Below are 56,833 nucleotides of genomic sequence, written 5' to 3'. Positions count from 1 at the left end.
GGGCAATGTTTGGACACAGCATCTTTTCGAGCGGTAGGTAGACTGGTTTGTTCGGAACGACTGGAAGTCCAGCGTCGTATGACCCACTAAAAAGGAGCTCACGATATGGAAAACACGACCCGCAACCGCGAAACCGCCCACCGCCCGTTCGAGATGGATGTGAAGGCGATCCGCGCCAAGGCGCGCCAGGACATCGAATCAGGTGCCGTTACTGACACCTACCGCGCGGACCGCAAGGAAGTGCTCAAGTTGCTCAACGAAGCGCTGGCCACCGAAATCGTCTGTGTGCTGCGCTACAAGCGCCACTTCTTCATGGCCCGGGGCCTGAACGCCGAACCGGTGGCCGCCGAATTCGCCGAGCACGCCACCCAGGAACAGGACCACGCCGACCGGCTGGCCGAACGCATCGTGCAGTTGGGCGGCGAGCCCAACCTGTCGCCCAAGGGGCTGCTCGAACGCAGCCACTCCGAGTACGTGGAGGGCAATACGCTCGAAGAAATGATCAAGGAAAACCTGATCGCCGAGCGCATCGCCATCGACAGCTACCGGCAGATGATCGACTACATCGGCGAACAGGATTCGACCACGCGCCGCTTGCTCGAAGAGATCCTGGCGGTCGAGGAAGAGCACGCCGACGACATGTCGGATTTCCTGGCCAAGCACTGAGCATCGGTATTTGGCATCAGGCGCGGGCCGCCGCCGCATCATGGCGGCGCGCGGCCGCGTTCAATTGGGCATGGTGCTGCTCGGCCCAGCGGTCCAGGGCCAGCAGCGCGACATTCAGCGAGCGGCCCAGCTCGGTCAGGCGATATTGCACATGCGGCGGCACGGTGCGCATGTCTTCGCGCCGCACCAGCCCATGTCGTTCCAGCTCGCGCAGCGTCTGCGTCATGATCTTCTGCGAAATCCCGTCCAGCTTGCGCAGCAGCTCGCCGTTGCGCAGCGGACCTGCCGCGAGCGCAGGCAGGATCAGCGGCACCCACTTGCCCGAAATCAGTTCAAGCGCGCGGCGCGATGGGCAGGCGGCGTCGAAGACGTCAGCGGATGCGGTTGTCATGGAAGAGCCTTTGATAGTTACCAAAAGGTGCGTACTTGTGCATAGGTAACTATAGGCCCTAATCTGGCCGCTCTGACATGCAACGGGAGGCCGCGATGGCCTGGTGGATCCTGCTGGCCGCGAGCGCGGTGGAAATCGTGATGGCGCTGGCGTTGAAGTACGCGGACGGCTGGACGCGGTTCTGGCCCAGCGCCATTGGCATTGCCGCGGCGCTGGGCAGTATCTTCCTGCTGACGCTGGCGATGCGGCATCTGCCTGCGGGCACGGCCTACGCGGTCTGGACCGGCATCGGCTCGGTCGGCATCACAGTGCTGGGGATTGTGCTGTTCGGCGACTCGCCGTCCGCCGCGCGCCTGGCGTGCATCGCGCTGATCGTGGGCGGCGTGGCGGGGTTGAAGCTGCTGCAAGCATGAGCCGGCGGCCGTGGCCGCCGGCTTGGGGCGCGATCAGATCGTATCGGCCCAAAGGTCGTATTCGTCCGAGTCGGTGACGCGGACGCGCACCAAGTCGCCGGCTTTCAGGACACGGTCCGAGCTGACGTATACACAGCCGTCGATTTCAGGCGCATCCGCGCTGCTGCGGCCCACGGCGCCGTCTTCGTCCACTTCGTCGATCAGCACGTCGATCTCGCGGCCGACCTTGCGGGCCAGGCGCGCGGTCGAGATGGACTGCTGCAGTTCCATGAAGCGCTCCCAGCGCTCCTGCTTGACCTCGTCGGGCACGGGGTTGTCCAGCAGGTTGGCGGGCGCGCCTTCCACCGGCGAATACTGGAAACAGCCGACGCGGTCGAGTTGCGCTTCCTGCATCCAGTCCAGCAGGTACTGGAAGTCTTCCTCGGTTTCGCCGGGGAAGCCCACGATGAACGTCGAGCGGATGGTCAGGTCCGGGCAGATCTCGCGCCACTTCTTGATGCGGGCCAGCGTCTTGTCTTCGAACGCCGGACGCTTCATGGCCTTCAGGATGCGCGGGCTGGCGTGCTGGAAGGGGATGTCCAGGTAGGGCAGGATCTTGCCCTCGGCCATCAGCGGAATCACTTCGTCCACATGCGGGTACGGATAGACGTAGTGCAGGCGCGTCCAGACGCCCATGTCGGACAAGGCCATACAGAGCTCGGTCATGCGGGTGCGCACGGGCCGGCCGTTCCAGAAGCCGCTGCGGAACTTCACGTCGACGCCGTAGGCGCTGGTGTCCTGCGAGATCACCAGCAGTTCCTTCACGCCAGCCTTGACCAGGCGTTCGGCTTCGCTGAGCACGTCGCCCACGGGGCGGCTGACCAGGTCGCCGCGCATCGACGGGATGATGCAGAAGCTGCAGCGGTGGTTACAGCCTTCCGAGATCTTCAGGTAGGCGTAGTGGCGCGGCGTGAGCTTGACGCCCTGCGGCGGCACCAGGTCCAGGTAGGGGTTGTGGTCTTTCTTGGGCGGGGCGGCATCGTGCACGGCGCGCACGACTTCTTCATACTGCTGCGGACCGGTCACGGACAGCACGCTGGGGTGAACCTTGCGGATCACCGATTCTTCGACGCCCATGCAGCCGGTGACGATCACCTTGCCGTTTTCGGCCAGCGCTTCGCCGATCGCTTCCAGCGATTCGGCCTTGGCGCTGTCGATGAAGCCACAGGTGTTGACCACGACGACGTCGGCGTCGTTGTACTCGGGCGTGACTTCGTACCCTTCGGTGCGCAGTTGGGTCAGGATGCGTTCGGAGTCGACCAGGGCTTTAGGACAGCCGAGTGAAACGAATCCCACACGCGGAGTATGGTTCTTGGCGTTCATTGATTTGGAAGGGCTTTTCTGAGGTGCCGTGACAGGCACAGGTCGGGCGCAAAAAGGGCGCCTGGGCTGGGAGCCAACGCGCAATTTTAGCGCTTTGCCGGAATGTGGGCGGGGAGCGGTTGGTGAGCGGTGAACAATGGGCATAACTTTACGTTATGTTTCTTAATTATTCCTAACGTAACCACCCTGCCATGAGCCTATTCCCTTTGCCGGGCCGCGATCGCCCTGACGGTGTTCAGCCTGATCCGCGGATGCGCGCTGCATTCCGCCAAGCTGACGCCGCCGGCGACGAGCGCCGCGGACGACGGAGACATCGCATTCCTGTCGTCCCTGCCCGTTGGCAACGCGTTGCGCGAAGCCATCGAGTTCATCGATGGGCTGGCAGGTATGTCTATGACGTCGGCACAGTAGGCGTCCGAGGCAGCTTCACTGCCAGGCCCTGGGGGCGCTTTGCCGTGGTTCGCGGTCGTTCTGGCCGCGGCAGCGTTGCGGCGCGTAGCGCCTAGCAGTTCTTCTTGCCCGCTTTGTCGACCTGCTGCTCCAGCGCCTGGATGCGCTGGCGCAACGCATCGGCTTCCTGGCGGTACAGGCTGACATCGTTGTAGACGCACAGAATGCGCCCTTGCGCATCATCGGCCTGGTCGCGCTGCAACGCGGCATGCACGCGGACCCAGGTATAGCTGCCATCCTGGCGGCGCAGCCGCTTTTCCATCACGCTTTCGGTGATCTCACCCTTGAGCAGACGGGACAGCGTCTGCAGGTTGGCGGGCAGGTCGTCAGGATGCGTGAGCGCCTGGAAGGTCTGCCCCGACAGTTCCGCCGCGTCGTACCCGAGCAGGGCGCACAAGGGCGGGTTGACTCGCAGCCAGCGGCCATCCAGGTCCAGCCAGGCCATGGCCACGCCGGCCTGCTCGAAGAAGGTGCGAAAACGCTCTTCGCTGCGGCGCAGCTTTTCTTCGGCCAGCTTGCGATCGGTGCTTTCCATGCTGATGCCGATCATCTTCACCAGCCGCCCGGCGCTGTCGCGCAGTGATGCGCCCCGCGACGTGATCCACCGCAGCGCGCCATCGCGTTGGATGATCCGGAAGTCGTATTCGTAGCTGCTGCCGTCTTCCATGCATTTGCGGTAGATGCGTTGCAGCGCTTCGACGTCTTCTGGCACGACGTGGATCCAGAAGTCCTCGTTGCGGCGCACCGGCCAGCCGTAGACGTCCTCGACGTTCGCGGAATAGGACACCGCGTCGGTCAGCCAATTCCATTCCCAGGTCACGATACGGGCGTTTTCCTGCGCCAGTTTCATGCGGGCTTCGTTTTCCATGATCTCGGCCGTGTAGCGGCGGCGTACTTCCGTCATGGGGAGTTCGACGACTTCGGTCTGCTGGACGTCGCGCAGGGCTTCTTCACCGTAGCGCAGCCAGATCCAATTGACGTCCAGCATCTGTGCCAGCTTGCGCAGGTTGCCGTAGTCGATTTCGCCGCCACGGGTCCATTTATGCACGGCCGTGCGCGAGACGTTCAAAGCGTTGGCGACGGACTGCAAGGAGAGTTTGCGGTGTTCTAGTAGTTCTTTGAGGTGAAGTGCGAAGCTGTTTTCCGTCATGACTCTGCTGTCCCCGGCCAGCGGTCAGTATAGCTGAGGGTCCCATAATGCAGCGTCTTCTATTGACAGGGAAAATGCTATGCGCTAGCAGCTGATAAAGGCATTTCAAGTACATGGTGTTGGCGTCTTTACGCATTCAGAATATCGGCAGCGGGTATTCGACAATCAGGCGAAATTGGTTGGACGACGCGCCCGAGGTGCCTTGCGTCATGCGGTGCATGGCATAGCGCAGACGCATCGACAGATTGCGCGCGCTGCCAGACTGCACCACATAGCGCAGGTCGATATCGCTTTCCCAGTGCTTTTCGTTGGCGGCATAAAAGGCATAGGGGCTGCCAGGGGCGAGATGGTTGCCGTTGGCGCCGGAACCGCGCACGTAGCGCATCTGCACACTGGCGCCGGGCAGGCGGGCGCCACCGAGTTTGCCCAGGTCCAGCGCGTAGAAAAACCCCCACGACTTTTCCCGCGGGCCATTGAAGTCGGCGAGCTGCGACGAGTTCGGCAGGAATATCGAGTCGTGATACGTGCCGGGCCCCATGCCCAGGTAATCCATCGGTTGGTCGCCATGCACCTGTTGCCGCGCCACCTTGAAGGTATGGGCGCCAGCGGTGTAGGACAGCGCCAGGCCCCAGGCGGTGACGTCAATGTCGCCGGCGCGCTTGGCGCCGCTATCCAGGGAGCGGTAGGCCGACAGGTCCAGGTTCAACGCATTCCCGCCCGGCATGACCAAGGTATGGCCGGCCGCGAGGTAGAGCTGTTTCCAGATATCCCGGAATTCGCTGCCATAGGCGGTCAGCCGGGTGGCTTCGTCCAGGTCGTGGCGACCGCCCAGGAACACCACCTGGTCCGTGCTGACACCGGCATATGACGCATAGAAGCGGCCATCGTGGCTGACCTGGTTGAAGTCGCGCGCTCGGGTCATGCGGCCCGCTTCCAGGAACAGGTCCGGGCGCGGTTGGCTGGTCAACCACAGGCCCGTGGCCGACGCGGGCAAAAGCCTGGTATCGGCGGGCGCGAAAACCGGGTTGTAAGGCCGCAGGTTGTTGCCGTAGCGCAGTTCGCTGGCATAGCCCTTGAGCTTGACCGCCCCCTCGGCGGTGCTGGACTCGTCATGCACGCCGCCCCTGCCATCAGGCACCAGCACGCCGGCCCGGCCCTGGTATTCGCGGCGGCCGCCCAGGTTGACGATGCCATAGGCGTTCAGGTCCAGGCCCAGCCCCAGGGGCCCGGGCGTATAGCCTGAGCGAAATGCCAGCCGCAGCCCCTGTCCCCACTCGCGGTTGTCGGGCTGGCCCTGTTTACGATCGTGGTTCCAGTAGAGATTGCGCAGCAGCAGGTCCAGGTGCGAATCCTGGACAAGGCCGGCAGCGACGTCCGGCGCCGCCGGCGACGTGTGCGGCCAGGCAGGCGCGGCCAGGAAGGCGGCACCCACGAGCAACATGCAGATCGGCTGTTTCATCATTGTTCACTTTGGCTGGGCAAGACGGGGCCCCCGCCGCTTGCCGGTCGGCAAGCGGGCGTGTTGACAAGCGGGGGGAGGAGCCTGGTTTACAGGTCGAGCACGAGGCGGTCGCCGCGTGCTCTCGATACGCAGATCATCATGGTTTGTTGCGCGGCTTTTTCTTCGTCACTGAGATACTGGTCGAAGTGCTCGGCCTGCCCCGCCAGGATGCGTGTCTCGCAGGTGCCGCACACGCCTTCGCGGCAGAGGCATTCAACGTCGGCGGCGTTGGATTTTTCGATCGCCTGCAGGATGCTGGCGCCGGCTTCGACCCGCAGCTCGGTGCCCGAGCGAGCCAACACGACGGTAAACGCACCGCCGGCTGCCGGCGTGGCGGCGAACTGCTCCCAGTGAACGCGGCCGGGCGCAACGCCGGCCGCGTTGGCCTCGCAGATGACGGCATCGATCAGCGGTTTGGGACCGCATACATAGAGATGGTCGGGTTCGCGCAGGTCTTGTGCCAGGCGGACGAGATCCAGCTTTTCGCCTTGGCTGTCGACGTGGAAACGCACGTGGGCGGCGTACGGACTGGCGAGCAGGTCGTCGCGGAACGCGGCATGCTCCGGCGCGCGATAGGCGTAGTGCAGCTCATAGCTTGCCGCGCGGCGGTGCAACTCGGGAAGCTGGGCCAGGAACGGCGTAATGCCGATGCCGCCGGCCACCATGATGTGGCGCCCCGGGCTGTCATGCAGCGCGAAGAGGTTGTTGGGCGCGGTGATGACCAGTTCGCTGCCTGGGCGCACCTGCTCGTGCATGAATGCCGAGCCGCCGCGCGACTGTTCTTCCAATCGCACTCCGATCTGGTAGCGACGGGTGTCGGCCGGGTCGCTCATCAGCGAATAGGCGTTGCTGTACCGGTTTCCCCGGGCATCGCACATCTGCACAATGACGTGGCTGCCGCCGCTGAAAGGCGGCAGCGGTGTGCCATCCATGCGTTCGAGGGTAAAGCGCTTGACCCGCGCGCTGGCTTGTTCGACACCCGTGACACGAACGTCGATTTTCTCGTGGGATTTAGTCATACGTCATCTCTGCGCAAGCCTTAGACGGCCTGGCATACATATTTCATTTCCAGGTAGTCTTCGATGCCATGACGCGACCCTTCGCGGCCCAGCCCCGATTGCTTGACGCCGCCGAACGGCGCGACTTCGTTCGAGATCATTCCGGTGTTGATGCCGACCATGCCGTACTCGAGCTGCTCGGCCACCCGCCATACGCGGCGGGCATCGCGGGTATAGAAGTACGCGGCCAGGCCGAACTCGGTATCGTTGGCTTGCCGGATGACATCCTGCTCGTCCTGGAAGCGGACCAGCGGCGCCACGGGGCCGAAGATTTCTTCACGCAGCACCCGCATGCCCGGCCGTACATCCGCCAGCACGGTGGGCGCCATGAAGGTGCCGCCCAGCGCATGCGGTTCGCCGCCCGCCAGCACGCGCGCGCCTTGGGCGCGAGCGTCGTCGATCAGCGCCCGCACCTGGGTCAGGGCCTTGGGCGTGATCAAGGGGCCGATCTGGCTATCGGCTTGGTCGCCAGGGCCGACGCGCAGCGTGGCGGCCTGGGCGGCAAAACGGGTGGCGAACGCTTCGTACACGGCGTCTTGCACGTAGATGCGATTGACGCAGACGCAGGTCTGGCCGGCATTGCGGTACTTGGCGGCGATGGCGCCTTCCACCGCTTCGTCCAGGTCGGCGTCGTCGAAGACGATGAATGGCGCGTTGCCGCCCAGTTCCAGCGACATTTTCTTGATGGTGGGCGCGCATTGCGCCATCAGCAGCCTGCCGACCGCGGTGGACCCGGTGAAGCTGAGCTTGCGCACGTCGGGATGGCGGGTCAGTTCGCCGCCGATGGCGATGGCGTTGCCGGTGACGACGTTGAAAACGCCGTCGGGCACGCCCGCCTGGATGGCCAATTCGACCAGCGCCAGCGCGGAAAAAGGGGTTTCGTTGGCGGGCTTGAGCACCAGGGTGCAGCCGGCGGCGAGGGCGGGTGCGACTTTGCGGGTGATCATCGCGGCGGGGAAATTCCAAGGCGTGATCGCTGCGCAGACGCCGATGCCTTGGCGCATCACCATCAGGCGGCGATCAGCCCGCGGGGCCGGGATCAGTTCACCGTAGACGCGCTTGCCTTCTTCGGCGAACCATTCCAGGAAGGATGCGGCGTAGCGGATTTCGCCCAGCGCCTCGGCCAGCGGCTTGCCCTGTTCCCGGGTCATCAGGCGTGCCAGTTCGTTTTCGTGCCGGATCATCAGCTCGAACCAGCGGCGCAGGATCTGCGAGCGCTCTTGCGCCGGACGGGCGCGCCAGGCCGGCAGCGCGGTGTGGGCGGCGGCGATGGCGCGCCGGGTTTCGGCTTCGCCCATGTCGGGCACATGGCCGATTGTCTGGCCGGTGGCGGGGTCGGAAACCGTGACGGTGCCGTGGTCGTCGGCGTCGCACCAGCGGCCGGCAAGAAAGGCCTGCTGGTGAAACAGGGAAGGTTCGGTCGAGAGCATGGGAGTCCTGGGCGGTAAGGGAGGTGGCGTGCCCGGGCGGCACGCCACCGCGGGCATGCGAGCAGGTCAGTCGCGGTCCTGGTGCGCTTGGGCCACGAGGTGGTGGAAGTGCGCAATGCCGTGTTCGCTCTGGCCGCTGCGCTCGCGGTCGACCATGATCCGGCCGCGCCCGCGATAGCCCCGCGATTTCAGGCCCTTCTGCACGCTTTCCACCAGGCGCAGGTCTTCGGGGCGGAACACATTGCGGTACCACTCGATCAGGGACTTCTGCTCGTCCGTCAGTTCCTTGTTCAAGAAGTAGATGTCGTAGTGCTGCAGGGTGATGCCGGCGCTGGCCGGGAATTCGTAGATGACGGTCATGAAGTTGCCTCCCGGCGGCACGTTGAACATGGTGCACGGCCACGCCCAGAAGCCCGAGAAGGAAGGATCCTTGACGCTGTCGTCGAACTGGAACGACTTCGGCGAAGACTTGGCGATGCCGAACTGCAGGCTCCAATTGCCGTGCATGGTGTGCGTGTACTGGCCGACGTCGACCGAATCGGCGAAACCGGGATGTGCCGGCGCGCAGTGGTAGCACTCCATGTAGTTGTCGACGATGCTCTTCCAGTTGGCGGGCGTTTCGGTGACGAAGCGGGCGGCCAGATGCAGGTCCTTGATGACGGGGCAGGCTTGGTGCAGGCGGTCTTGCAGACCGGGCAGTTGCGTTTCGACGCTGCCGGCCTCGGCGTTCATGTTGATGAAGATGAAGCCGGCGTATTCCTCGACACGCAGCCCGACCAGGCTGGAGTTGGCCTTGTCGAAGTCGATGACGTTGTCGCAGTTGCGGGCGTGGGCCAGGTCGCCGTCGAGCTTGAAGGTCCAGGCGTGGTACGGGCAGGTGATGACGTTCTTGGCCTTGCCATCACCTTGCAGCAGTTGGTGGCCGCGGTGGGGGCAGACGTTGTAGAAGGCGCGCAGCACACTGTCGCGGCCGCGCACGACGATGATGCTTTCGCCGATGACATCGCGGGTGATGTAGGCGTTGTTTTCCGCGACTTCGCTGCAGTGGCCGACACAGATCCAGCTATTGGCGAAGATCTTCTCTTTTTCGTATTCGTAGATGGCGTCGCTGGTGTAGTAGCTGGCGGGAATGGTATGGGCGACGTCGGCATTGGCGCAGAAGTCGGCGGGCAGGCGTTCGATGGTGTTGGTGCTGGGATTCATGTATGGCTCCAAAGGTTCGGGGTTGCGGTGGATCGGGAGTCAGGTCCTGGTGGCGGGAACGGTGGTTGGCGGGGTTTGCGGGGTGGCAGTCGCGGCGGCCTTGGTGTCCGCGGACTCGGTATTGGCCAGACGCCGCGCTTGTTCTTCGATGTGCTGGGCGGGCATGGCGCCATAGTCCTGCGACAGCCAGCGGAACAGGCCGAACAGCATGATTCCCAGTACGAGCAGGAACGGGATGGTCGTCAGGACGACGGCCGTTTTCATGGTGTTCAGGGAGACATGGGCGAACAGCATGGCCAGGGGCAGCAGCGCCAGCATCACGCACCAGAACAGCCGCAGCGTGGGGCTGGGGTCTTGCCCTTCTTTCAGGTTGCGGGTGCTGGTGGCGGCGATGGCGTAGCCCACCGCGTCCATGTGGGATGCGCAGAACACGGCCATGATGAAGAGGAACGCGGCCAGGAACACGCCGCCCCAGGGCAGGCTGGTCAACAGGGTGACCACGGCGGTTTCGCCGCTGTGTTCGGCCAGCAGGCGGGGCACGTCGACCGCCTGGGTCAGGTACTGGTGCATGCTGAAGCTTTCCAGCGCGCCGAAGAAGAACCAGCAGCCCGCGCTGCCGCCCAGTACCAGGGCGGCGATGACTTCCTTCATCTTGCGGCCGCGCGACACCCGGGTAACGAACATGGCGACGCCAGGGGCGTAGGAAATCCACCACAGCCAATAGAACACGGTCCAACTGCGCGTGAATTCGCCGTCGCCTGAGGGATCGGTGAACAGGCTCATGCGCACCCAGTTCTGGATCATGAGACCCAGTCCGTTGGTGATGTTGTTGATCGTGAACTGGGTGGGGCCGACGACGAGCACGATAGCCGAATAGGCGAGTGCGCCGATGCAGACGATCTTGCTCAGGCGCTGCATGCCGCCGTCGATGCCTACGTACGAGCTGAGCGAGAACACCACCGAGATGACGGCAATGATGATGAACTGAGTGGTGAAGGTATCGGGCATGCCCGTCAGCGCGGACAGGCCCCGGGTCAGTGTCGAGGCGGTCAGCGCCAGCGATACCGTCAGGGCGCCGAACATGGTGAAGACAAATACCAGATCCACGAGGCGGCCGACCCAGCCGTGGGCGCGCAGGCCGGTAACGGCCTCGACGATGGATGCCATGCCCAACCCGCTCTTTTTACGGACATGGAAGTGGTAGGCCAGGGCAAGCGATGCGACGGCATAGAGGGCCCAGGCACTGATGCCCCAATGGAAAAAGGAGTAGCTGATGCTGTACTCCAGCGCGTCGCGAGACCCCGCCGCCAAATGCAGCCCGGGCGCCTCGTAGTAGTAGGCCCATTCCATGACGCCCCAGTACAGGGTGGACGAGCCCATGCCGGCACAGATGAACATGAACACCCAGGTCGGGGTGGCGTATTCGGGCTTGCCGCTGCCCAGCCGGATGTTGCCGTACTTGCTGAAAGCCAGGTAGGCGGCGGCCAGGGCGGTTGCAAAGACGAACACCAGCACGAGGGTGCCGAAGGCACGCGTTGAAAACTCGAACAACACGCTGGCGAACGCTTCGGCGGCTGCGGGGAAGACGGCGAGGCCGATGACGGGAAGCGCAACGGCAACCAGGCTGGCTGCGATCAGGAATAGGTCTGGCTTGGGGCGGTGCATGGGTTGTCTCCTGCTCCAGGGCGCCGTCGACGGGTTTCAGGGCCGTCGCGGTGCTGTTGTTAACTTATAGTTGACGTATAACCATAGATTAACTCGGAAGCCGGCCTTAGCCGAGCTAGGGAAAATCCCAGGCAGCAGGTTTCGGCTCCGGTGCAGACAGACGCGAGACAGCGGGCAGCTAGGGCGGCGGCCGTTGCCGCGGCAGCCGTTGCCTGGCGGTTTTCAGGGGAGGTAAATCTCGGACCAACGCCCGTTGCGAGCGGCCTGGTCCAGCCGGCGGCGGCATGCCACCGGCGTTCAGGACCCGCTGCGGCGGTACAGCGCCAAGGTGCCGGCCAGGCCGATCATCAGCGTGCCGCAGATGCGGTTCAGCCAGCGCAGGCCCGAACCCTGGAAGGCCCGCACCAGTTGCGCGCCCAGGGTGGCGTAGGCCAGCATGGTCAGCAGGTTCATCAGCGCCAGCACGCAGGCCACCGTCAGGTACTGCGGCAGCAAGGGGGCCTGGGTGTCGATGAACTGGGGCAGGAAGGCAGACATGAACAGCAGCAGCTTCGGGTTGGTGACCGCCACCACAAAGCTGCGCAGACCCAGTTTCAGCCCCGCGGGCCGGACAGCATCCGGCGAGGCGGCGGGCATGACCAGCGCCGAGTCGGACCGCAGCATCTTCCACCCCAGGTAGGCCAGGTAGGCCGCGCCCACCCATTTGAGGGTATGGAAGGCAACTTCGGAGGCGGCCAGCACCACGCCCAGGCCGGACGCCACCGCACCCACCAGGATCAGATCCGCCATGATGGCGCCGCCCATGCCCCAGCAGGCGGCGCGCACGCCATGGCGCGAGCCGTTGCTCATGGCGAGCAGGACCGTCGGGCCCGGTGTCACGATGGCGACGGCCGAGGCCAGGATGAACAGCAGCAGCGTGGTGGTGGACATGGCGGGCTCCGTGGCGAGCGGCCAGTGTGACGCGGGCGGCGGGGGTCTGTCCAGCGCCCGGAACCGCCCGTTTGCCCGTCGACGGGCGGGCCAATCGCGGCGCGCGCCGGGGCGGCGGGCCGCGCCGGGCTACCATAGCGGTCTTATCGACTGATTTCCTGCCATGTCCACCCGTTCCGACACTCCCCATCTTGCCCCGCCGCTTTCTTCCGTCCTGCTTTCCAGCGCGGGGGTGGTCGAGGAGGTCCTGGACGGCCGGTCGCTGACCGAAGCGCTTGCCGACGTCGATTCGGGCTTGCGGCCCGCCACCCAGGCGGTGTCGTTCCATGCGATGCGTTATCTGGGCTGGGCCGACGCCGTCGGCCGCGAACTGGTGCAGCGCTATCCCAATGTGCTGTTCGAGTCCCTGTTGCTGGTGTCGCTGACGCTGCTCAAGGCCGAGGGCGAGGCCGCGGCCGCCATGCCGGGCATGCCGGTGTACGCGCCGCACACGGTGGTGGACCAGGCCGTGACGGCGGCTTCCAACACCCGCAGCCTGGCGTCATTCAAGGGCCTGCTCAACGCCTGCCTGCGCCGTTTCCTGCGTGAGCGGGCGGCGCTGGACGCCGCGGTGGCCGGCAGCCTGGAAGCCCAGTGGAACCATCCTGGCTGGTGGGTCAAGCAATTGCGCGTGGCCTATCCGCAGCAATGGCAGGAGATCCTGCAGTCGGCCAATGTGCCGGCGCCGTTGACCCTGCGCGTGAACCGCCGCCGCGCCAGCCGCGAGCAGGTCCTGGCTGCCTTCCAGGCCGCCGGCCTGGCGGCCGAACCCGTGGGGGCGGCCGGCCTGGTGCTGGCCTCGCCCAAGCCTGTGACCCAGTTGCCCGGCTTTGCCGAAGGCTGGTGGTCGGTGCAGGATGCCGGCGCGCAATTGGCCGCCGAGCTGCTGGCGCCTGCCGACGGCATGCGCGTGCTGGACGCCTGCTCGGCGCCGGGCGGCAAGACCGCTCATCTGCTGGAACTGGCCGACATCGACCTGCTGGCCCTGGACGCCGACGCCGATCGCCTGGTGCGGGTTGGCCAGAACCTGGACCGCCTGGGCCTGTCGGGCGACCGCGTGCGGCTGCAGGCGGCGGACGCCGCCGACCTGGACGCCTGGTGGGACGGCAAGCCCTTTGATGCGGTGCTGGCGGACGTGCCCTGCACGGCTTCGGGCATTGTGCGGCGCCATCCGGACATCCGCTGGCTGCGCCGCGAAAACGATGTGCGCCGCACTGCCACCCTGCAAGCCCGGATCCTGGACGCGCTCTGGTCCACCGTGGCGCCCGGCGGCCGCCTGCTCTATGTGACCTGCTCGGTCTTTCCGATTGAAGGCGCGCGCCAGGCGCTGGAATTCCTGCAGCGCCACCCCGAAGCCCAGCGTCTGGAAGCCCCGGGCCAATTGCTGCCAGTTGCTGTCAATGCAACACCTGCGGACCAGCACGACGGGTTTTTCTACGCCTTGTTTGCCAAGGCGTCCTGAATCGCCAAGAATAGGGGCATGACAGGGGTTTCGGTGTCGTATGTCCATCATTTCACGCGTATTTCTGGGGTTGTTGTTCGTATCTGCCTTGCTTTCGTTTGCGCCGGTCGGCCAGGCGCACGCGGCCGAGCCGAAAGTCGTGCACGTCGAACCCGTGGTGCGTGGCGACAAGCTTGAAATCGACGCCGATATCCAATTCGAACTGAACCAGCAACTGCGCGACGCCGCCCAGCGCGGCGTGCCGCTGTATTTCACCGCCGACGTCACCATTACCCGCGAGCGCTGGTGGTGGTTCGACAAGTCCCTGGTCGACACCTCGCGTACCTGGCGCGTGATCTATAACGCGTTGACCCGCCAATGGCGGGCCGGGGTGGGCGAGCTGTCCTTCCCGGTAGCCTCGCTGGACGACGCCATGAGCGTCATCCGCCATGTCCGCAACTGGCAGGTCGCCGACGCCGATGATTTCGACGAAGGCGTGGTCTATGGCGGCCAACTGCGGCTGCGGCTGGATACCTCGCTGCTGCCGAGGCCGTTCCAGGTCAATGCCCTGAACAGCAGTTCGTGGGCCCAAGGCACGCCCTGGACGGACTTCTCGTTCTCGCTGGGCGACAAGGAGAAAGACCCCTCATGAGGCTGTTGCTTCGGCTGGCCCTGATGGTCGGCGCCGTAAGCGGCCTGGCATTGCTGGGGCTGCTGGCGTGGTCCACCGGCAATGCCTCGCGCTTTGCCCGCTATTACGACATTCTGCTGGTGCTGAACGGCATCTTCGCCCTGGCGCTGTTCGTCTGGGTGGTGGCGCTGACCGTGCGGCTGGCGCGGCAGATCCGGCGGCGGCAGTTCGGCGCCCGGCTAACGGCCCGCTTTTCCCTGGCGTTCGCCCTGATCGGCGTGGTGCCCGGCGCCTTGATCTACACGGTCTCGGTGCAGTTCATGTCGCGCTCGATCGAGTCCTGGTTCAACGTGCGGGTCGATACCGCGCTGGAGGCCGGCCTGAACCTGGGCCGGGCGGCGCTCGATTCCCTGCTGGCCGACCTGGACGCGCGGGCGCGCTCCATGGCAGCGGAACTGAACCGCAATTCCGACACCGGCGTGGCGCTGGCGCTGACCCGCCTGCGCGAAGCCAACGGCGTGCAGGAAGCCATGGTGTTCACCGGCAGCGGCCGCATGGTGGCGTTCTCCACCAATCAATACGGCCAGTTGCTGCCGGCCATGCCGCCCTCGACCGTGATGAACCAGCTGCGGTTGTCGCGCGGCTATTCGGCGGCCGAGGCCGATGATCCGGTCAAGCCGGGCACGGACGGCGGGCTGCATCTGCGGGTCGTGATTCCCCTGACCGGCCCGGACCGCTACGACAATCTGCTGGGCGCCGCGTCCGAACCCCGTTGGTTGCAGCTGCTGCAGCCCGTGCCGGAGCAGATTGCGCACAACGCCAACCTGGTGCAGCAGGGCTTTCGCGACTACCAGGAACTGGCTCTGTCGCGGCTGGGCCTGCGCAAGCTCTATGGCATCACGCTGACCTTGGCGCTGCTGCTGGCGGCGTTTGGCGCCATCGCCGTGGCGCTGTCGCTATCCAAGCGGCTGGTGCGCCCGCTGCTCAGCCTGGCGGGCGGCACCCAGGCCGTGGGCGTGGGCGACTACCGGCCGCTGCCCGAACCGCCCGAGCGCGACGAAGTCGGCCAGCTCACCCGGTCCTTCAATGCCATGACGCGCCAGCTCGACGAAGCCCGCCGCATGGTCGAAAGCAACCGCCAGCAGCTCGAACGTTCCAACGTCTACCTGGAAAGCGTGCTGTCCAACCTGTCTTCCGGGGTGCTGGTGTTCGACGAGGCGTTCCGCGTCACCACCGTCAACCAGGGCGCCCAGACCATCTTGCAGGCCGATCTGCGGTCCGTGATCGGGCGGCCGCTGGAAACGGTGGACGGCATGCTCGAATTTGCGAACATCGTTCGACAGGCGTTTTCGACCCATGCGGCGGTCGGGTCCGAGCGCCAGCACTGGCAGCAACAGTTCGAGATCGCACCCAAGCAGGGCGATACGCCCAACGGACCGCAGCCCCTGACGCTGCTGGCGCGCGGCACTCATTTGCGGGTGGACGGCCGCGGCAACGGCTACCTGGTCGTGTTCGACGATATCACCGAGGTCATTTCGGCCAACCGGACGGTCGCCTGGGGCGAGGTGGCGCGCCGCCTGGCCCACGAGATCAAGAACCCCCTGACGCCCATCCAGCTGTCCGCCGAGCGCCTGGCGATGAAGCTGGAAGGCAAGCTGCAGCCCGCCGAGGCCCAGATCGTCGAGCGGTCCACCAACACCATCGTCAATCAGGTGGCCTCGCTCAAGCAGATGGTGGACGACTTCCGCGAGTACGCCCGCACGCCGCCGGCGGTGATGCAGCGCATCGACTTCAATGCCCTGGTGGCCGACGTGCTGTCGCTGTACGGCTGGGACCCCGACGGCGGCGCGCCCGCCCGCCTGGCCGGCAAGGCGCTCAACCTGGACGTCAACCTGGGCGCGGATCTGCCGGCCATCGAGGGCGACCCGACCCAGCTGCGCCAGGTCATCCATAACCTGCTGTCCAATGCCCGCGACGCCATCGCCGAGAAGGGCGGCGAGGGCCGGGTCAGCGTCACGACGCAGTTGATGCGCAGCGAGCAGCCCGACCGCGCGGACCACCAGGCCCTGCGCTTCACGGTGGCCGACACCGGCCCGGGCTTCCCGCCCCAGGTCATGCAGCGCGCCTTCGAGCCCTACGTAACCACCAAGTCCCACGGGACTGGGTTAGGATTGGCAATCGTGCGCAAGATTGTGGAAGAGCACGGTGGTCGGATCGACCTTGCGAACCGCAAGGAAGGGGGCGCGCGGATTTCCATCTTGTTGACCCGGCTCGCACCCGGGGCCGATACTATGGACGCGACCGCGCAAGAAAAGGATAATGCGGCTACGCAATAGGTGGATGCTTTATGGCCAGAATTCTGGTGGTTGACGACGAAGTCGGTATTCGCGAGCTTTTGTCGGAAATCCTTTACGACGAAGGACACACGGTCGAATTGGCCGAAAACGCGGCGCAAGCGCGCGCCGCGCGCCTTCGCATGCGTCCCGATCTGGTGTTGCTGGACATCTGGATGCCCGACACCGATGGCGTGAGCCTGCTCAAGGAATGGGGCTCGCAGGGCCTTCTGGACATGCCCGTCATCATGATGAGCGGCCACGCCACCATCGATACGGCGGTCGAAGCCACGCGTATCGGCGCCATGGACTTCCTGGAAAAGCCGATTACGCTGCAGCGTCTGCTCAAGACCGTGGCCGCGGGCCTGGCCCGGGGCCGGGCGCCGCATCCGGCGCCCGCCGCGGTGCCGGCCGCCAGCAGCGCCACCGTGGCTCTCGAAGACGAACTCGACCCGCCGGTGCTTTCCACCGCGCCGGCCAACGAAGTTCCGGTCACCGCCAACGGCCAGCTGGGCAGTATTTCGCTGGACCAGCCGCTGCGCGAGGCGCGCGACGAATTCGAGCGCATCTATTTCGAATACCACCTGGTCCGCGAAAGCCACAGCATGACGCGCGTGTCCGAACGTACCGGCCTGGAACGTACGCACCTTTACCGCAAGCTCAAGCAATTGGGCATCGAATCCGCCCGTAAGCGGGGCGCATGAAGATCCTGATCATGGGCGCTGGTCGCGTAGGCACCAGCGTGGCCGAGAACCTGGTGTCCGAGCAGAACGACATCACGGTTATCGACTCGGACCCGGCCCAGCTCCAGTACCTGCAAGAACACTTCGACCTGCGGGTCGTCCATGGCGACGGCTCGCAGGTGTCGGTGCTGGAAGCCGCCGGCGCCGCCGATACCGACCTGCTGATCGCCTGTGCCGCGTCCGACGCGGCCAACATGGTGGCCTGCAAGATCGCGCGCCAGCTGTTCAATATTCCCCGCCGCATCGCCCGCATCCGCTCGGCCGAATTCCCCGAGCATCCCGAACTGATGAGCGAAGAGGGCTTCTGCATCGACGCCATCATCAGCCCCGAGCGCAGCGTCACCACCTACCTGCACAGCCTGATCGAATTCCCCGAGGCGCTGCAGGTGGTGGAATTCGCCGAAGGCCGTCTCAGCGTCGTGACCGTCAGGGTGGGGCACGGCAGTCCGATGGCGCACCACTCCGTGGACAAGCTGCGTGAGGTCTGGCCTGACGTGACGGCGCGCGTGATCGACGTGCTGCGTGGCGGCCGGCCGCTGCGGGCCGGGGCCGGCACGGTCATCGCGCCGGGCGACGAGGTGGTGCTGGTGGTGGACACGCGCCATGCCCGGCGCGCCGTGCGGCAGCTGCGCGAAGCCGAAAAGGCCGTGCGCCGCGTGATGATCGCGGGCGGCGGCAACATCGGCCTGCGGCTGGCGCGCGTGCTGGCCGAAGAAAACTACAGCGTACGCATCATCGAGCGAGACCTCAAACGCTGCGAATACCTGGCGACCCAGTTGCCCGACAGCGTGCTGGTGCTGCATGGCAGCGGCACCGACGAGGCCCTGCTGGAACGCGAAAACATCGAAGACATGGACACCTGGCTGGCCCTGACCAGCGACGACGAAGACAACATCATGTCGTCGCTGCTGGCCAAGCGGCTGGGCGCGCGCAAAGTGATCGCGTTGATCAACCGCCAGGCTTATGGTGAATTGATGCAGGGCAGCCATATCGACATCGCCGTGTCGCCGTCGCAGGCCACCATGAGCGAGCTGCTGCGCCACGTGCGGCGCGGCGACGTGGCGGCGGTGCACCGCCTGCGCCAGGGCGTGGCCGAGGCGCTGGAGGCCATCGCCCATGGCGATCGCTCCACCTCCAAGGTCGTGGGGCGCCCCGTGGGAGACATCAGCCTGCCCAAGGGGGCCAGCATCGGCGCCCTGGTGCGCGGAGACGAAATCATCCTGCCCGATGCCGATACGGTGATCGAAACCGACGACCACGTCATCGTTTTCGTCCCCTCGCGCAAGCAGATGCCGCGCGTGGAAAAGCTGTTCCAAGTGTCGGCGTCGTTCTTCTGATGAACGCGCGCACGCCTTTCCCCGGCGGGTCGAGGGCGGCCGGATAACTCCCATGAAGCGCGTCCTGGCCACCCTCCATATCCTGGGCCTGACCATGGTGATGTTCGCCCTCACCATGCTGATCCCGCTGGTGGTCGCCTATGTGGGCGGCGACGCGGCGCGCGACGCCTTCCTGCACGGCTTCCTGCTCTCGATCGGCATCGGCGCCATCCTGGCCGCGACCACGCGGCGCGCGCGCAGCGAGCTGCGCCCCCGTGACGGGTTCGTGCTGGTGTCGGCGGTGTGGGCCGGACTGCCGCTGTTGGCCGCCATTCCGCTGCTGATCTATTTCCACCGCGCCGGGTTGCCGCTGTCGTTCACGGAGGCCTATTTCGAGGCCATGTCGGGGTTGACCACCACCGGCGCCACCGTGCTGACCAACCTGGACGCGCTGCCGGCATCCATCAACCTGTGGCGCGCGACCCTGGTCTGGGTGGGCGGCATGGGCATCCTGGTGTTGGCGGTGGCGATTTTGCCGCTGCTGGGGGTGGGCGGCCACCAGGTCGTGCGGGCCGAGACGCCTGGCCCGATGAAGGACGAGCGCCTGACGCCGCGCATCGCCAGCACGGCCAAGGCCCTGTACGCGGTGTACTTCGCGTTTTCGATCCTGTGCCTGCTGTCGTACCGGGCGGTCGGCCTGTCGTGGTTCGAGGCCTGGTGCCATATGGCCACCACCATGGGCCTGGGCGGGTTTTCCACCTGGGACGACGGCTTTGCGCACTTCGATTCGGTGGCGGTTGAAATCGTCGCCATGGTGTTCATGCTGATCGCCGGCATCAACTTCGCCACGCACTTCAATGCCTTCCGCCAGCGCAGCCCGCGGGCCTACTTGCGCTGCCCCGAGGCCATCCCGTATCTAGTGGTGGTGCTGGGCGTGGGCCTGGTGATTTCGGTGTTCCTGTACATCAAGGGCGTCTACCCGGAACCCTTGGAAGCGCTGCGCTATGGCATGTTCAACACCATTTCCATGGCCACCACCACGGGTTATGCCAATACCGACTTCGCCCAGTGGCCGCTGTTTGCGCCGTTGACCATGCTGCTGCTGTCGGGTTTTGCCACGTCGGCGGGCTCGACCGGGGGCGGCATCAAGATGATCCGGGCGATCCTGCTGGTCAAGCAGGCGCGCAACGAGCTGGTAACAATGTTGCATCCCCACGCGATCAGCCCGGTCCGGATCAACGGCCGCGCGGTGGAGTCCCGGACCATGTCGTCGGTGCTGGCCTTCATGCTGTTCTACGGCCTGTCCATCGCCGTCTTCACCAGCCTGCTGCTCCTGTCCGGCCTGGACCCGATCACGGCCTTCTCGGCGGTTTTCGCCAGCGTCAACAATACCGGCCCAGGCCTGGGCCCGGTCGGCCCCATGGGCAATTTCGCGGTGCTGTCGGACTTCCAGATCTGGGTCTGCACCTTCGCGATGCTGATCGGGCGGTTGGAGTTGCTGACCGTCCTGGTGCTCTTCACGCCCATCTTCTGGCGAAAGTAGGCCCTGTGCCACACACGCTGCGCGCGCTGCTGCCCCCGGCGGGGCCCGGCCTTGGGCGGCCCGGCGGCCGGACGGCTATTTCAGCATGGATTATGTAGGGGATAACCCTAATAAGGGTTATCCCGCCTGCCGCCAAAAGCCCCATCCAGACTGCGATTTCGGGGGCTATCGGCCGGGAAGCCCCACCGTTTCTAGGTTGTGAGCGCTCGCTCACTTTGCCTTAGAGGGCAAAACCGATTGCTTCGCGATGTTGCACACAAATGTCACGATTTTCAATCGTTTTGCCACAAACCTGCGGCTATTATGCATTCACAAGCCGCCGTCTAGCGCCCCCCGGGAAGTTGCCGGGCTTCAAGGTCGAACGGTGCACCCCCTCATCCCACATTCGAAGGAGTCCGAGATGGAACAGATCCCGTTCATTTCGTCGGCCCCCAACACCCTGGGCATCGAACTCGAGCTGCAACTGATCGACCCCCGCAGTTTTGACCTTACCGCTGCATCAGACGAGCTGCTGGCCCAAATGGCCAACCACCCCATTGCCGACCGCGTCAAACCGGAAATCACGCGGTCCATGATCGAACTGAATTCCTCGGTGCACGAGCACCCGATGGGCTTGTTGGCCGAAATGCGCGAGATGCGCGACGCCCTGGTCGAAGCGGCGGATGCCGTCGGCGTTTCGGTGGCGGGCGGTGGCGCCCACCCCTTCATGCGCTGGCAAGAGCGCTCCATCTCGGATACCCCGCGCTTTCAGTACCTGGCTGAAATGTATGGTTACTTGGCGCGTCAATTTACGGTGTTCGGCCAGCACATCCACCTGGGCGTGAAAAGCGGCGACGACGCCATCAAGCTGTTACGCCGTCTGTCACCCTATGTGCCGCACTTTATTGCGCTGTCTGCTTCGTCACCGTACTGCGAGGGCGTGGATACGCTGTTCTCGTGCTCGCGCCTGAACGCGGTCAACAGCTTCCCGCTGGCCGGCCACATGCCGCCCGAGGTCAAGGACTGGTACCAGTTCGAGGCCCACCTGTCGCAACTGCGCGCCTACGGTCTGGCCGAGAGCATCAAGGACCTGTATTGGGACATTCGCCCTAAGCCCGAATTCGGCACGGTGGAAATCCGCGTCTGCGATACGCCGCTGACCGTGGAGCGCGCCTGCCAGCTCGCCGCGTTCGCCCAGGCCTTGTCGGTGCTGCTGATGCGTGAGGACGAGCCCAGCGATAAGGCCTGGCTGTCCTATCGCAGCAATCACTTCCAGGCTTGCCGCTTTGGCCTGCAGGGCAGCTACGTCACGCCGGACGGCCAGCGTACCCGCCTGATCGACCACCTGCGCGCGCTGTTCCAGCGGCTGATGCCGGTGGCCGAAGAGCTGGGCACGGGCGACATGATTGCCGCGCTGCGCGACGAAGCCATGCGCAGCGGCAACGACGCGCGCTGGCTGCGCAGCCAGTTCCATCGCCTGCGTGACCTGCCGCTGGTGGTGGAGTCGATGTCGCACGCCTGGCGTGGCGAGGCGCCTCAGGCCGCCGCGCCGGCCGAACCCACCGCGGTGTTGCGGCGGCGCATCCGGGCCAACTCCGAACCCATGCAGCCGCTATCGGCGGCGGAACCGGGGGTGACGGCGCCGCCGGAACGGCTGCATTAAGAAAAAAGGCTGCTGGTAGGCAGCCTTTTTTCATGCGCCGCGTCAGGGCGTGCCGCGCTGGCGGCCGCCGATGGCGCTGACCGACAAGCGGGTTTCGCCAGCGATGCCGCGATGCGTCGCGGCGCGCCAAGCATGGCCATAGGCCACTTCGATGCTCAGGGCGATGACGCCATCCGGACGGCGCTGGGCTTCCAGCGCTGCGCACAGGCGATCGCGCCAACCGCGTCCGACCAGGCCGCCGCGTCGCCCCTCGGCGGGGTTGCCGCCCAGGGCGCGCACGTCCTGCAGCAGCTTTTCCGGGCTGCGGTAGGTCAGGGTCAGGATTTCCTGGTCCATCACCGGGTCCGCAAAGCCGTTTTCCACCAGCAGGTCGCCAAAATCGTGCATGTCCACGAACGCCGGCGTGGCGGTGCGCAGGCCGGCGTCGTCCAGCGCCCGGCGCAGTTCGCGCAGCGTGGCCGGCCCCAGACAGGAGAACATCGCCAGGCCGCCCACCTTCAGGATGCGGCGCCACTCGGCCAGCACGGCATGGGGTTCGCGATGCCAGTGCATGGCCAGGTTCGACCACACCAGCTCGAGCGACTCGGGCGCCAGGCCGGTCGCGGCCAGGTCGGCGTTGACGAATTCGGTGGCGGGGCCACGCCGCGCCAGTTTGCCGATCCAGGCGGACAGGCCGCCCGGGGTGTGGCGCTTGCGGGCGATGTCCAGCAATGCCTCGCAGTTGTCCAGGCCGGTGTAGGCGGCGTCGGCATAGCGTTCGCGCAGCAGGGCCAGGTTGTCGCCGGCGCCGCAGCCGGCGTCCAGCAGGGCTTGCGGCTGCACGCGAATGTACTGCAGCCTGCCGAGCATGCGGCGGGCGACCTCGCCATACAGGAACTGGGCGTCGGACAGATCGCCGCGGCGGGCGAACTGCCGCGGCACGTCGGCGGCAACGAGAGGAAGCGAGGGCGGGGTGGCGGGTGCTGGCAGAGACATTTCGGTCGCGCTCGGGCCGAGGCCGCGGGCGGATCATGATTTCATTGGGCAATGACAGACATTATTGCGCATCCGGGCGGTCACCGCCGATTGTCCCTACTGGCCATGGGGCGGGGGCTGTTCGCCCGCGTCCCTTGTGATTGCCCGCTGTGCGGGGCGCGGGTGCGGGGCGCCAGGCTGTGCGAGGGTTGCGAGGCGGACGTGGCGGGCGATCCGTCCGTGCCGCGCTGCCCCTGCTGCGCATTGCGGTTGGGCCTGGCCGCGCCGCATTGCGTGGCTTGCCTGGGGCCGCCGCGGGCGTACACGCGGACCATCGCGGCTTTCGACTACGAACCCCCGGCCGATACGCTGATCAGCCAGCTCAAGACGCAGTTGCGGCTGAGCGCGGCGCCGGTGCTGGCGCGGCTGTTGGCGCAGGCGGTGCGGCGGCAGGAGGCGACGCCACCGGGCATGCTGCTGATCCCGGTGCCGTCCAGCCGGGCGTCGCTGCGCCGCCGCGGCATGAACCCGGCGGCCGAGATCGCGCGCGGCCTGGCGGCGCAGTTGGCGCTGCCCTTGACCTGCACGGCGCTTCGGCGACGACGCGACACGCCTCGGCAAACGGCGCTGGGGCGCCGTGCCCGGCTAAGCGGGGCGGCGGGGGTGTTCCATTGCGCGCGGGATCTGTCGGGGCGCCATGTCGGGCTGGTGGACGACGTGATGACTACCGGGAGCACGGCGCAGGCGGCGGCCAAGGCGTTGCGGGCGGCGGGCGCGGCCAGCGTGACGGTACTGGTGGCGGCGCGCACGCCGCAGGTTGCCTAGCGCAAATCGGCGACAATCCCGCTATGCGCGGCCCGCATCGGCCGCAAGTCTTTCAACGTTTTCCGGCCATTCCGCATGTTCCACGTCATCCTCGTTTGCCCCGAGATTCCGCCCAACACGGGCAATGCCATCCGTTTGTGCGCCAATACGGGCGCCCAGCTGCATCTGGTGCGCCCGCTGGGGTTCGAGCTGGACGATGCCCGCATGCGGCGGGCGGGGTTGGATTATCACGAGTGGCAGCCGGTGCGGGTGCACGACACCTTGCAAGAGGCGCTGGCCGATACCGGGGCGGCGCCTTCGCATATCTACGCATTGACGACGCAGGCGCAGCGCAGCGTGGGGGACATCCGGTTCGAGCCGGGGGATGTGTTTGTGTTCGGGCGGGAGACCGCCGGGTTGTCCGAGGAACATCAGGCGATGTTTGCGCCGCAGCAGCGGTTGCGGTTGCCTATGCGGGCGGGGCAACGGAGCTTGAATCTTTCTAATGCGGTGGCGGTGACGGTGTTTGAGGCTTGGAGGCAGCAGGGATATGAGGGTGGGGTTTAAGTTCTGGCGAACTTATTGGGCTTTTTTGGGTTCTTTTGGGCGTTGCCGTTCTTAAGCCGCGCGTGACGGGGCAGGCGGGTGAGGGCGGGGCTACGATTGCGGTCCGGAGCCTTCGCTCCGGACTGCCCCGTGCTCATCCTCGTCACCGCCTTCGGCGGTTCCTTCGGATTCCGCCGGGCGCATCTACACGCCCCGCCCTCACCCGCCTGCCCCGCCACGCGCTCTTGATGTGCATTACTTACGGCCTCTGGGGCGGTCAGTGTGCTTGGCATGCTAGTCACCATCAAAGGGGGTTGGAGGAGGGTGCGGTGCCCGCCTCGTGCCGGCCGCGCGGGCGGCCTTACGAGGCTTACGCGGTGTCTTGCGTAAACGGATGCCGCTCTCGCGCCTGCGGTGAGCGTGTGTGCTTTGAATGCCTGTCGTGCTTTGAGTGCGGGTCGTGCTATGAGTATCTGTCGTGCTCTTAGTGCCTGTCGCTTTGAGTGCCTGCCATGTTTTGATCACCAATAAAGCAGCATCCGATTGGCACCGGCCTTCTAGCGGCGCGGATGCCGTAGATTCCAACAAAGTCTCCAGCGCCCGATGGGCGGCGCGCGAGACGGTCTGCATGCGCAAGCCAGTGCCTGCCGCGCCGCCCATCACCGCCCCTCCCCCCTGACAGAGCAACCATTAGAAAACCGCTCCCCACCAGCGCGAAGCGCACCCCCACCACAGTCAGCAACCCAAATGCCAAACGTGGCCGCCCGCGCGGCCACGGCTTGGCGACCCTGCAGATTTCATGCCCTGACCACAGGTCTAGCAGCGCAACGGACCCAGACACGCGTAGCCCGTCGTGCAGGGCTTCGTGGCAGCGGGCAACCTCGATGCGCCCGAGGGAATCCGTAGGGAGCCGAAGGCGGACGAGGATGACAACGGGGTAGTCCGGCGCCCGCGCGCCGGACCGCAATCGTGGGCGCCCGCTGCCACGAAGCCCTGCACGACGGGCGACCTACGAAGAACAACTCGAGCCGCAAAACGCAAACACCAGCACGCCCCCCAACAAACCTGGCCTAGAATATTCCCCCAAGAGAAACCCCAAAAAAAACCACAACAACACTCAGCAAGCACCATGTCCCAAGCCACTCAAACCAGCGCCATCGCCTACGGCCTAGCCACCATTGCCGCCGACGGCACCGTTCTTGATACGTGGTATCCGCGCCCTTCCCTGGCCGACAACTCCCCCGCCGGCGGCACTCGCCACCTGACGCCTGAAGAAGCGCGCGCCGCCCTTGGCGAACATGTGCCGACGTCTCTTGGCCGCGATACGCGTCGGAAAGTCGATATCGTTGCCGTGCGCACCGCCATCGCTTCGCTCGATGCCCCGCCGGTTGATGCCCATGATGCCTATCTGCGCCTGCATCTGCTCAGCCATCGGCTCATCCGGCCGCACGGCGCCAACCTGGATGGCTTGTTCAATGTGTTGGCCAATGTGGCCTGGACCTCGGTCGGGCCTTGCGCTGTCGATCAGGTCGAGGCCTTGCGTTGGCAATTGCGGGCGACTGGCCAGGTCCTGGAAATCCGGGGCGTCGACAAGATTCCGCGCATGACCGACTACGTCGTGCCGGCCGGCGTGCGTATTGCCGATACCGCGCGGGTGCGGTTGGGTGCGCATCTGGCGGCGGGCACCACCGTGCTGCACGAAGGCTTCTGCAACTTCAATGCCGGCACCCTGGGGGCCTCCATGGTCGAAGGCCGCATCAGCGCGGGGGTCATCGTCGATGACGGCACCGACGTGGGCGGCGGCGCGTCCATCATGGGCACCATGTCTGGTGGCGGCAAACAGGTCGTCGCCATCGGCAAGCGCTGCCTGCTCGGCGCCAACTCGGGCATCGGCATCTCGTTGGGCGATGACTGCGTCGTCGAGGCGGGTTGCTATGTCACTGCCGGCACGCGCGTGCTCACGCCCGAAGGGGCCGTGGTCAAGGCCGTCGAATTGGCCGGCCAGCATGGGCTGCTATTCCGCCGTAACTCGCAGACCGGCGCGGTCGAAACACTGGTGCGCACGGCGGCCTGGGGCACGCTCAACCCGGCCCTGCATACGGGCCATTGATCCGCGCGGCGAACGCCGCGCCCCCATGACACAAGGGCCGCTTTCGCGGCCCTTGATGCTTCGGAGATTGCGCTATGCGCCTGGTGTGTGACGCCAGAGGCATCCAGGCCGTCAGGCCGATGCTGCTTGCGCCGTTTCACCCAGGCGGTCGTACACCAGGTTGACGAACAGGTCCGAACTGAGGATGCGCGCTGCGGGGCACGAGAACACCGTAGCGCCGTCGTCGGTACTCAGGCTGACCGTTTCGGTCCAGTCGTTCAGGTCGATGCGTTGCAGCGATTCGTACGGCCAGGTGTTGGCACCGATGTGCAGGCCTTCGGCCGACAGGGCCAGTTCGCGTGTGGTCAGGTCGGGGAAATCGCCGCCATCCAGCGTGCGGAACGCCACCTTCGCGCCGTCGGCCAGCTTGGCTTCCAGCACCGGCAGGCGCTGGTCGACCAGGCGCGAGCGGAACGCGTCCATGAAGCGGGGAAATTCGGCGATGTTGCCCGGCACCAGGGTCCAGCCGGGTTCGGCGCGGCTGCGGTAGGCGAAGCGGTCGATGCCGTCGGGGCCGGTTTGCGGGCCGGGGGCAGACAGATACAGGTCGGAGATGTCGGCAAAAGCGGTGTAGCGGCGCTCGCCGTCTTGCTGGCGGACGATGCCGCGCTCGTGCAGCTCAAAGCAATCCGGGGTGCTCCCCGTGTCGGCAAACACCGCCAATGCGTCGGGGGCCTGCGGGGTTCTTTCATCAGTCATGCAACTTCCTTATTGGAATCGGGGTGCTTTCGCGGCCCAGGAACGTCGCAAAGTCATGCGATACGCATTCTCCCCCATATCGGCAAAGCGTGCTTGATGACCCCGTTTTAGCGGGCGGTTGGGCAATAACCGGGTCAGGCGCGCATCACCCGCAGCATCGCCTGCGGCGATTGGCCGAATGCGCGCAGAAAGGCCTTGCGCATGCGATCGCGGTCGCCGAAGCCGGTTTCGCGCGCGACGACCTCGGCGGGATGGCGGCCCGATTGCATCATGCCCTGCGCGGCCTCCAGCCGCAGGTGTTCGACAGCCTTGGCCGGCGACTGGCCGGTTTCCTGCCGGAACACGCGGCTGAACTGGCGCGGGCTCAGGTGGGCGGCGCGGGCCAGTTCCTCGACCGACAGTTCGGCCTTCAGGTTGGCGCGGGCGTAGGCCAGCGCCGTCTGCACCCGATCGGACTTGGCATCCAGTTCCAGCAGCGCCGAATACTGCGACTGGCCGCCCGCGCGGCGCTGCGTCAGCACCAGTTTGCGCGCCACCATGCGGGCCACGTCCGCCCCCAGGTCCGCCTCCACCATGGCCAGCGCCAGATCGACGCCCGCGCTCATGCCCGCTGAAGTCCACATGGGGCCGTCGGCCACGTAGATGCGGTCTTCGTCCACCTGCAGCCCGGGATACTCGCGCTGCAGGCGCCGCGCGAAGTGCCAATGGGTGGTGACGCGGCGGCCTTCCAGCAGGCCCGCCCGTGCCAGGATGAAGGCGCCGGTGCACATCGCGGCGCAGCGCCGGACGCGGCGGCTGGCGGCGCGCAAGGCGCGCAGCAGGCCATCAGAGCCGCCTTCGCCGGTGTTGTCGCCCGCCACGATCAGCGTGTCAACCGCAAGCCGTCCCAGCTTGACGGAATCCACCGCGAAGCCTTGCGAGCTGGGCACCGGCCCGCCGTGCTCGGACACCAGCAGCACCCGGTATTCCTCCGTGCCGGTGTGCATGTTGGCCGTTTCGAAAACGGTGCCGGCCGCCAGGCTCAGGACCTGGAAACCGGGGTGCAACACGATCGCGATTGTTTTCATGGCTAAGCCCGTCAATACGAAATAGCGCCTTGCGCAAGCTCTGGACCGTCCGGCTCGGCCGAATGTCCTAAAAAGACGCTTCTATGTCATTGAGGATATTCCACTCCGATTCTACTCTGCAAGCGTACCGGCGGCGCTGGCCGCCTTCCCCCTTGGAGTCCGCAATGAGCAATACCCTCGACAACACTACCCCTGGCCGCGCGCTGATCACCGGCGCCTCGGCCGGCATCGGTGCGCGCTACGCGCATCACCTGGCACGGCGCGGCCATGACCTGACACTGGTGGCGCGCAATGCCGACCGGCTGGAAGCCCTGGCCGGCCGCCTGCGCGCCGACACCGGCCGTGACGTGCGCGTGCGGGTCGCCGACCTGTCCAACGCCCCGGATCTAGCGCGCGTCGAACAGGAACTGCGTGACGACACGACGCTGACCATGCTGGTGAACAACGCGGGCATCGGGTCCGTCGCGCCGTTGCTGCAATCCGACCCCGCCCAGATGCAGGCCATGATCGACCTGAACGTCACCGCCCTGACCCGCCTGACCATGGCCGTCGTGCCCGGCTTCGTTGCGCGCGGCCACGGCACGCTGATCAACATCGCATCGATCGTGGCGCTGCATCCCGAAATGCTCAATGGCGTCTACGGTGCCAGCAAGGCCTATGTGCTGGGCTATTCGCAATCGCTGCGTCACGAGCTGGCGGACAAGGGCTTGCGCATCCAGGCCGTGCTGCCCGGGGCCACCGGCACCGAGTTCTGGGACCTGGCGGGCAAACCGGCCAGCGAACTGCCGGCAGGCATCGTGATGAGCGCCGACGACATGGTGCAAGCGGCGCTGGCCGGCCTGGACCAGGGCGAGTTCGTCACGATTCCGGCCCTGGCCGATCCCGGCCTGTGGCAGCGCCTGGAGGATGCGCGCCAGGCCTTGGGGCCGCTGCTGTCGCACAACGCGCCTGCGCCGCGTTACGGCATTCAGGCGCCCGGCGCCACCGGCACGAACGGGTAGTGCTCGACCCGGCCGCGCGCGGCGATGATGGCGGTGGCCTCGGGCACCTCTTCCCAGGCCCCCGGCATCTCGGTCAACGGTTCGGACAGCAGCAGGAAGGCATCATCGTCCAGCGCCGCGATCTGCGGATCGTCGGGATACAGCTGGCGCAGATGGTGCAGGCAAGTGTTGTGGAACAGCGTGCGTGATTCGCCTTCACTGGAATAGCGCACCGCGATCAGGCGCTCGCCGTCCAGCGCGCAGATCGTCATGTTGATGGGTTGGGCCACCCCATGGCGCCGGCCGGTCTCCTCCACCGCGCCGACCATGCGCGCCAGCGCCGGCAGCGCGTCTTCTTCCAGGCCGAAGGTCAGCGCCAGCAGGAACATCACCTCGGAATCGGTCGACCCTTCCAGCGAACCGAAATAGCTGGGCGCGATCATCAGCATCAGATCGCGCCGCAGCAGCGGATAGTCGCGGATGACGCCGTTGTGCACGAACAGCCAGTTGCCGTGGCGGAACGGATGGCAATTGGTTTCCTGGGCCGGCGTGTCGGTGGCGGCGCGGATGTGAGCCACGAACAGCGGCGCGTGGATGGCGCGCGCGGCTTCGCGCAGGTTGCGGTCGTTCCAGGCCGGATGCACGCTGCGATAACGGAACGGCGGCTCTTGGCGGGCCAGGGCATCCCGGGGTTGACCGTCCTGGCTCGGGCCGCCCCGTGCCTGGCTGTACCAGCCCAGGCCGAAGCCGTCGCCATTGGTGGTGGTGACGCTCATGCGCGCATGCAGGCTCTGGTCGATCAGAGAGTGCTTGGCCTTGAACAGCACGCTCTCCATTTGCAGGGGACTACCGGTATAAGCCAGCCAGCGGCACATGATGCGCTCCTTCAAGGCAAGCCCGGCGCGGGGCGGTACGGGACCGTCCCAGTGTAAGCCGCGTGCAATTTTCTACAAGCCCGCCTGCGGCGGCCACGGCATAGTGCAATTCCGCCGTATCCGCCAGAGAGCCTTGCCTTGGACACCCCGACCCCATCCCTACCGCAGCTGGGTTTTTCCAGCGACAACATCGCCGGCGCCAGCCCGCAAGTCCTGGATGCGCTGCTGCGCGCCAATGAGGGACAGGCCCAGCCCTATGGCGCCGATGACGGCAGCCAGCGCGTCGCGCGGCAACTGAGTGAAATTTTCGAGCGCGAGGTCGACGTGCTGCTGGTGCCTACCGGCACGGCGGCCAATTCGCTGGCGCTGTCGGCGCTGACCCCGCCCTGGGGCAGCGTGCTATGCCATGCGCAAAGCCACATCGCCAACGACGAATGCGGCGCGCCGCAGTTCTACACCGCCGGCGCGCGCCTGACGCTGCTGGACGGCGAGGCCGCCAAGATCGACCCGGCGCAGCTTGCGGTCGAGGTGCGCCGCAAGGCTGGCGACGTGCATTCGATGCAGCCTGCCTGCGTCAGCATCACCCAGGCCACCGAAACCGGCAGCGTCTACACGCTGGATGAGATCGCCGCGATCAGCGGCATCTGCCGCGAGGCCGGCCTGCCGCTGCACATGGACGGCGCGCGCTTTGCGAATGCGCTGGTCAGCCTGGGCTGCACGCCCGCCGAGATGACCTGGAAGGCCGGCGTCACGGCGCTGTCGTTCGGCGCCACCAAGAACGGCGTGCTGGGCGCCGAAGCTATCGTGCTGTTCGAGCCCGGCCTGGCGACCGAGCTGGCCTACCGGCGCAAGCGCGGTGGTCATCTGTTTTCGAAGATGCGGTTGCTGTCGGCCCAGATGGAAGCCTACCTGGATGACGGCCTGTGGCTGCGCAATGCGCGCCAGGCCAACGCCATGGCGGCCCGCCTGGCCGCGGGCATGGCCGGCCTGCCCGGCGTGCTTACACAAGGCCCGGCGCAGGCAAACATCCTGTTCTGCCACCTGCCTGCCGCGGCTATCCAGGGTCTGCTGGCGCAAGGCTTTCTCTTCTATCACGACCGCTGGGGCCCCGGCGTGGTGCGCCTGGTCACCTCGTTCGCCACCCGCGAACAGGATGTGGACCATTTCCTGGCGGCGCTGCGCGCCCAGTTGCAATAGGGGTCAGGCCGCGCGCCGGTAGGCCGATGGCGGCACGCCATAGGCCGTGCGGAAAGCGCGGTTGAAATGGCTCTGGTCGTAAAAACCCACGTCGGCGGCGACCTGGGCGATCGACGCGGGCGCGCGGGCCAGCACGGCGCAGGCCCGCTCCAGCCGCAGACGCGTCAGCCAGGCGTGCGGCGTCAGGCCCACCGTCAGCGCGAAACGCCGCAGGAACTGGTAGCGGCTCAGGCCGCATAACCGCGCCAGGTCTTCCAGGCCGATCTTGTCGCCCAGGTGGGCCTGGCAGTAATCCAGCACCGTGCGCGTGTGCGCCGCCGACAGGCCGCCACGGATATCCTGCCGCGCCACCGCGCCGGTGCGCGCGAACAGCGCGCCCATCAGCGCCAGCGAGGCGGACTCGTGCGCCAGCGGGCCGGCGGCCGCGCCCGCCATCCATGACGCGTGCAGCGCCACGAACCGCGTGGCCAGCCCCGCGTCCTCGATCAAGGTACCCAGGAAGCGTTCGTCCGGCGCGGCGCCCGACACCTCGGCCAGGAAACCGCGCATCAAGTCGGGCGCCATGCGGAAGGTCTTCAGCGTGTAGGAATGGCCGTAGTCGTCCACGCCCGTGCCGTCGTGGATCTCGCCCGGCGGCATCAAGGCGACGGCGCCCGGCCCCAGCAGGATGCTCTGGCCGCGAAAGGTCTGGCGCTGCACGCCCTGGGTCACCAGGCCGATGTGGTAATCGACGTGGTAATGGCGGTCGAACTCGAATTCGGACAGGCGCGCCACGCCCAGCACCAAGCCCGGCGTGCCAGGCACCGGTTGATATCGAACGTCGTCCTTCATGGATAGCGCCATGGTGCAAAGCGGCAGGTATAGCCCCTGAAGCCGGCCTCCGTCATGTAATTTATTGCGGCGCTACTTCTTGAGCAACGCCTTGAGCATGGCCATGCGCTCTTTGGGGTTCATGGCGGCCGTGGTCTCGTCTTCCTGCACCGTCGGGTCATCCAGCCCCATTTCCTCGATGAAGCGCGACGGTTCGCGCACCACGTCTTCGCGCGCCCGGCGGCGGCGCTTGCACCAGCTGAGATTCAGGCTGCGCTGCGCCCGCGTGATGCCCACGTACATCAGCCGGCGCTCTTCCTGGATGCGCGTGGCCAGGTTTTCGGCCGCCCGCGCCGGATCGCCGTCTTCGTCGTCCTTGCCCAGGTGGGGCAGCAGGCCTTCTTCGACGCCGGCCAGGTACACGTGCGGATACTCCAGCCCCTTGGACGCATGCAGCGTCGACATCTTGACCGCGTCCGGCTCTTCGTCCTCGCCGCGGTCCAGCATGGTGACCAGCGCCACGTGCTGCACCAGGTCGAACAGCGACATGTTGTCCTCTTCGGCCTTGCGCTTGAGCCAGCCGGTCAGTTCCAGCACGTTCTGCCAGCGCGTCTGCGCGGGGCGCTCGTCGAACAGCTCGAACAGGTGACGTTCGTACTGGATCGCCTGCACCAGGTCGTCGAGGATGACGCCGGCCGGCTCGGCGGGCGCACCGTCCTTGCCCGACGTGGCGCCGCGGCCGGCGCGCCATTGCATGCGGCGGATGAATTCGGTGAACGTGCGCAGGGGTTCCAGCTGGCGCGGGGCCAGCTGGCTTTCCAGGCCGGTCTCTTCCACCGCGGCCAGCATCGACAGCTCGCGGCTGGCCGCGTACTGGCCCAGCGTCTGCAGGGTCGCCTGGCCGATGCCGCGCTTGGGCGTCGTGGCGGCGCGGATGAACGCCGGATCGTCCTCGTCGTTGGCCAGCAAGCGCAGGTAGGCCAGCACGTCGCGCACTTCGGCCTTGTCGAAAAAGCTCTGTCCGCCCGAGATCGTGTACGGAATCTTCAGGTTGCGCAGCGCCTGCTCCAGGATGCGCGACTGGTGGTTGCCGCGATACAGGATGGCGAAATCCTTCCATTGCGCCTGGCGCTCGAAGCGCGAGGCCGAGATCTTCATGGCGATGGATTCGGCTTCCTGCTCTTCGCCATCCATCGCCGACACCAGGATCGGTTCGCCCACGCCCAGGTCCGACCACAGCTTCTTGTCGAACAGCTTGGGGTTCTTCTCGATCACCTGGTTGGCCGCCGCCAGGATGCGCTGGACCGAGCGGTAGTTCTGCTCCAGCTTGATCAGCTTCAGGTTCGGGTAGTCGGTGGTGAGCTTGGCCAGGTTCTCGATGGTGGCGCCGCGCCAGGCGTAGATGGCCTGGTCGTCGTCGCCCACCGCGGTGAACATGGCGCGCGGCCCGGTCAGCAGTTGCACCAGGCGGTACTGGCACACGTTGGTGTCCTGGTATTCATCCACCAGCAGGTAGCGCACGCGGTTCTGCCAGCGCGTGCGCACGTCTTCGTTGTTGGCCAGCAGGATGGCCGGAATGCGGATCAGGTCGTCGAAGTCCACCGCCTGGTAGGCGGCCAGCGTGGCGGCGTAGCTGCGATAGACGTTGGCGGCCTCGACGTCGCCTGGCGTGATGGCCTCGCGCGCGGCGTCGTCCGGGTCCATCAGCGCGTTCTTCCACAGCGAGATGATGCCCTGCACATGGCGCAGCCGGCCCTTGTCGGTGGTGGCCAGCAGCTCCTGGATGATCGCCATGGCGTCGTCGGCGTCCAGGATGGAAAACGTGGGCTTGAGTCCGGCGTTGCGGGCCTCTTCACGCAGCAGCTTCACGCCCAGCGAGTGAAAGGTGCTGATGGTCAGACCCTTGCCCAGCTTGCGATCCACCAGCGTCTTGACGCGCTCGTCCATCTCGCGCGCGGCCTTATTGGTGAAGGTCAGCGCCACCACGTTGCGGCCCATGTAGCCGCACTCGCGCAGCAGGTATGCGATCTTCTGGGTGATCACGCGCGTCTTGCCGCTGCCGGCGCCGGCCAGCACCAGGCAGGGGCCGTCCAGGTACAGCACGGCTTCTTTCTGCGCGGGATTCAGGCCGTGGCCTATGGGTTCGCTTGCGGACATGGGGACTCGGGGAAAGGGAATCGATCATAGAGCAATCAGGTGGGCAGCGCCGAGGCCGCCGCCGTCAGATTTCCAGAGGATCGACCTCCAGTTGCCAGCGCACGCGGGCTTCGTTGGCCAGATACGGCAGGTGGTGCGACCACGACGCCAGGAACGCCTGCAATGCCGGGCGGCTGGTGCTTTCGACCAGCAGCTGGGCACGTTCGACATTGGCCACCCGCACCACGCGCAGCGGCACCGGGTCGTACAGCATGACTGCGTCCAGCCCCGGAAAATCGGCCGCCCACTCGCCCTCGGGCAAGGCGCGCGCCTGCTGCAGGAAAGCCTGCGCCACCGCCAGCTCGCGCGCCTCGGCCGTCAGCAGCGCCTGGTAGGCGAACGGCGGCAGGCCCGTGCTTTCGCGCTCGTGCAAGGCATGGCGGGCAAAACCCGCGTAGTCGTGGCGCAGCAGCGCCTGGTACACGGGCTGCTCCGGGTAGCCGGTCTGGATAATCACCTGGCCGTTGCCCTGGTGGCGTCCCGCCCGTCCCGCCACCTGCATCAACTGGGCGAACAGGCGTTCGGGCGCACGGAAATCGTGCGCGAACAGCGCCGAGTCCGGGTTCAGCACCCCGACCAGGCCAAGCCTGGCGAAGTCGTGGCCCTTGGCCACCATCTGCGTGCCCACCAGGATGTCGACCTCGCCCGCATGTACCGAGGCGAACAGGGCCTCGGCGCTGCCCTTCTTGCGGGTACTGTCGGCGTCGATGCGCAGGATGCGGGCCTCGGGAAACAGCTCGGCCAGGTGTTCTTCCACCCGCTGCGTGCCGCGCCCCATCGGCGCCAGGTCCTGGTCGCCGCATTCGGGACAGGCGTGCGGCACCGGCGCCTGATAGCCGCAATGATGGCATTGCAACCGGTGGCCGCGGCCGGCCCGGTGCAGCACCGTGAAGGCCGTGCAACGCGGGCAATTGCTGACCCAGCCGCAGGACTGGCAATGCAGCACCGGCGCAAACCCGCGCCGGTTCAGGAAGATCAGCGACTGTTCCTTGTTCGCCAGCCGCTCGCCGATCGCCTCCAGCAACTGCGGCGACATGCCGTGCTTCATCTGCAGCCGGCGGGTGTCCACCAGCTTCATCGACGGCAAGGTGGTGGACCGCGCCCGGGCCGGCAAGGCCAGGCGCAGGTAGCGGCCGCGCTCGGCGTGCTGCCAGGTTTCCAGCGAGGGCGTGGCCGACCCCAGCACCACCGGAATATCCAGGTCGTGCGCACGCCATACCGCCAGATCGCGCGCCGAATAGCGCAGGCCGTCCTGCTGCTTGTAGGACGCGTCGTGCTCTTCGTCCACCACGATCAGGCCCAGCTCGCTCATGGGCGCAAAAATCGACATGCGCGTGCCCAGCAACATGCGCGCCTGCCCGCGCTGCGCCCGCGACCACGCCTGCAAGCGCTCACCGTCGGACAGCCCGCTGTGCATCACCGCCAGGCCGTCGGCGCCCACCAGGCTTTCCAGCCGGGCGCGCAGCGCGCCTTCCAGCTGGGGCGTCAGGTTGATTTCCGGCACCATCAGCAGCACCTGGCGGCCCGCGGCCAGCACTTTTTCGGCGGCGCGCAGATAGACCTCGGTCTTGCCGCTACCGGTCACGCCGTACAGCAGCACCGGCTTGAAGCGCGTCAGCCCCGCAATGGTGTCGACCGCGGTCTGCTGCGCCTCGTTCAGTTCGGGGGGCTGGTCTGCCGTCGCGGCGGCACGCGCGGTCTTGCGCTTGCGCGCGTCCAGCCGCGCCACCGGACCGCCCGCCGAGCGCTTGCCCTGGTATGCCGTGGGTTTACGCAGCGGCGGCGGCAACGTCGGCAGCATCACCTCGCCCAACGGCCGCTGATAGTAGTCGGCGGCAAAGCGCGCCAGGCGCAGCCAATCGTCGTCGAATGGCGGCAGGTCTTCCAGCACCTCTTCGACCCGCTTGATCTGCTTGGGATCGAAGGACGGTTCGGCCGGGTTATCCACCACCACCCCGATCAGCTTGCGCCGGCCGAACGGCACGATCACCCGCAAGCCCGCCGTGATGGGGGCATGGTGGCGATAGTCGAACGGGCCGGGCAGCGGCACGTCGAGCGCGACACGCACCCAGCAGGTCGCCGCCGGCTCGGCCGGCGTGGATTCGACCAGCGCGGGGACTTCAGACATGGGGTACGAAACGGAACATTGACTGGGCAGGCCCGGGGCGGCCGGGATCATCGGTGGCGGGAGAAGACAAGGCCGGGCCGGTACGCAGGCCCAGGGCCATTGTCGCGCCAAGCCGGTCGGCGGCTCCAGCCCCCGCCTGTGGATAACTTTGGGGAAAAGGCTGGAGCAACGTTAAAAATTGGAATAAGGCAAGATTGCATCAACTCTTGCAAATCTGTTGAAAACCTATTTTATTCCATTAAAAACAATAACTTATACAAACTTCCAAGATTGTAAACAAGCTTCTAGAGGGTTTTCCCCAAGCGTAATCTTGCTGTGCACAAGTGCCCGCCGGGGGCCTCAAACTTCGGCCCTAAGGACCGAAGCGTTCACTCACTTACCCTCTCAGCGAACGGCTGTGTTGGTGGACTTCGTCGACCAATTCGGCTACCGCTTCCGGCGGCGTGAACCGCGAAATGCCATGGCCCAGGTTGAACACGTGGCCGCCCTTGCCGACCGGGCCGAACGCATCCAGCACCCGGCGGGCTTCGGCGCGGATGGCGGACGCGCCGCCGAACAACGCCATGGGATCCAGATTGCCCTGAAACGCGACCGAATCGCCGGTGCGGCGGCGCGCGGCCGCCAGGTCCACCGTCCAGTCCAGCCCTACCGCGTCGCTGCCGCAGGCCGCGATGGCTTCGAGCCATTGGCCGCCGCCCTTGGTGAAGACAATGGACGGGACACGGCGTCCTTCATGCTCGCGCGTCAAGCCGGCCACGACCTTGCGGGTGTAGGCCAGCGAAAACTGCTGGAACAGGCCATCGGCTAGCACGCCGCCCCAACTGTCGAACAGCATCACGGCCTGCGCGCCCGCCGCGATCTGCGCGTTCAGGTACTGCAGCGTGGCCTCGGCGTTGATTTCAAGGATGCGGTGCAGCAGGTCCGGACGCGAGTACATCAGCGTCTTGATCAGGCGGTAGTCGTCGCTGCCCTGGCCTTCGACCATGTAGCAGGCGATGGTCCAGGGGCTGCCGGCAAAGCCGATCAGCGGCACCTTGCCGTCCAGGTCGCGGCGGATGGTGGACACTGCGTCGAACACATAGCGCAGCTTGTCCATGTCGGGCACGGCCAGGCGCGCCACGTCTTCTTCGGTGCGCACCGGGCGGGCAAAGCGCGGGCCCTCGCCTTCGGCGAAGTCCAGGCCCAGGCCCATGGCGTGCGGCACGGTCAGGATGTCGGAAAACAGGATCGCCGCATCCAGGTCGTAACGCGCGAGCGGCTGCAGGGTGACTTCCGAGGCGTAGTCCGGATTCTGAGCCAGGCCCATGAAGGAACCGGCCCGGGCGCGTGTTTCGCGGTATTCGGGCAGATAGCGACCCGCCTGGCGCATGAGCCAGATGGGGGTGTAGGGCACGGGCTCGCGCAAGAGCGAGCGCAAGAACACATCGTTCTTCAAGACGGCAGCGGACACGACTATCCTCGATGATCGGAAGCCGTGATTTTACTGCCCCAAGCTGACAGGGCGTGTCCGCCCGCACACGAGCGTCTTGCCGCGGCGCAAAGGCGGACGCTTTCGCTACAGTCAGGCCCGGCCGCTAGGTGTCATCGCGCTCGGCCCGGCGGCGGTAAGGCGCAGCGTCGATGCCGTGCTTGCGCATCAGCGCCCAGAACGCCCGCCGGTGCTTGCTGGATGCGCGGGCCGCCCGCGCGACGTTGCCCTGGTGGCGCGCCAACGCCAAGCGGATGTAATCGGATTCAAAGCCATCCACCACCCGCGCCTTGGCTTGGCGGAAAGGCTCGTGCGCGCTGCGGTCCGCCTGGTGGCGCAGCCCGGCCAAGCCTTGATGCAGCACCTGCCGCGGCACACGGGGCCGCCGCTCGGGATGCGCAAGGCCGGGCTCGCGCACACCCGCCGGATACACCGGGGCGGTTTCCGCCAATTGCGCGGATGGCGGGCCCCAAGGGGTTCGGCGGGCCAGCCGCCCCAGGCGCACTCTGAGACTTTCCAGGCAGTACGGCGCCGTCATGAAATCGGCCGCGCCCAGCGCAAGCAGATCTTCGATGGCCGGCGCAGTCATATCGTGGACGAACAGCAGCACCGGCGTGGCGAGCGCGCCGCCTGCCTGCTGCAGCGCCATGCGGGTCCAGGCCAGCGAGGCGGGTGCGACGGGCAGGATGCAGTGATCGTAACGACGCAGCCTCACCGCCAGCCGGGCCAGCGCATGGATGTCCGGCCCGTCGGGCGTGCGGCTTGAGACATCGCCGGGTGGCGCCCCGGCGCCGTCCGCCAACCCGCTGCCGGAGGCAGCGCCACCCAAGGCAACGGCGTTGCGCAGCGGCACCAGATGCAGCCGGACCCGCGCCAGGCGGGGTTGGCCGCGCGCGACCCAGTCGCGCATGGCGGTTTCATGGCCAGGGGTGAGCAACACCCCGCAATCGGTGGTTTCTCGCACGCGTTCATCCTCAGGCGGCTGCCTAAAGTTGAAGGCTACTGTTGCAAAAACCGGCCGGCCATTCGTAGCGAACGCAAATCCGCTACCGGCTTACCGAGTCCGTGGGCACCGCAAGTGCATGAAAAAAGCGGCCCGTGGGCCGCTTTTTTCAAGTCCGGGGCGAACCCCGGCGGGCAAACAAACCGCTTAGTGCGACCGGCCGCCTTGGCGCAGCTTGCGCGCCGCGATGGCTTGTGCAGCCAGCATGGCGAGTTCAGCTTCGACAACCGCGATGTCGGCCTTGTCCTTGGCATTGGCCAGGGCCTCTTCGGCGCGCTTGCGCGCTTCCACGGCACGGGCTTCGTCCAGGTCGGCGGCACGAATCGCCGTGTCGGCCAGGACCGTCACGCTGCCCGGCTGCACTTCCAGAATGCCCCCGGCGACGAAGATGTTTTCCTCGCCTTGGTCGGCACGAACGATCTTGACCGTCCCGGGGCGTATGCGCGAAATCAGCGGGGTGTGGCCGGGCAGAATGCCCAGTTCACCCGCTTCGCCAGGCAGCACCACGAACTTCGCCTCACCGGAGAAGATCGCTTCCTCTGCGCTGACGACATCCACATGCAGGGTAGCCATATCGGTTCCTTATTGCAGTTTCTTGGCCTTCTCGAAGGCCTCGTCGATCGAACCGACCATGTAGAAGGCCTGTTCCGGCAGGGAATCGCACTCGCCGTTCACGATCATCTTGAAACCACGGATGGTTTCAGCCAGCGGAACGTACTTGCCGGGCGAGCCCGTGAACACTTCAGCAACGTGGAACGGCTGCGACAGGAAGCGCTGGATCTTACGCGCGCGGGCCACGGCCTGCTTGTCTTCCGGCGACAATTCGTCCATGCCCAGAATCGCGATGATGTCGCGCAGTTCCTTGTAGCGCTGCAGCGTTTGCTGCACGCCACGGGCCACGGCGTAGTGCTCTTCGCCAACGACTTGCGGGTCGAGCTGGCGGCTGGACGAATCCAGCGGGTCCACGGCCGGGTAGATACCCAGCGAAGCGATGTCACGCGACAGCACGACGGTGGAGTCCAAATGCTGGAAGGTCGTGGCAGGCGACGGGTCGGTCAAGTCGTCCGCAGGGACGTACACGGCCTGGATCGAGGTGATCGAGCCGGTCTTGGTCGACGTGATGCGCTCTTGCAGCTTGCCCATTTCTTCAGCCAGCGTGGGCTGGTAGCCCACGGCCGACGGCATACGGCCCAGCAGTGCGGACACTTCGGTACCGGCCAGGGTGTAGCGGTAGATGTTGTCCACGAAGAACAGGATGTCACGGCCTTCGTCACGGAACTTCTCGGCCATCGTCAGGCCGGTCAGTGCCACGCGCAGACGGTTGCCCGGGGGTTCGTTCATCTGACCGAACACCATCGCGACCTTGTCCAGAACGTTCGACTCTTCCATTTCGTGGTAGAAGTCGTTGCCTTCGCGGGTACGCTCACCCACGCCGGCAAACACCGACAAACCGCTGTGCTGCTTGGCGATGTTGTTGATGAGTTCCATCATGTTCACGGTCTTGCCCACGCCGGCGCCGCCGAACAGGCCGACCTTGCCGCCCTTTGCAAACGGGCAGACCAAGTCAATAACCTTGATGCCGGTTTCCAGCAGTTCCACCGACGGCGACAGTTCGTCGAAACGAGGGGCCGATTGGTGGATGCCGCGCTTTTCTTCGTGCTGGATCGGGCCGGCTTCGTCGATGGGACGACCCAGCACGTCCATGATGCGGCCCAGCGTGCCGGTGCCGACCGGCACCGAGATCGGGGCGCCCGTGCCGGTAACCTTCATGCCGCGGCGCAGGCCGTCGCTGGAGCCCAGCGCAATGGTACGCACCACGCCGTCGCCCAGCTGTTGCTGCACTTCCAGCGTCAGGCCCTTTTCGGCGAACGAGGAGGACTCGTCGTCGGCCAGGGTAAGCGCTTCATAAATCTTGGGCATGTGATCGCGGGGGAACTGAATATCCACCACGGCGCCGATGCACTGAACGATGGTTCCGTTGCTCATGTCGATTCCTTGCTTGATAGCTTTAGATGGGAGCTGCCTGCCTTAAACGGCGGCAGCGCCCCCTACGATTTCCGAAATTTCTTTGGTGATCGCGGCCTGACGGGTCTTGTTGTAGACCAGTTGCAGCTCCCCGATGACCTTCTTGGCGTTGTCCGACGCCGCCTTCATGGCGACCATCCGGGCCGACTGCTCCGAAGCCATGTTCTCGGCCACGGCTTGGTACAGCAGGCCTTCAACGTAACGCTGCAGCAGGTCATCGATCACGCTACGGGCGTCGGGTTCGTAGATGTAATCCCAGCTGTAATCCGTTTTCACTTCCGACGTCTTGGCCAGGCTTTCAGCACCCGTCTGGTACGGATCTTCCAAACCGCTCGCCAACGGCAGCAGGCGCAAGAACAGCGGCTCCTGCTTCATCGTGTTGACGAAGCGGGTCGAAGCCACGTACAGCGCGTCGATGCGGCCATCCAGGTAGGCGTCCAGCTGCACCTTGATCGCGCCCAGCAGGCGGTCCAGTTGCGGCTTGTCGCCCAGTTGCACTTCCTGGGAAACCAGTTTGGCGCCGATACGGGTCAGCACACCCACGCCCTTGTTGCCGAAAGCGGTCGCTTGGACGGCGATGCCGTTTTTCTCGAACTCTTTCAGCTTGCCCAACGTCACGCGAGTGATGTTGGTGTTCAAGCCGCCGCACAGACCCTTGTCAGTCGTCACCATGACCACGCCGACCGCTTTGATTTCGCGTTCGACCAGGTACGGGTGGCTGTACTCGGGGTTGGCCTGCATCAGGTGCGCAGCAATCTCGCGCACCTTGGTGGCGTACGGACGACCAGCACGCATCCGTTCCTGCGCCTTGCGCATTTTGGATGCGGCGACCATTTCCATCGCCTTGGTGATCTTGCGCGTGTTTTGCACGCTCTTGATCTTGGTTCGGATTTCCTTAATTCCGGGCATTGCGCTTTCCTGTGAAGACTGGCCGATGGGTTCCGCTCACGCCTCAACCATCCGGTAAGGATGGGTGAGGCGTTGCAGACGCCTAACCCATCACTTTCTTAAAAAGCACCGTGCTTCTTGAATTCCTGAACGGCGGTGGCCAATTCGGCCTCGTCGTCCTTGGACAGTTCCTTGGTGTCTTCGATGCGCTGGATCATGGCCGCATGCTTGGCCTTCAGTTGATCCTTGAGCGACTTCTCGAACGACAGCACTTGAGCCACGTCCACGTCATCCAGGTAGCCGTTGTTGACCGTGTACAGCGTGACGGCCAGTTCCCACACTTGCAGCGGCTGGTATTGCGGCTGCTTGAGCAGTTCGACCACGCGCTTGCCGCGTTCCAGCTGGCGACGGGTCGCGTCGTCCAGGTCGGAAGCGAACTGCGCGAAGGCGGCCAGTTCACGGTACTGCGCCAAGTCGGTACGGATACCGCCGGACAGCTTCTTGACGACCTTGGTCTGCGCAGCGCCACCGACACGCGACACCGAGATACCGGCGTTGATGGCGGGACGGACACCGGCGTTGAACAGGTCGGTTTCCAGGAAGATCTGGCCGTCGGTGATCGAGATCACGTTGGTCGGAACGAAGGCGGACACGTCGCCTGCCTGCGTTTCGATGATCGGCAGCGCGGTCAGCGAACCGGTCTTGCCCTTGACGGCGCCATCGGTGAACTTTTCGACGTAGTCTTCGTTCACGCGGGCAGCACGTTCCAGCAGACGCGAGTGCAGGTAGAACACGTCGCCCGGGTAGGCTTCGCGGCCCGGCGGACGGCGCAGCAGCAGCGACACTTGGCGGTAGGCCCAGGCTTGCTTGGTCAGGTCGTCATAGACGATCAGGGCGTCTTCGCCGCGATCGCGGAAGTATTCGCCCATCGTGCAGCCGGCGTAGGCAGCCAGGTATTGCATGGCGGCCGAGTCCGAAGCCGAAGCGGCCACGACGATGGTGTATTCCATCGCGCCGTGCTCTTCCAGCTTGCGCACCACGTTGTTGATCGTGGAAGCCTTCTGGCCGATAGCGACGTACACGCAGGTGACGCCCTTGCCCTTCTGGCTGATGATGGTGTCGACAGCCACGGCGGTCTTGCCGGTCTGGCGGTCGCCAATGATCAGTTCGCGCTGGCCGCGGCCGATCGGGACCATCGAGTCGATAGCCTTGATGCCGGTTTGCAGCGGTTGCGACACCGAGCGGCGGGCGATAACGCCAGGCGCCACTTTTTCGATGATGTCGGTGGCGCGGGCGTTGACCGGGCCCTTGCCGTCGATCGGCTCGCCCAGCGTGTTGACCACGCGGCCTTTCAGTTCGGGACCAACCGGAACTTCCAGAATGCGGCCGGTCGTCTTGACCTGGTCGCCTTCGGAGATGCCGGTGTAGTCGCCGAGAATAACGGCGCCGACGGAATCGCGCTCAAGGTTGAGCGCCAGACCGAAAACGTTGTTGGGGAATTCGAGCATTTCGCCCTGCATCACATCGGACAAGCCGTGGATGCGGGTAATACCGTCGGTCACGGACACGACGGTGCCCTGAGTACGGACATCAGCCGAAGCGCCCAGGCCCTCGATGCGGCTCTTGAGCAGTTCGCTGATCTCGGAGGGATTGAGTTGCATATTGACTCCTGGAATCCTGTTAGTTGCCTTAAGCGGCGAGCGTATCGCGCATGCGGGCCAATTGGGCTTGTACGGACGTATCGAGCACCTGGTCCCCGACGGCCACGCGCACGCCGCCAATCAACGACTGGTCGACGGTAACGACGGGCTTGAGCTTGAGGCCGAATTTGTGTTCGAGAGCGGTGACCAGTTCTTTGACCTGGGCATCGCTCAATTCGAACGCGCTGGTGATTTCCGCCTGCGCCGTGCCATCGTGACGATTCCGCAGCGCCACGAATTGCGTGGCGATGTCGGGCAGCAGCAGCAGCCGGTCGTTTTCAACCAGCAGCTCGATGAAATTGCGGGCGGCTTGCGGCAAATCGGCCTTGATCAGGCCGGTAAACAGGTCGACGCGCTGCTTGTCACCCAGACGCGGGTCGGCCATGGCCTCGCGCACATCGGGGTTGGAGGCGACCTGCGCCAGCTCGCTGACCAGGTTGGCCCAAACCGGCAAACCGGCCTTGTCGTCGCGCGCGGCGGCGAACAAGGCTTCGGCGTAGGGCCTGGCAACAGTGGAAAGTTCAGCCATGACGGTCCCGGATTAAAGCTGCGCGCGAAGCTGGTTCAGCAGCTCGGCGTGCGCGCGGGCGTCAACCTCGCGCTTGAGGATCTGTTCAGCACCCTTGACAGCCAGCGCGGCAACGTCGTCGCGCAGCGAATCACGGGCGCGCTGGACTTCCTGCGCGGCATCCTGTGCAGCTTGCGCCACGATGCGGGCACGCTCGGCTTCCGCTTCACGGCGGGCCTGCTCGATCAGGGAGGCGGCTTGCTTCTCGGCCTCGATGATGCGGGCGTGGTTTTCGGACTTGGCAGAAGCCTCGATCAGACTGACGCGCGCCTGGGCCTGGGCCAGATCGGCCTTACCCTTCTCGGCGGCGGCAAGGCCGTCGGCGATTTTTTGGCGGCGCTCGTCCATCGCCTTCGTCAGAGGAGGCCACACGAATTTCATCGTGAACCAGCCCAGAACGAAGAACACGAGCATCTGGAAAATGATCGTCGCGTTCAGATTCACGGTCGTTCCTTTAACACCTTGCGGCTCCGACGGCACCCGGGAGGGGCAACGCGAAGCACTCGATACTTTGCTGACCGGCGACGGGGGCTCGTGCCCACATCGCCGCCAGCGTCATGACCCGCCTTTTCGCCGGCGGGCGTGCCTTAGCCGACGAACGGGTTGGCGAAGGCGAACAGCATGGCGATACCCACGCCGATCAGGAATGCCGCGTCGATCAGGCCAGCCAGCAGGAACATCTTCGTTTGCAGAGCGTTCATCAGTTCAGGCTGACGAGCCGAGGCTTCCAGATATTTGCCGCCCATCAGTGCGATGCCGATGCAAGCGCCGATAGCGCCCAGACCGATGATAAGACCGCAAGCGAGAGCAACGAAAGCGACGTTGGTCATGACAACTCCTTGGTTAGAAATCTGAAGTCAAAAAATAAAAAATGAGGGTACTGCTCAATGCAAGAGGATCTTGCTATCCAGCGCCGGCCGGGTGGCCGACGCCGGAAATTCGGGGGATCAGTGGCCTTCGTGGGCCTGGCCGAGATACACCAGGGTCAGCATCATGAAGATGAAGGCCTGGAGCAGGACGATCAGGATGTGGAAGATTGCCCAGATCGAACCGGCCAGCACGTGGCCGATTCCCAAGCCGATGCTCGAACCGTTAAAGCCGGTCCAGGCGCCGCCCAAGAGGGCGATCAGCATGAAAATCAGTTCGCCGGCGAACATGTTGCCGAACAACCGCATGCCCAGCGACACGGACTTGGCGGCGTATTCGATCAGGTTCAGCAGCAGGTTGAACGGGGCCAGCACGACGGCGCCAATGCCGTGCGCATGGAACGGCGCGGTGAACAGTTCTTTGACGAAACCGCCCGGGTGCTTGATCTTGATGCCGTAATAGAACATCAGCAGCAGCACGCCCAGCGACATGCCCATGGGCACATTCAGGTCGGCGGTGGGCAGCACGCGGTGGTAGTAGAGGGGGTCGCCGTGGTGCGCGCCCAGGCCGGTCCAGCGCCAGATCGACGGCAGCAGGTCGACGGGCAGCAAGTCCAGCGCGTTCATCAGGATGATCCAGAGGAACACGGTGAGCGCGAGCGGAGCGATGAAAAGGCGGCTCTTGGCGTTGTGGACGATGCCCTTGGCCTGGTCGTCGACCATGTCGACGATCATTTCCACGAAGGCCTGGAAGCGGCCCGGAACGCCGGCGGTCGCACGGCTGGCGGCGCGCCACAGGAAGAAGATGACGATCAGACCCGTCAGGCCGGACCAGAACAACGAGTCGTAATTGATGATGTCGAACTGAGCAATTGCGCTCTGTTTCTCGCCCGTATTGTTCAGATGCACCAAGTGATGCTGAATATACGCGGACTGAGGCGACACGTCGCTGGCAGCAGCCATTTGAATCCTACCCTATTTGCTGTATGCCCAGCCCTTGCGAGCTGGACGATTCCACGATTCTGTTTGCCGTAAATTTCCCGGCGCGCTATGACAACTTGCGGAACATCAAAAGCAGGAGATATCCCTTCAAGGTGAGTATCAGACCGAGCAGCGCGGCAGGCCAGACGAGCGTGTCCTGCGCCACATGCGAAAGCAGCCACAACAGCAATGCCGTTGCGAACAGCTTGATCAACTCACCAGAGAGAAAGGTAAAGGGACTGGCTTTACCGGCCCGAACACTGACAGCCAGGCGCAATGCGAACAACGCATTGGGTATGAAATACGCTCCTGCCCCCGCCAGCGCCGACCAACCTGCCGCCGCCCCTCCGACACCCCCCGCTATTACTGCTGCTGCGAGCCCCATGGCGCCTTGCGCCACCAGCGCCAACAAGAGACCACGGCCTGCTTGAGCATTCAGCGCCGCGCGATCCGCGTCACTGAGCACCAGCACCCGGTCCGCCGGATCCTGACTCGCCAGAACCTGGCGCGCTTCGTCCTGTTGCGGCAATGGTTGCGGTTGTTTCCGCTCTTGCCGCGCAGGTTCGTGCCGCACTGTGTTCTGCTGCATCAAACTTCCCCGCGTGATTCCCTGGTGGGCCCTCTGGTGGACCTGCCCATAAGCGCTATTGAAAAACGCCCGGCAAGCCCCACGTAGTTACCCACGTAGTTACAAGCCCAACCTTACAAGCCCAACCTTGTCTCTTGTCCCCGCTTCTTCTAGAACCGGGGCCTGTAGCTATTCGCCCGGCCCCTGACTCTTATCCCGCAAGCGTCAAACCCGCAGAGTATAGCGTGATTCTTTTTGCACGAGCAAATGAACTTTCGGGGGTTTGTAAGGTGACAACAAGCGGGCCAGAACGGCGCCGCGCGCCAGGAAATTAGGGACGCGAATGGCCGGCCGAATCCGGTGCCGCGCGCGCCCCTGACCCGGCACCTGCGCAAAAAGAAAGCGGCCCCGACGAGGGGCCGCTGGCACGTTGGCCGGCGCCATCTTGCGACGGCGCCGATGCGCGCGGGATCAGTCTTCCTTGACCGGCGGCGGCGCCCACTGGCCGTCCAGCGCGGTGCCCTGCGGCCAATACAGACGCATGCTCAACAGGAACGGACCTTCGGTGGCCGGGCTGGCGATCCAGTTCGAGCGCTTGCGCTCGCCGGGATCGCGGCGCTGGATGTAGATGTCCAGCGAACCGTCGGCGTTGTACTTCAGGCCGTCGGTGCTGCGCAGCACGTAGCGGTTGGCCGGATTCTCGGCAAAGCCATGCTTGTCGTTATAGACATGCAGGGACCAGAACGCGTTGACGGGCGGCAATTGGCCCTTGTCGAAGTGCAGCACGTAGTCTTCGTTCGAGGTGAGCGCGCGGCCCTTCGAGTCGCGAGCCGTGACCGGATAGAGCACGTCCTGCGGCGTGGGCGCGCCCAAGCCCGCATAGGCGATGGCGGCGCGGCGCGTGTAGTCCGTGCCGTAGGTGCCGATGCCCGACAGCACGGTGCTCCAGCCGTTGATCGGCGTGGCCAGGTGCGACACGCTGTCGGCGATGCGGCGGCCGGCCAGCGGCTGCGCGTCAGTCAGGGCCTGCTGCACGGTTGGGCTCAAGCGGCCATACGAGAACGGCTGGCGGCCATCCAGGCCGATGCGGCGCATGCGGTCCAGGATAGGCGTGTCGTTGGCATGCGGCGGGTTGTTGCGCAGCACGTCGAAGAACAGCGTGAAGAACGAGGCCGCGTCCATGGCCGCGACCTGTTCGGCCGGCGAGCCTTCGATGACGTTCACGGGCATCGGCATGGGCACGTCGCTGCCGATGGGCGCGGTGCCGACGCCAGGGCCGGTCTGCGGGTACGGCGTGGTGGAGCCGCGCGTGCGGCCCGGCAGCGGCGCGGCAGCCGGCGCCACCAGCGGGGCGGCCGTCATGTTGGCCTGGATCTGGTTCACGGCCGCGTAGTCTTGCGGACCGTTGGCCTGGGTCCAGCCGATCAGCCAGCCGGTGGACGTGGGGCTGCGGATCATGTCGACGCCCGGCGGCAGCGTGCCCTGCCAGTTCGGACCGACGATGGCGAACGATTGCGGGCCCGGGCCATTGGTGCGCGTGCCGCGCGAGGCGAACACGTCGCTCCACATGTCCAGCGCCGACAGCACGCTGTAGCGGTTGCCGGTATCAGGCAGGCGCACGATCAACGGCGCGCGCGAGACGTCGAACCACAGGCTGGAATACAGCGCATCGGCGCTCGGCCACGGCGTGTCGGACGCGCGCGGGTCGGGGAACGCGGCCTTGTGGCCGAACTGGTTCACCGGCGCCTTGCCGTCCAGCGGCGACTGCACCGCGGTGGCCTTGCGGCGCGCCAGCTCCATCAGCACCATGGGATAGGCGTAGACGTAGGCGTCGATCGCGGTTTCGCGCAGCTCCTGCGCGTTCACTTGCGGCGCGGGCGCGGCGGCCGCGGGGTAAGGCGTTTCGGACACCAGCCGCATCGACGGCCGCGGTGATTGGGCTTGCGTAGCGGTCACGAAGCAGACGCTCAGGGCGCCCGCGAGCGCGGCGGCGGACCACCGGCGATTAAAAGGGGAAGTACGCATGCAAGGCTCCTTGTTGCTATTGTTTGCAGGCGAGCCGCCGCGCGTGGGCTTACCAGTTCGGGCAAGCCTCTCTGGCGCGGCACCTCTTTGTGATGACGCCCGATCAGGATAGGACCGATCACTGCAACAAGGTGCAGCCCAAAGGTTTCAAGGCGCAACGATCGCCTGTGCCGCCGCCGCATGTAAAAACGCGCCCGGGCGGGGCGCGTGAGGTCTTTCAGGAGCCCGTCCGGCAAGCCGGCGCGGACGTAACAAGAATTAACGGTGTTTAAAGTCCGGTTTACGCTTTTCGGTAAAGGCAGCCATGCCTTCCTTCTGGTCGTCGGTGGCGAACAGCGAATGGAACACGCGGCGCTCGAACAGCAGGCCTTCGTTGAGCGAGCCTTCAAAGGCGCGGTTGACGCATTCCTTGGCCATCATGACCGAAGGCAGCGACATCGAAGCGATGACGGTGGCCGCGTCCAGGGCCTCTTCCATCAGCTTATCGGCCGCGACCACGCGCGACACCAGACCGGCGCGCTCGGCTTCCTCGGCACCCATCATGCGAGCGGTCAGGGCCAGGTCCATGGCCTTGGCCTTGCCGACCGCGCGCGGCAGGCGCTGCGTGCCGCCCGCGCCGGGGATGACGCCCAGCTTGATTTCGGGCTGGCCGAACTTGGCCGTGTCCGCGGCGATGATGATGTCGCACATCATGGCCAGTTCGCAGCCGCCGCCCAGGGCATAACCGGCCACCGCGGCGATCACGGGCTTTTTGATGCGCTTGAGGGTTTCCCAGTTGCGCGTGATGTATTCGCCGTTGTAGACATCCATGTACGACCAGTCTTTCATCGCGCCGATGTCGGCGCCGGCGGCGAAGGCCTTTTCGCTGCCGGTAATGACCACCGCGCCGATACCCGCGTCGGCTTCGAAAGCCAGCAGCGCCGCCCCGAGCTCATCCATCAGTTGATCGTTGAGCGCGTTGAGCGCCTTGGGGCGGTTCAGCGTCAGCAGACCGACACGGCCGCGGGTTTCGACCAGCACAAACGACTCGCTCATTGAATGTCTCCAGAGGGAAGGATGAAATAAGATATGCGCATGGATAAAACCGATGCTTTCCCCGTACTTTACCGCCTCGCGCCCCATGACCCGGCCGGACACCGCTACCGGATAACCCTAACCGTCCAGACGCCCTCGCCGGACGGCCAGCGGCTGTCGTTGCCCGCCTGGATTCCGGGCAGCTACCTGATCCGCGATTTCTCGCGCCAGATCGAATCGCTGACGGCGTATTCGGGCAACCGGCGCGTGCTTGTCGACAAAATAGACAATCACACCTGGCAGGCCGCGCCTTGCGACGGACCGCTGCGGGTGGAGTATTCGGTGTACGCCTGGGACCTGTCGGTGCGCGGCGCCCACCTGGATGAAACGCATGGCTTTTTCAACGGCACCAGCGTGTTCCTGCGGGTGCATGGGCAAGATCACCTGCCCTGTCTGATGGACTTGGCGCCGCCGCGCGGCATCGATGGCTGGAAGGTTTACACCAGCCTGCCGCAAGCCCGCGGCCATCAGGGCGCGGCGCGGCGTCACGGCTTCGGCCGCTACCTGGCGCCCGACTACGACGCGCTGATCGACCATCCGGTGGAGATGGGCACGCCGCAAGTGGCCAGCTTCACCGCCCACGGTGCAGAGCACGAGCTGGTATTCACGGGCGTGGCGCCCAACCTGGACCTGGCGCGCATCACGGACGATGTGCGCAAGATCTGCGAAACGCAGATCGCCTTTTTCGAACCGCGCAGCAAGCGCGCGCCGTTCCTGGACAGCGCCGACCGCTACGTGTTCATGACGATGGTGACGGGCGACGGCTACGGCGGGCTGGAACATCGCGCCAGCACGGCGCTGATGACGGCGCGCAAGGATCTGCCGGTGCTGGGCCAGCAAGGCCAGGGCGAAGGCTACCGGGGCTTCCTGGGGCTGGTCAGCCACGAGTATTTCCACACCTGGAACGTGAAGCGGATCAAGCCGCAGGCGTTCGTGCCCTACGACCTGTCGCAGCCGGACCTGTCGCGGCTGCTGTGGGTGTTCGAGGGCTTCACGTCCTACTACGACGATCTGCTGCTGCTGCGTTCAAACGCGATCACGCAGAACGATTATCTGCGGCTGCTGGCCAAGACGATCACGAGCGTGGCGCGCACGCCGGGTCGCCACAAGCAATCGGTGGCGGAAAGTTCGTTCGATGCCTGGACGCGCTATTACAAGCAGGATGAGAATTCACCGAATGCGCTGGTCAGCTACTACACCAAGGGCGCGCTGGTGGCGCTGGGGCTGGATCTCCTGATCCGCCAGGAATCGTCCGGGGCGTATTCGCTGGATGATGTGATGCGCTTGCTGTGGCAGCGCTATGGGCGGGATTTCTATCGCGGCAAGCCGCAAGGGCTGCCGGAAGATGGGCTGCCCGGGTTGATCAAGGAGGCGACCGGGGTGGATACGCGGCGGTTCATCGCCCGCCATGCGTATGGGATGGCGGATGTGCCGCTGGCCGAACTGCTGGCGCCGCATGGGATCAAGGTGCAATGGAAAGCTTCCGCGAATATTCCTTCCCTGGATGTGCGCACGCGCAAGCAAGGGGACTCGTTGGTGCTGGCTACCGTGCTTGAGGGTGGCGCTGGACATAAAGGCGGCTTGTCGGCGGGGGATGTGCTGGTGGCTATCGACGGGTTGAAGGTCGAGGGGCCGGCGGGGGTCGAGGTGTTGTTGGGGCAGTACCGGGCTGGCGACCGCGTCGATGTGCATGTATTCAGGCGGGACGAGTTGAGGATGTTTACTGTCAGATTGGCTGCGCCTGAAGCGTTGGATTGTGTGTTGACTGTGGGGTGAGTTTTTTTTGGTCTTTTTGAAGGGCTCTTCTTTGGAAGGGCTCTTTGCTATTGGGGGTGGGGTTCTTGAGCCGCGCGTGACGGGGCAGGCGGGTGAGGGCGGGGCTACGATTGCGGTCCGGAGCCTTCGCTCCGGACTGCCCCGTTGTCATCCTCGTCCGCCTTCGGCTCCCTTCGGATTCCCTCGGGCGCATCTAACGCCCCGCCCACCCCACCCCGACACCGCCACGCGCTGTTGATGAGGCTTAGCGGCGGACGCTGGGGCGGTCGGTGTGCTTGGCGTGTTGGCCACGGTCAGCGGGGTATGGAGGAGGGTGCGGTGCCCGCTTCGTGCCGGCCGCGCGGGCGGCCTTACGAAGCTTACGCGTCGTCTTGCGCAATCGGATGCCGCTGTCGCGTGTGGGTGGCAGGGCGGGTTTTCAGGAGCGGACGCTGCTGGTTTGTGGTGGCAACGTTGGGGGAGGCTGAGGTTCATCGTGGGCGCTATTTTCAATGATGAAATGGCGCTCAAGTTCATCGTCGGCGCTGTTCCCCACGATGAAATGGCGCTCAACCGACCCAGGCCCTCTAGCGGCGCGGCTACCGTGATGTTCCACGCTACCGCGCAGCGCCGGATGGGCGGCGCGCGCGGGGGTGTACATGCGCAAGCCAGTGCCTGTCGCGCCGCCCATCACCGCCCCTCCCCTCGACGTGCGACCCAATAGAAAACGAATCGCCACCAGCGCGAAGCGCACCCCCAACATAGTCAGCAACATGAATGCCAAACGTGGCCGCCCGCGCGGCCGCGGCTTGGCGGCCTTGCAGATTTCATTCCCTGACCACAGCTCCAGCAGCGCGACAAGCACAGCAAACCGTAGCCTGTCGCGGGGGTGGCTTGCGGAGTGGGCAACCTCGATGCGCCCGAGGGAATCTGAAGGCAGGCGCCGGAGGCGACAACGAAGATGACGAAGGGGAAGTCCGGCGCCCGCGCGCCGGACCGCAATCGTGGGCGCCCACTCCGCAAGCCACCCCCGCGACGGGCGACCTACGAAGCCCAAACGCCACAAGCCACAAGCAACAAGTCACAAGCAACAAGTCACAAGCAACAAGTCACAAGCAACAAGCAAGACCCCGTCAACCAGCAACCCGAAGAAAAATCACTCCGACATCGGATCCTGAAACTGCGAACACTTGATCTGCACCAGCTTGCGATCCTGCAACCGTAAGGCCGTCAACGCCCCACCCCACACGCAGCCTGTATCCAGGCAAATCACGTCCGGCCGCTGCATCAACCCCAGCGTGGACCAATGTCCGAAAACCGTTGTGACGTTTTTCGTCGCCCGGTTCGGCACATCGAACCATGGCACCAGCCCGGCCGGCCATGCGCCGGGCGTTACCTTCGTTGCGAATTCCATGTGGCCGTTTGGTGTGCACAGGCGGATGCGGGTCAACGCATTGATGATCACGCGCATCCGCTTGCCGCCCTTGTGGTCTTCCTTCCACGTCGACGGCTCGTTGCCGTACATTTTTTGCAGCGCCTTCTGCCATTGCGGGCCGCGCAACGCGTCCTGGACCTCGGCGGCCAGCGACAGCGTCTTGGCCACGTCCCATTTTGCCAGCGTGCCCGCGTGCACCATCAGGTGGTCGTGCTCGAAATGGGCCAGCGGGCGCGAGCGCAGCCAGTCGATCAGGTCGGCTGAGTCCGGCGCGCGCAGGATTTCGTCGAGCGTGTCCGACTTTGACGGCTTGCGCACCCCGGCGGCCGCGGCCAGCAGATGCAGGTCGTGGTTGCCCAGTACCACCGTCGCGCGGTCACCCAGATCGATAATGCGGCGCAGCGTTGCCAGCGATTGCGGGCCGCGGTTCACCAGATCCCCGGCGAACCAGAAACGCGACTTGGGGTCGCCCACCAGTTCGGGATGGGACAGCAAGCGATCCAACGGCGAGCAGCAACCTTGCACGTCGCCGATCATCCAGATACTGCTGCTGTTCATGCGGGACTCTTGCTCCAGGGCCAACGCTGTTGGACGAGACGGGTAATGGTGTGGCGGTATTCCATGTAGCTCATGGCGCCCAGTGCCAAGGCCATGGCCCCGATATTCGGGCCCAGGGCGGTCAGCCAGGGCGGCCACTTGCCCAGCATGCCTACGTTCAGCGCCAGCTGGTTCAGCATGAAAAAGCCTACGCCCAGCAAGATGCCGATGAAGACCTTGGCGCCCACGCCGCCGCGGCGCGTCTGCATCAGCCCGATCGGGGCGGCGATGGTGATCATCACCAGCAGCGTGAACGGATATGCCAGTTTGCGCCACAACGCGACGACCTGTCGACCATATTGCAGCTGGTTGTTGCGCAAATAATCCACATAATCGAGCAGCGTCACGATCGACATGCGCTCTGGGGTCAGCACCCGGGCCAGCAGGCGTTCGGCGCTGAGCGTGGTGTCGACCGTGCGCTCGGGCACCTTCACCACCGTTGCCGGCGGATTCTTCGGCGGGCGGGCATTGGCCAGGGCGTCGGCGGCCTCGTCGTCCAGGCGCGTTTCGGCCACGTCCTTCAGGACCAGGTCGCCGTGAGCGAACAGGCCGGTGGGGGCGGTGGACAGCACCGACAGCGTCAGGTCTTTCTTGAATTCGTACAGCGTGACGCCCGTGACCTGGCCGTCGCCCTTGAGTTCGGCGATGTTGATGATGCGGGTGCCGCCGTTGGCGGTGGGTTCCTTGAACCAGTAGCCGCTATTCAGGCGGTCGCCGCCGGCCTTGCCGCGGAACAGCAGGTTGGCCTCGCCGGATTTGATCTCGGCCCAAGGGGTGACGTATTCGGACAGCAGCGCCGCGCCGATCATCAGCGGGATGGTGACGATCCAGAGCATGCGCAGCAGCCGCATGCCGCTGACGCCCGACACCCGCAGGATCACCAGCTCGTTACGCTGGGCCAGGCCGGCCAGCGCCAGAATGGCCCCGATCAAGAGGCCGATGGGCAGCAGGTCGTAAAGACGGGTGGGGATGGCCAGCGCCTGCATGTACAGCAGGGCCATCATGGAGAACTTGTCGCCCACGTTGTCCAGGTCGTCCACCAGCGCGAAAAACGTGAAAAGGCCCAGCAGGGCCATAAGGACCACTGCACAAGAGCGATAGATCTCGCGGGCCAGGTAGCGACGTGCGGTACGCATGAAAAAGGGCGAAGGAGCGCTAAACGTGAAAGCTTAACAAATCCCGCCGGTCAAGGTGGGCGGGAGCCTCGGGAATCGGTCGGTTTCTGGTGTCAGGGGATGTCCACCATCTGCATCCGCCGGGTCAGGGTATAGACGCGGGAGTTCAGGTAGTTGGAGTTGCGATGACTGTCATAGAAGCGCGGGTTGGGCAGCATCGCCGCCAGCCGGGCCGATTGGCTGGCCCCCAGGCTGGCCGCCGGCACGTTGAAATAATGCTTGGCCGCCGCCTGGGCGCCGAACACGCCCACGCCCCATTCCGCCACGTTCAGGTACAGCTCCAGGATGCGTTCCTTGGTCATGACGTGTTCGATCATGTAGGTCAGCACCAGTTCCTGGCCCTTGCGGACGTAACTGCGGGAACTGGACAGGAACAGGTTCTTGGCCAGCTGCTGGGTGATGGTGGAGCCCCCGCGCATCTTGCTGCGGCCGGCCTCTTCCTGCTTCTGGTTGTATTCCCAGGCTTTGCGGATGGCGTCCCATTCGACGCCGTCGTGCTCGGTGAAATTGGAGTCTTCGGACGCCACCACCGCCAGTTTCAGGCTGCGGTTGATCTTGTCGTAGGGCACCCATTCGTATTTCAGGCGGAAATCGGCGTTGCCGTCGCGCAGCCGGGCCAGTTCCTCGCGCATCACGGCGCTGCTGCCGGGGTTCTGGTACTTGTACCAGACCACCAGTCCGAACAGCCAGAACTGGTATAGCAGCACCGCGCACACCAGCGCCATCAACACGCCGGTGATGATCCGGAACCAGGAGCGGCGCTTGCCGCTCTTGCCGCGGGCGGCCATGGCGTCAGGTTCCGGCCATCAGCGCCTCGCGCAGCGCTGCCAGCACGGGGGCCGGGTCGGGCCGCACGCCGTGCCAGATGAAGAAGCTCTCGGCCGCCTGGCCCACCAGCATGCCCAGGCCGTCGGCGCTCAGGGCGGCGCCGTCCCGACCGGCCTGGCGCATGAAGGCGGTGGGCTGGGCGCCGTACATCATGTCGTAGGCGGCGGCGCCCGGGGCGTACAGGCCCGCAGGCAGGTCGGGGGCGGCGTCCTGCAGGCCGCTAGCGGTGGCGTTGACCACCAGGTTCCAGCCGCCGGGCAGGGCCGCGTCGGCCAGGCCGCCGGCGGTGACGCGGGTCTGGGGCTCTACGCCGGTTCCGCGCCAGCTTTCCGCCAGCTCCAGCGCCCGGGCGGCGGTGCGGTTGACGATGTGGATGCGGGCGCAGCCGGCCTGGGCCAGGGGCTGCAGCACCCCGCGGGCGGCGCCGCCGGCGCCCACCAGCAGCACCGACGCGCCGGTCAGGCGCACGCCCAGGCGCAGCAGGTCGGACACCAGGCCCACGCCGTCGGTATTGCAGCCGTGCCAGGCGCCGTCGCGCCAGGACAGGGTGTTGACGGCCCCGGCCAGCCGGGCGCGGCTGGACAGGTGGCCCGAGGCCAGCGCGTAGGCGTCCAGCTTGAAGGGCACGGTCACGTTCAGCCCCAGGCCGCCCTCGGCGGCAAAGGCCGCCACGGCCTCGTTGAACCCGTCCACCGGCGCCAGCAGGCGCTCGTAGGTGAGCGGCTTGCCGGTCTGCTGCGAAAACAGGGTGTGGATCTGCGGCGAACGGCTGTGCGCGATGGGGTTGCCGATGACGGCGTAGCGGGCAAGAGGGGTTGCCTCGGTCATGGGGCTTCGGTTTCCAGGGTGTCGTTGACGAAATGCCAGGTGCGGGTGATGACCAGCACGTCGGTGTCGCGGGCGATGTCGGGCGGGAACGGCGGGAACGGCGCGGCCAGCTGCACGATGCGGCGGGCGGCCTGGTTCAGCACGGCGTGCGGCGACGGCTGGTCGATGTCGACGCCGGCGATGCTGCCGTCGGCGCGCACCGACACGGTGATGCGCAGCGATCCGTAGATGCGGCCGCGGGCTTCTTCCGGGTAGTGCTGGGTGCCCACGGCTTCGATGCGGGTGCGCCAGGCGTCCAGGTAGGCGGCATAGCGCGAGGCCTCGGCCGAGGGCGCCACGAACTGCTTGCGCGGTTCGGCGCTGTATTGCTGGACCTTGGCAGCCAGGGCGGCGATCTGGGCGTTCTGGATGACGCTGGCCTGGTCCTGGGCGTCCTGCCCGCGGTCGTTGCCGTCGGGCCAGGGGTTGACGGCCTGACGCTCGACGCCGGCCTTGTCGGCAGCGCGCAGCTGGGTCATCAGGCGGGTCTGTTCGGCTTCGAGCTGGACCTGGCGGCGGCGCATGGCCTCCAGCACGATGGTCTCGGCGGACGCGCCGGTCTGGGGCAGCGGGGTGGTGGACAGGCCGCGTTCGGCATTGCCGCCTCCGCTCATCTGGTTCTGCGCCTGGGCGCGGGGGGTATCGGGGGGTGTTTCGCTGCGGGCATTCAGCAGCAGCACTTCCAGGCTGGCCGCCGG

Annotated in this window: 51 protein-coding genes; 16 read left to right on the top strand and 35 right to left on the bottom strand. The window is 65.7% G+C overall.

Annotated elements, in window-relative coordinates; genetic code table 11:
• Positions 1–105 precede the first annotated feature (105 nt).
• The gene (locus tag A9974_RS16785) at positions 106–666 is read left to right on the top strand and encodes a bacterioferritin (protein ID WP_183005305.1); all 561 of its coding nucleotides are present in this window, start codon (positions 106–108) and stop codon (positions 664–666) included.
• A 16-nt stretch (positions 667–682) separates the two neighbouring features.
• Here A9974_RS16785 and A9974_RS16780 read toward each other — a convergent pair whose 3' ends face one another.
• The gene (locus tag A9974_RS16780; RefSeq protein WP_183005304.1) at positions 683–1,057 is read right to left on the bottom strand and encodes a helix-turn-helix domain-containing protein; all 375 of its coding nucleotides are present in this window, start codon (positions 1,055–1,057) and stop codon (positions 683–685) included.
• A 95-nt stretch (positions 1,058–1,152) separates the two neighbouring features.
• On the opposite strand from A9974_RS16780, the gene A9974_RS16775 reads away from it, so the two are divergent.
• Positions 1,153–1,470, top strand: coding sequence for a multidrug efflux SMR transporter (locus tag A9974_RS16775; protein WP_183005303.1), 318 nt, complete (start codon positions 1,153–1,155; stop codon positions 1,468–1,470).
• 33 nt (positions 1,471–1,503) lie between these two features.
• On the opposite strand, the gene rimO is transcribed toward A9974_RS16775, so the two are convergent.
• Positions 1,504–2,832, bottom strand: a complete 1,329-nt coding sequence (gene rimO, locus A9974_RS16770; RefSeq protein WP_183005302.1) for a 30S ribosomal protein S12 methylthiotransferase RimO — start codon at positions 2,830–2,832, stop codon at positions 1,504–1,506.
• A 231-nt stretch (positions 2,833–3,063) separates the two neighbouring features.
• Here rimO and A9974_RS16765 point away from each other — a divergent pair, with 231 nt between their 5' ends.
• Positions 3,064–3,243: a hypothetical protein gene (locus A9974_RS16765; protein ID WP_183005301.1), complete on the top strand. Its 180-nt coding sequence runs from the start codon at positions 3,064–3,066 to the stop codon at positions 3,241–3,243.
• 91 nt (positions 3,244–3,334) lie between these two features.
• On the opposite strand, the gene A9974_RS16760 is transcribed toward A9974_RS16765, so the two are convergent.
• From A9974_RS16760 to A9974_RS16730, 7 genes are all read right to left on the bottom strand, one after another.
• On the bottom strand, positions 3,335–4,432 hold the full coding sequence (locus tag A9974_RS16760) for a helix-turn-helix transcriptional regulator (RefSeq protein ID WP_183005300.1): 1,098 nt from the start codon (positions 4,430–4,432) through the stop codon (positions 3,335–3,337).
• 136 nt (positions 4,433–4,568) lie between these two features.
• On the bottom strand, positions 4,569–5,873 hold the full coding sequence (locus A9974_RS16755; protein ID WP_183005299.1) for an OprD family outer membrane porin: 1,305 nt from the start codon (positions 5,871–5,873) through the stop codon (positions 4,569–4,571).
• Positions 5,874–5,980: 107 nt separating this feature from the next.
• Positions 5,981–6,952, bottom strand: coding sequence for a PDR/VanB family oxidoreductase (locus A9974_RS16750; protein WP_183005298.1), 972 nt, complete (start codon positions 6,950–6,952; stop codon positions 5,981–5,983).
• 20 nt (positions 6,953–6,972) lie between these two features.
• Positions 6,973–8,421 carry an NAD-dependent succinate-semialdehyde dehydrogenase gene (locus A9974_RS16745; RefSeq protein ID WP_183005297.1) on the bottom strand — a complete coding sequence of 483 codons (1,449 nt, stop codon included), beginning with the start codon at positions 8,419–8,421 and terminating at the stop codon, positions 6,973–6,975.
• Positions 8,422–8,487: 66 nt separating this feature from the next.
• Positions 8,488–9,624, bottom strand: coding sequence for an aromatic ring-hydroxylating dioxygenase subunit alpha (locus A9974_RS16740; protein ID WP_183005296.1), 1,137 nt, complete (start codon positions 9,622–9,624; stop codon positions 8,488–8,490).
• A gap of 39 nt (positions 9,625–9,663) precedes the next feature.
• On the bottom strand, positions 9,664–11,289 hold the full coding sequence (locus tag A9974_RS16735; protein WP_183005295.1) for a BCCT family transporter: 1,626 nt from the start codon (positions 11,287–11,289) through the stop codon (positions 9,664–9,666).
• 297 nt (positions 11,290–11,586) lie between these two features.
• Entirely contained in the window at positions 11,587–12,219 is a 633-nt protein-coding gene (locus A9974_RS16730) for a LysE family translocator (protein WP_183005294.1), read from the bottom strand.
• Between the two features lie 163 nt (positions 12,220–12,382).
• Between A9974_RS16730 and rsmB the strand changes: the two genes are divergently transcribed.
• From rsmB to A9974_RS16695, 7 genes are all read left to right on the top strand, one after another.
• Positions 12,383–13,720, top strand: coding sequence for a 16S rRNA (cytosine(967)-C(5))-methyltransferase RsmB (gene rsmB, locus A9974_RS16725; protein WP_183005293.1), 1,338 nt, complete (start codon positions 12,383–12,385; stop codon positions 13,718–13,720).
• Between the two features lie 40 nt (positions 13,721–13,760).
• Positions 13,761–14,351, top strand: a complete 591-nt coding sequence (locus tag A9974_RS16720) for a DUF4390 domain-containing protein (RefSeq protein WP_183005292.1) — start codon at positions 13,761–13,763, stop codon at positions 14,349–14,351.
• Complete coding sequence (locus tag A9974_RS16715; protein ID WP_183005291.1) at positions 14,348–16,666, top strand: ATP-binding protein; 2,319 nt, start codon at positions 14,348–14,350, stop codon at positions 16,664–16,666. The genes A9974_RS16720 and A9974_RS16715 overlap by 4 nt, the downstream gene beginning before the upstream one ends.
• 11 nt (positions 16,667–16,677) lie before the next feature.
• Complete coding sequence (locus A9974_RS16710) at positions 16,678–17,367, top strand: response regulator (RefSeq protein WP_183005290.1); 690 nt, start codon at positions 16,678–16,680, stop codon at positions 17,365–17,367.
• Positions 17,364–18,743: a Trk system potassium transporter TrkA gene (gene trkA, locus A9974_RS16705; protein ID WP_183005289.1), complete on the top strand. Its 1,380-nt coding sequence runs from the start codon at positions 17,364–17,366 to the stop codon at positions 18,741–18,743. The genes A9974_RS16710 and trkA overlap by 4 nt, the downstream gene beginning before the upstream one ends.
• 52 nt (positions 18,744–18,795) lie before the next feature.
• The gene (locus A9974_RS16700) at positions 18,796–20,265 is read left to right on the top strand and encodes a TrkH family potassium uptake protein (RefSeq protein WP_183005288.1); all 1,470 of its coding nucleotides are present in this window, start codon (positions 18,796–18,798) and stop codon (positions 20,263–20,265) included.
• A gap of 400 nt (positions 20,266–20,665) precedes the next feature.
• Positions 20,666–21,907 carry a YbdK family carboxylate-amine ligase gene (locus A9974_RS16695; RefSeq protein WP_183005287.1) on the top strand — a complete coding sequence of 414 codons (1,242 nt, stop codon included), beginning with the start codon at positions 20,666–20,668 and terminating at the stop codon, positions 21,905–21,907.
• 42 nt (positions 21,908–21,949) lie between these two features.
• Here the strand turns inward: A9974_RS16695 and A9974_RS16690 are convergent, their stop codons facing one another.
• Positions 21,950–22,882, bottom strand: a complete 933-nt coding sequence (locus tag A9974_RS16690) for a methyltransferase domain-containing protein (RefSeq protein WP_183005286.1) — start codon at positions 22,880–22,882, stop codon at positions 21,950–21,952.
• A gap of 51 nt (positions 22,883–22,933) precedes the next feature.
• On the opposite strand from A9974_RS16690, the gene A9974_RS16685 reads away from it, so the two are divergent.
• From A9974_RS16685 to dapD, 3 genes are all read left to right on the top strand, one after another.
• Positions 22,934–23,686 (top strand): phosphoribosyltransferase family protein, encoded by a 753-nt coding sequence (locus tag A9974_RS16685; RefSeq protein ID WP_370539642.1) that lies wholly within the window; start codon positions 22,934–22,936, stop codon positions 23,684–23,686.
• A 75-nt stretch (positions 23,687–23,761) separates the two neighbouring features.
• On the top strand, positions 23,762–24,232 hold the full coding sequence (locus A9974_RS16680; protein WP_183005285.1) for a tRNA (cytidine(34)-2'-O)-methyltransferase: 471 nt from the start codon (positions 23,762–23,764) through the stop codon (positions 24,230–24,232).
• 1,108 nt (positions 24,233–25,340) lie between these two features.
• The gene (gene dapD, locus A9974_RS16675; RefSeq protein ID WP_183005284.1) at positions 25,341–26,321 is read left to right on the top strand and encodes a 2,3,4,5-tetrahydropyridine-2,6-dicarboxylate N-succinyltransferase; all 981 of its coding nucleotides are present in this window, start codon (positions 25,341–25,343) and stop codon (positions 26,319–26,321) included.
• A 111-nt stretch (positions 26,322–26,432) separates the two neighbouring features.
• Here dapD and A9974_RS16670 read toward each other — a convergent pair whose 3' ends face one another.
• Together A9974_RS16670 and A9974_RS16665 are read right to left on the bottom strand one after the other, a co-directional pair.
• Positions 26,433–27,059 (bottom strand): hypothetical protein, encoded by a 627-nt coding sequence (locus tag A9974_RS16670; RefSeq protein ID WP_183005283.1) that lies wholly within the window; start codon positions 27,057–27,059, stop codon positions 26,433–26,435.
• 134 nt (positions 27,060–27,193) lie between these two features.
• On the bottom strand, positions 27,194–28,126 hold the full coding sequence (locus A9974_RS16665) for a GlxA family transcriptional regulator (RefSeq protein WP_183005282.1): 933 nt from the start codon (positions 28,124–28,126) through the stop codon (positions 27,194–27,196).
• Positions 28,127–28,290: 164 nt separating this feature from the next.
• Here A9974_RS16665 and A9974_RS16660 point away from each other — a divergent pair, with 164 nt between their 5' ends.
• Positions 28,291–29,127, top strand: a complete 837-nt coding sequence (locus A9974_RS16660) for an SDR family oxidoreductase (RefSeq protein ID WP_183005281.1) — start codon at positions 28,291–28,293, stop codon at positions 29,125–29,127.
• Here the strand turns inward: A9974_RS16660 and A9974_RS16655 are convergent.
• Positions 29,094–29,981 carry a class II glutamine amidotransferase gene (locus A9974_RS16655; protein WP_183005280.1) on the bottom strand — a complete coding sequence of 296 codons (888 nt, stop codon included), beginning with the start codon at positions 29,979–29,981 and terminating at the stop codon, positions 29,094–29,096. The two genes, A9974_RS16660 and A9974_RS16655, sit on opposite strands and share 34 nt — an antisense overlap.
• A gap of 138 nt (positions 29,982–30,119) precedes the next feature.
• Here A9974_RS16655 and A9974_RS16650 point away from each other — a divergent pair, with 138 nt between their 5' ends.
• The gene (locus A9974_RS16650) at positions 30,120–31,178 is read left to right on the top strand and encodes a low specificity L-threonine aldolase (RefSeq protein WP_183005279.1); all 1,059 of its coding nucleotides are present in this window, start codon (positions 30,120–30,122) and stop codon (positions 31,176–31,178) included.
• Between the two features lie 3 nt (positions 31,179–31,181).
• Here the strand turns inward: A9974_RS16650 and A9974_RS16645 are convergent, their stop codons facing one another.
• From A9974_RS16645 to A9974_RS16570, 16 genes are all read right to left on the bottom strand, one after another.
• A complete protein-coding gene (locus tag A9974_RS16645; protein ID WP_183005278.1) occupies positions 31,182–32,009 on the bottom strand; it encodes an AraC family transcriptional regulator in 828 nt (275 codons plus the stop codon).
• Positions 32,010–32,081: 72 nt separating this feature from the next.
• Positions 32,082–34,145, bottom strand: coding sequence for a UvrD-helicase domain-containing protein (locus A9974_RS16640; RefSeq protein ID WP_183005277.1), 2,064 nt, complete (start codon positions 34,143–34,145; stop codon positions 32,082–32,084).
• Between the two features lie 64 nt (positions 34,146–34,209).
• The gene (locus A9974_RS16635) at positions 34,210–36,312 is read right to left on the bottom strand and encodes a primosomal protein N' (RefSeq protein ID WP_183005276.1); all 2,103 of its coding nucleotides are present in this window, start codon (positions 36,310–36,312) and stop codon (positions 34,210–34,212) included.
• 376 nt (positions 36,313–36,688) lie between these two features.
• Positions 36,689–37,762: a uroporphyrinogen decarboxylase gene (gene hemE / locus A9974_RS16630; protein WP_183005275.1), complete on the bottom strand. Its 1,074-nt coding sequence runs from the start codon at positions 37,760–37,762 to the stop codon at positions 36,689–36,691.
• A gap of 124 nt (positions 37,763–37,886) precedes the next feature.
• Entirely contained in the window at positions 37,887–38,744 is an 858-nt protein-coding gene (locus A9974_RS16625) for a helix-turn-helix domain-containing protein (RefSeq protein ID WP_370539641.1), read from the bottom strand.
• A gap of 186 nt (positions 38,745–38,930) precedes the next feature.
• Entirely contained in the window at positions 38,931–39,356 is a 426-nt protein-coding gene (locus tag A9974_RS16620) for a F0F1 ATP synthase subunit epsilon (protein ID WP_183005274.1), read from the bottom strand.
• Positions 39,357–39,365: 9 nt separating this feature from the next.
• Positions 39,366–40,769: a F0F1 ATP synthase subunit beta gene (gene atpD, locus A9974_RS16615; protein WP_183005273.1), complete on the bottom strand. Its 1,404-nt coding sequence runs from the start codon at positions 40,767–40,769 to the stop codon at positions 39,366–39,368.
• Between the two features lie 42 nt (positions 40,770–40,811).
• Positions 40,812–41,717 carry a F0F1 ATP synthase subunit gamma gene (atpG, locus tag A9974_RS16610; RefSeq protein WP_183005272.1) on the bottom strand — a complete coding sequence of 302 codons (906 nt, stop codon included), beginning with the start codon at positions 41,715–41,717 and terminating at the stop codon, positions 40,812–40,814.
• 98 nt (positions 41,718–41,815) lie between these two features.
• A complete protein-coding gene (atpA, locus tag A9974_RS16605) occupies positions 41,816–43,357 on the bottom strand; it encodes a F0F1 ATP synthase subunit alpha (RefSeq protein WP_183005271.1) in 1,542 nt (513 codons plus the stop codon).
• Positions 43,358–43,385: 28 nt separating this feature from the next.
• Positions 43,386–43,925 (bottom strand): F0F1 ATP synthase subunit delta, encoded by a 540-nt coding sequence (locus A9974_RS16600; RefSeq protein ID WP_183005270.1) that lies wholly within the window; start codon positions 43,923–43,925, stop codon positions 43,386–43,388.
• 12 nt (positions 43,926–43,937) lie between these two features.
• On the bottom strand, positions 43,938–44,408 hold the full coding sequence (locus A9974_RS16595; protein WP_006227275.1) for a F0F1 ATP synthase subunit B: 471 nt from the start codon (positions 44,406–44,408) through the stop codon (positions 43,938–43,940).
• A 143-nt stretch (positions 44,409–44,551) separates the two neighbouring features.
• Positions 44,552–44,794, bottom strand: coding sequence for a F0F1 ATP synthase subunit C (atpE, locus tag A9974_RS16590; protein ID WP_003815363.1), 243 nt, complete (start codon positions 44,792–44,794; stop codon positions 44,552–44,554).
• 117 nt (positions 44,795–44,911) lie between these two features.
• The gene (atpB, locus tag A9974_RS16585; protein WP_183005269.1) at positions 44,912–45,793 is read right to left on the bottom strand and encodes a F0F1 ATP synthase subunit A; all 882 of its coding nucleotides are present in this window, start codon (positions 45,791–45,793) and stop codon (positions 44,912–44,914) included.
• Positions 45,794–45,878: 85 nt separating this feature from the next.
• Entirely contained in the window at positions 45,879–46,310 is a 432-nt protein-coding gene (locus A9974_RS16580; RefSeq protein ID WP_183005380.1) for an ATP synthase subunit I, read from the bottom strand.
• Between the two features lie 540 nt (positions 46,311–46,850).
• Complete coding sequence (locus A9974_RS16575) at positions 46,851–48,404, bottom strand: DUF1254 domain-containing protein (RefSeq protein WP_183005268.1); 1,554 nt, start codon at positions 48,402–48,404, stop codon at positions 46,851–46,853.
• A 258-nt stretch (positions 48,405–48,662) separates the two neighbouring features.
• On the bottom strand, positions 48,663–49,439 hold the full coding sequence (locus tag A9974_RS16570; RefSeq protein ID WP_183005267.1) for an enoyl-CoA hydratase: 777 nt from the start codon (positions 49,437–49,439) through the stop codon (positions 48,663–48,665).
• A 33-nt stretch (positions 49,440–49,472) separates the two neighbouring features.
• Here A9974_RS16570 and A9974_RS16565 point away from each other — a divergent pair, with 33 nt between their 5' ends.
• Complete coding sequence (locus A9974_RS16565) at positions 49,473–51,254, top strand: M61 family metallopeptidase (RefSeq protein WP_183005266.1); 1,782 nt, start codon at positions 49,473–49,475, stop codon at positions 51,252–51,254.
• 418 nt (positions 51,255–51,672) lie between these two features.
• Here A9974_RS16565 and A9974_RS16560 read toward each other — a convergent pair whose 3' ends face one another.
• The 6 genes from A9974_RS16560 to A9974_RS16535 all read right to left on the bottom strand — a co-directional run.
• Entirely contained in the window at positions 51,673–52,098 is a 426-nt protein-coding gene (locus A9974_RS16560; protein ID WP_183005265.1) for a hypothetical protein, read from the bottom strand.
• A gap of 291 nt (positions 52,099–52,389) precedes the next feature.
• Positions 52,390–53,226, bottom strand: coding sequence for a symmetrical bis(5'-nucleosyl)-tetraphosphatase (locus A9974_RS16555; protein ID WP_183005379.1), 837 nt, complete (start codon positions 53,224–53,226; stop codon positions 52,390–52,392).
• The gene (gene lptG / locus A9974_RS16550; protein WP_183005264.1) at positions 53,223–54,401 is read right to left on the bottom strand and encodes an LPS export ABC transporter permease LptG; all 1,179 of its coding nucleotides are present in this window, start codon (positions 54,399–54,401) and stop codon (positions 53,223–53,225) included. Before lptG ends, A9974_RS16555 begins: the two co-directional genes overlap by 4 nt.
• A gap of 92 nt (positions 54,402–54,493) precedes the next feature.
• Positions 54,494–55,228 (bottom strand): monofunctional biosynthetic peptidoglycan transglycosylase, encoded by a 735-nt coding sequence (gene mtgA, locus A9974_RS16545; RefSeq protein WP_183005263.1) that lies wholly within the window; start codon positions 55,226–55,228, stop codon positions 54,494–54,496.
• A 4-nt stretch (positions 55,229–55,232) separates the two neighbouring features.
• A complete protein-coding gene (gene aroE / locus A9974_RS16540) occupies positions 55,233–56,096 on the bottom strand; it encodes a shikimate dehydrogenase (protein ID WP_183005262.1) in 864 nt (287 codons plus the stop codon).
• The coding region (locus tag A9974_RS16535; RefSeq protein ID WP_183005261.1) for a TonB family protein at positions 56,093–56,833 on the bottom strand (741 nt) is incomplete at its 5' end. The genes aroE and A9974_RS16535, both read right to left, overlap by 4 nt.

Source organism: Achromobacter sp. UMC71 (assembly GCF_014170305.1).
GTDB lineage: Bacteria > Pseudomonadota > Gammaproteobacteria > Burkholderiales > Burkholderiaceae_B > Achromobacter.
This window is presented reverse-complemented; position numbering and strand designations above follow the sequence as displayed.

What these genes read in the sequence shown, in the direction of transcription:
- A9974_RS16785 (WP_183005305.1), top strand. Translation starts at nt 106, where the DNA reads ATGGAAAACACGACCCGCAACCGCGAAACCGCCCACCGCCCGTTCGAG.
- A9974_RS16780 (WP_183005304.1), bottom strand. Translation starts at nt 1,057, where the DNA reads ATGACAACCGCATCCGCTGACGTCTTCGACGCCGCCTGCCCATCGCGC.
- A9974_RS16775 (WP_183005303.1), top strand. Translation starts at nt 1,153, where the DNA reads ATGGCCTGGTGGATCCTGCTGGCCGCGAGCGCGGTGGAAATCGTGATG.
- rimO (WP_183005302.1), bottom strand. Translation starts at nt 2,832, where the DNA reads ATGAACGCCAAGAACCATACTCCGCGTGTGGGATTCGTTTCACTCGGC.
- A9974_RS16760 (WP_183005300.1), bottom strand. Translation starts at nt 4,432, where the DNA reads ATGACGGAAAACAGCTTCGCACTTCACCTCAAAGAACTACTAGAACAC.
- A9974_RS16755 (WP_183005299.1), bottom strand. Translation starts at nt 5,873, where the DNA reads ATGTTGCTCGTGGGTGCCGCCTTCCTGGCCGCGCCTGCCTGGCCGCAC.
- A9974_RS16750 (WP_183005298.1), bottom strand. Translation starts at nt 6,952, where the DNA reads ATGACTAAATCCCACGAGAAAATCGACGTTCGTGTCACGGGTGTCGAA.
- A9974_RS16745 (WP_183005297.1), bottom strand. Translation starts at nt 8,421, where the DNA reads ATGCTCTCGACCGAACCTTCCCTGTTTCACCAGCAGGCCTTTCTTGCC.
- A9974_RS16740 (WP_183005296.1), bottom strand. Translation starts at nt 9,624, where the DNA reads ATGAATCCCAGCACCAACACCATCGAACGCCTGCCCGCCGACTTCTGC.
- A9974_RS16735 (WP_183005295.1), bottom strand. Translation starts at nt 11,289, where the DNA reads ATGCACCGCCCCAAGCCAGACCTATTCCTGATCGCAGCCAGCCTGGTT.
- A9974_RS16730 (WP_183005294.1), bottom strand. Translation starts at nt 12,219, where the DNA reads ATGTCCACCACCACGCTGCTGCTGTTCATCCTGGCCTCGGCCGTCGCC.
- rsmB (WP_183005293.1), top strand. Translation starts at nt 12,383, where the DNA reads ATGTCCACCCGTTCCGACACTCCCCATCTTGCCCCGCCGCTTTCTTCC.
- A9974_RS16720 (WP_183005292.1), top strand. Translation starts at nt 13,761, where the DNA reads ATGTCCATCATTTCACGCGTATTTCTGGGGTTGTTGTTCGTATCTGCC.
- A9974_RS16715 (WP_183005291.1), top strand. Translation starts at nt 14,348, where the DNA reads ATGAGGCTGTTGCTTCGGCTGGCCCTGATGGTCGGCGCCGTAAGCGGC.
- A9974_RS16710 (WP_183005290.1), top strand. Translation starts at nt 16,678, where the DNA reads ATGGCCAGAATTCTGGTGGTTGACGACGAAGTCGGTATTCGCGAGCTT.
- trkA (WP_183005289.1), top strand. Translation starts at nt 17,364, where the DNA reads ATGAAGATCCTGATCATGGGCGCTGGTCGCGTAGGCACCAGCGTGGCC.
- A9974_RS16700 (WP_183005288.1), top strand. Translation starts at nt 18,796, where the DNA reads ATGAAGCGCGTCCTGGCCACCCTCCATATCCTGGGCCTGACCATGGTG.
- A9974_RS16695 (WP_183005287.1), top strand. Translation starts at nt 20,666, where the DNA reads ATGGAACAGATCCCGTTCATTTCGTCGGCCCCCAACACCCTGGGCATC.
- A9974_RS16690 (WP_183005286.1), bottom strand. Translation starts at nt 22,882, where the DNA reads ATGTCTCTGCCAGCACCCGCCACCCCGCCCTCGCTTCCTCTCGTTGCC.
- A9974_RS16685 (WP_370539642.1), top strand. Translation starts at nt 22,934, where the DNA reads ATGACAGACATTATTGCGCATCCGGGCGGTCACCGCCGATTGTCCCTA.
- A9974_RS16680 (WP_183005285.1), top strand. Translation starts at nt 23,762, where the DNA reads ATGTTCCACGTCATCCTCGTTTGCCCCGAGATTCCGCCCAACACGGGC.
- dapD (WP_183005284.1), top strand. Translation starts at nt 25,341, where the DNA reads ATGTCCCAAGCCACTCAAACCAGCGCCATCGCCTACGGCCTAGCCACC.
- A9974_RS16670 (WP_183005283.1), bottom strand. Translation starts at nt 27,059, where the DNA reads ATGACTGATGAAAGAACCCCGCAGGCCCCCGACGCATTGGCGGTGTTT.
- A9974_RS16665 (WP_183005282.1), bottom strand. Translation starts at nt 28,126, where the DNA reads ATGAAAACAATCGCGATCGTGTTGCACCCCGGTTTCCAGGTCCTGAGC.
- A9974_RS16660 (WP_183005281.1), top strand. Translation starts at nt 28,291, where the DNA reads ATGAGCAATACCCTCGACAACACTACCCCTGGCCGCGCGCTGATCACC.
- A9974_RS16655 (WP_183005280.1), bottom strand. Translation starts at nt 29,981, where the DNA reads ATGTGCCGCTGGCTGGCTTATACCGGTAGTCCCCTGCAAATGGAGAGC.
- A9974_RS16645 (WP_183005278.1), bottom strand. Translation starts at nt 32,009, where the DNA reads ATGAAGGACGACGTTCGATATCAACCGGTGCCTGGCACGCCGGGCTTG.
- A9974_RS16640 (WP_183005277.1), bottom strand. Translation starts at nt 34,145, where the DNA reads ATGTCCGCAAGCGAACCCATAGGCCACGGCCTGAATCCCGCGCAGAAA.
- A9974_RS16635 (WP_183005276.1), bottom strand. Translation starts at nt 36,312, where the DNA reads ATGTCTGAAGTCCCCGCGCTGGTCGAATCCACGCCGGCCGAGCCGGCG.
- A9974_RS16620 (WP_183005274.1), bottom strand. Translation starts at nt 39,356, where the DNA reads ATGGCTACCCTGCATGTGGATGTCGTCAGCGCAGAGGAAGCGATCTTC.
- atpD (WP_183005273.1), bottom strand. Translation starts at nt 40,769, where the DNA reads ATGAGCAACGGAACCATCGTTCAGTGCATCGGCGCCGTGGTGGATATT.
- atpG (WP_183005272.1), bottom strand. Translation starts at nt 41,717, where the DNA reads ATGCCCGGAATTAAGGAAATCCGAACCAAGATCAAGAGCGTGCAAAAC.
- atpA (WP_183005271.1), bottom strand. Translation starts at nt 43,357, where the DNA reads ATGCAACTCAATCCCTCCGAGATCAGCGAACTGCTCAAGAGCCGCATC.
- A9974_RS16600 (WP_183005270.1), bottom strand. Translation starts at nt 43,925, where the DNA reads ATGGCTGAACTTTCCACTGTTGCCAGGCCCTACGCCGAAGCCTTGTTC.
- atpE (WP_003815363.1), bottom strand. Translation starts at nt 44,794, where the DNA reads ATGACCAACGTCGCTTTCGTTGCTCTCGCTTGCGGTCTTATCATCGGT.
- atpB (WP_183005269.1), bottom strand. Translation starts at nt 45,793, where the DNA reads ATGGCTGCTGCCAGCGACGTGTCGCCTCAGTCCGCGTATATTCAGCAT.
- A9974_RS16575 (WP_183005268.1), bottom strand. Translation starts at nt 48,404, where the DNA reads ATGCGTACTTCCCCTTTTAATCGCCGGTGGTCCGCCGCCGCGCTCGCG.
- A9974_RS16570 (WP_183005267.1), bottom strand. Translation starts at nt 49,439, where the DNA reads ATGAGCGAGTCGTTTGTGCTGGTCGAAACCCGCGGCCGTGTCGGTCTG.
- A9974_RS16565 (WP_183005266.1), top strand. Translation starts at nt 49,473, where the DNA reads ATGCGCATGGATAAAACCGATGCTTTCCCCGTACTTTACCGCCTCGCG.
- A9974_RS16555 (WP_183005379.1), bottom strand. Translation starts at nt 53,226, where the DNA reads ATGAACAGCAGCAGTATCTGGATGATCGGCGACGTGCAAGGTTGCTGC.
- lptG (WP_183005264.1), bottom strand. Translation starts at nt 54,401, where the DNA reads ATGCGTACCGCACGTCGCTACCTGGCCCGCGAGATCTATCGCTCTTGT.
- mtgA (WP_183005263.1), bottom strand. Translation starts at nt 55,228, where the DNA reads ATGGCCGCCCGCGGCAAGAGCGGCAAGCGCCGCTCCTGGTTCCGGATC.
- aroE (WP_183005262.1), bottom strand. Translation starts at nt 56,096, where the DNA reads ATGACCGAGGCAACCCCTCTTGCCCGCTACGCCGTCATCGGCAACCCC.